Source organism: Micromonospora sp. CNZ286 (assembly GCF_014207755.1).
Map to the genome: position 1 here is coordinate 2,865,799 of NZ_JACHIZ010000001.1, position 56,251 is coordinate 2,922,049.

Genomic DNA, 56,251 nt, shown 5'->3' on the forward strand with positions numbered 1-56,251 from the left:
CGCCGCGCTCGGCGGAGTCGGCCTGGACCGCTGCGGCGCGGCCCTGTCCGGCCTGGCCGGGACGCTCGGCGCCGACCCCGGCGAACCGGCGGTACGGGCCTGGGTGGACGCCTGGATCCGGCTGTCGGTGACGGCGGAGTCCCGGTGAGCCGGTCCCCACGGCCGGGCCGGATCGCTACGGTGTGACGGTGGCGACCACGGCGGCGCAGGAGATCCAGGTGGGGGAGCGGCTGGTCCGCGTCTCCAGCCCCGACAAGCCCTACTTCCCGGAGCGCGGGCTGACCAAGCTGGACGTGATCAGCTACTTCCTGTCCGTCGGCGACGGCATCCTGCGCGCGCTGCGGGACCGGCCGACCATGCTGGAACGCTGGCCGCGCGGCGTGTTCGAGGGCGCGAAGGTCGCCACCCGGCAGACCAACAAGGGCGACGCGTTCTACCAGAAGCGGCTCCCGGCCGGTGCGCCCGACTGGGTCCGCACCGCGCACATCACGTTCCCCAGTGGGCGTACCGCCGACGAGGTCGCCCCGAGCGAGCTGGCGGTGGTGATCTGGGCGGCCAACCTGGGCACGCTGCGGTTTCACCCGTGGCCGGTGTCGAAGGACGACGTGGAACACCCCGACCAGCTGCGCATCGACCTCGACCCGATGCCGGGCGTGGGCTTCGCGCAGGTGGTGCCGGTGGCGCACGAGGTGCGCGCGTACCTCACCGAGCTGGGCCTGGAGGGCTTCCCGAAGACCACCGGCGGGCGCGGCATCCACGTCTACGTCTCGATCGAGCCGCGCTGGAGCTTCGGCGAGTGCCGGCGAGCGGTCCTGGCGCTGGGCCGGGAGATGCAGCGCCGCCTGCCCGACCTGGTCACCACCACCTGGTGGCGCGACCAGCGGGACCGGCCGGTCTTCGTCGACTACAACCAGATGGCCCGTGACCACACCATGACGTCGGCGTACTCGATCCGGCCGACGCCCGCGGCGCTGGTCTCGGCACCGCTGGAGTGGTCCGAGCTGGACGACGCCCGCCCGGAGGACTTCGACGTGCTCAGCATGCCCGAGCGGTTCGCCGAGCTTGGCGACCCGCACGCCGGGCTGGACGGGCGGCGGTACTCGCTGGAAGCGCTGTTGGAGCGGGCCGACGCGGAAGGGCTGGAGTCGCCGCCGGAACGCTGAGGCGGTCAGTCCCAGGGGCTCTGCGTGCCGTCGAACTCCTCGAACACCAGCCAGGTACGCGTGGACAGCACCCCGGCGATGCTCTGCACCCGGTCCAGCACCACGTCCCGCAACGTCGCGTTGTCCGGCGCCCGGACCAGCGCGAGGACGTCGTGCTCGCCGCTGAGCAACGCCGCGTGCTCGATGTAGCGCACCCGGGCCAGCTCGGCGGAGACCTCCCGCCAGGTGTTCTGCTCGATGGTGAGCGCGATGTACGCCGACGTGCCCAGCCCGGCCGGCTCCGGCGCGACCCGCGCCGTGAACCCGGTCAGCACCCCGTCGCGCAGCAGCCGCTCCACCCGGGCGTACGCGTTGGTGCGGGAGACGTGCACCCGTTCGGCGAGCGTACGGATGGACGTCCGGGCGTCGCGGACCAGCTCGCGCAGGATCCGCCGATCCACCTCGTCGAGCGGCCCGGCCGAACGTCCCGTTCCGCCCGCCGCGCCCGGTGTGGCGCCGGTCTCCTGGCTCACCTCAGCCGCCCTCCTGTGCCATTCGTCCCGCGTTCATCCCGGATGTTGAGTCAATCATCCACGACCGGGAGCATAGGGCCACCACACGTCCAGGAGGTCCCCGCCGTGACGACCACACCCCAGGCGGTCCGCAGGGCATCCCCGCGCACCCGCCGGAAGTCCACCCCGGCCGCACCCGACCCGTCGGCCGGCTTCATGCCGCAGCGGGAACCGGTCCGGCTGCTCGAACCCGACGGGACTCCGCTGCCGGCCCGCGACGACTACCCGGAGCCGCCGGTCGAGACGCTGCGCGAGATGTACCGGCGGATGGTCGTCGGCCGCCGCTTCGACGTGCAGGCCACCGCGCTCACCAAGCAGGGCCGCCTCGCCGTCTACCCGTCGGCCCGCGGCCAGGAGGCGTGCCAGATCGGCGGCGTCCTCGCGCTGCGCGACACCGACTGGGTGTTCCCCACGTACCGCGAGTCGATGGCACTGACCGCGCGCGGCCTCGACCCGGTCGAGGTGCTCACGCTGCTGCGCGGCGACTGGCACTGCGGGTACGACCCCGCCGCCACCCACACCGCGCCGCAGTGCACCCCGCTCGCCACCCAGTGCGTACACGCCGCCGGGCTGGCCTACGGCGAGTCGTACCAGGGGCGTGACACAGTGGCGCTGGCGTTCATCGGCGACGGCGCTACCAGCGAGGGCGACTTCCACGAGGGCATCAACTTCGCCGCCGTGTTCAAGGCGCCCGTCGTCTACCTGGTGCAGAACAACAAGTACGCGATCAGCGTGCCGCTGTCCCGGCAGACCGCCGCGCCGAGCCTCGCCTACAAGGGCGTCGGCTACGGCGTACCCAGCGAGCAGGTCGACGGCAACGACCCGGTGGCAGTGCTGGCGGTGCTGGAGCGCGCCGTCGCGCACGCCCGCGCCGGCAAGGGCCCCTACCTGGTCGAGGCCCACACGTACCGGATGGAACCGCACACCAACGCCGACGACCAGACCCGCTACCGCGACGCCGACGAGGTCGAGGCGTGGCGCGACCGCGACCCGATCGCCCGGCTCGAGGCGTACCTGCGGGCCAGGGGTGTCCTCGACGACGCCGCCGTCGCGGCGATCGCCGACGAGGCCGAGGAGTACGCCGCCGCGCTGCGCCGCCGGATGGACTCCCAGCCGACAGTGGACCCGCTGAGCCTGTTCGACCACGTGTACGCCGAGCCGACGCCGCAACTCGCCGAGCAGCGCGAGATGGTCCGGGCCGAGCTGGCCGCCGACGCGGAGGGGGACGCCTGATGGCCACCATGACCATGGCGAAGGCGCTCAACGCGGCGCTGGCCGACGCGATGCTCGACGACGACCGGGTGCTCGTCTTCGGTGAGGACGTCGGCCAGCTCGGCGGCGTCTTCCGGATCACCGACGGGCTTCAGGCCCGGTTCGGCGACAAGCGCTGCTTCGACACCCCGCTCGCCGAGGCCGGCATCGTCGGGTTCGCCGTCGGCCTCGCCATGTCCGGGCTGCGGCCGGTCGTCGAGATGCAGTTCGACGCGTTCGCGTACCCGGCGTTCGAGCAGATCGCCTCGCACGTGGCGAAGCTGCGCAACCGCACCCGCGGCGCGCTGAGCGTGCCGATCGTCATCCGGGTGCCGTACGCCGGCGGCATCGGCGGCGTGGAGCACCACTGCGACTCGTCCGAGGCGTACTACGCGCACACCCCCGGCCTGAAGGTGGTCACGCCCGCGACGGTGGACGACGCGTACTCGCTGCTGCGCGCCGCCATCGACGACCCCGACCCGGTGGTGTTCCTGGAGCCCAAGAAGCTCTACTTCACCAGCGCAGAGGCGGATCTGCCGGCCCGTACCGCGCCGATCGGCACCGCCGTGGTGCGCCGCCCCGGCACCGATGCCACGCTGATCGCGTACGGCCCGGCGGTGCCGGTCGCACTGGCCGCCGCCGAGGCCGCCCGCGAGGAGGGCTGGGACCTGGAGGTCGTCGATGTCCGCAGCATCGTGCCGTTCGACGACGCCACCGTCACCGCCTCGGTACGCCGTACCGGCCGGTGCGTGGTGATCCAGGAGGCGCAGGGCTTCGCCGGTGTCGGCGCGGAGATCGCCGCGCGGGTGCAGGAGCGTTGCTTCCACGCCCTGCACGCCCCGGTGCTGCGTGTGTCCGGCCTGGACATCCCGTACCCGGCGCCGATGCTGGAGCACACCCACCTGCCCTCGGTCGACCGGGTGCTGGACACCGTGGCCCGGCTCCAGTGGGACGACCAGCCCGACACAAGGTGGGTGGCGGCATGACCGAACGCACCGAGCGGAGCGAGGGCCGTGAGGGCATGCCCGGCCGGCACGGCATGAGCACGGCTGTGGGTACGCGGGACTTCCTTCTGCCGGACCTCGGGGAAGGGCTGAGCGAGGCGGAGATCGTCGAGTGGCGGGTCGCAGTCGGCGACGTGGTCACAGTGGACCAGACGGTGGTCGAGGTGGAGACCGCCAAGGCCGTGGTCGACGTGCCGTGCCCGTACGCCGGACGGGTCGTGGCCCTGCACGGCGCGGCCGGTGAGGTCCGCCCGGTGGGCCAGCCGCTGATCACCATCGCCCCGCTCGACGACGCCCCCGATCCGCACGCCACCTACCGCGAGGAGGAGCGGGCCGGCTCCGGCAACGTCCTGATCGGCTACGGCACCGGCCACGGCGGCACGGGTCGGCGGCGGCGCCGTCCGCGGCTGGCGCTGGCCCCCGAGCCCGGTACGCCGGTCACGGCGGACCCGGCGGCCGGTCCGGCGGCCGGCTCTCCGGCTCCGGCGGGCTCACAGGCTCCAGCGGGCTCTCCGGTTCCGGCCGGCCCGGTTCTGGCCGGTTCATCGCGTCCGGCGGGCTCGGTTTCGGCTGGCGTGTCGGCTCCGAACGGCACGGCCGCCTCGGCGGACCGCACGGCTGCGCCGGAACCGACCGGCGTGCAATCGGCGCCGCTCGTCATCTCGCCGATCGTGCGGCGGCTGGCGAAGGAGCACGGCATCGACCTGGCGTCGCTGCGCGGAACCGGGCCGGGCGGCGTGATCCGCCGGGCCGACCTGGACGCCGCCGTGGCCGCGCCCGCTGCTCCGGCGGCCCGGCTGGCAGCGGTGCCGGACGCCCCGGCCGCGCACGTCGGGCTCGCCCCGGCCGGCGACGGCGACACTGTCATCCCGCTCACCGGCATCCGCAAGGTGATCGCCGACAAGCTCTCCCGCAGCCGGCGGGAGATCCCCGAGGTGACCATCTGGGTCGACGTGGACGCCACCGGCCTGCTGGAGACGCGCGCCGCGATCAACGCGGCCACCCCTGACACGCCGGTGAGCATCCTGGCGCTGCTGGCCCGGATCTGCCTCAGCGGCCTGCGGAAGTACCCGCAGCTCAACGCGCACGTCGACACCGAGGGCCAGCGGATCGTCCAGTCCGGGGGCGTACACCTGGGCATCGCCGCGCAGACCGACCGGGGCCTGGTCGTGCCGGTGCTGCGCGACGCGCAGCGGCTCACCACCCGGGAGTTGGCCGCCGCACTCGCCGAGACCACTGCGGCGGCCCGGGCCGGCACGCTGCCGCCGGCGCGGCTGACCGGCGGGACGTTCACGCTCAACAACTACGGCGTGTTCGGCGTGGACGGCTCCACGCCGATCATCAACCACCCGGAGGCGGCGCTGCTCGGCGTCGGCCGGATCGTGGACAAGCCGTGGGTGGTGGACGGGCAGCTCGCCGTCCGCAAGGTGACCCAGATCAGCCTCACCTTCGACCACCGCGTCTGCGACGGTGGCGTGGCCGGCGGCTTCCTGCGCCACGTCGCCGACTGCGTCGAGCAGCCCGCCCTCTTGGTCGCCAACGTCTGACCCCGCCCTCCCGGCCCCGGCCCTCCCCACTGAGAGCCGGGGCCGCTTCCGTCCCCGCCGCCCGCCCGCTCGCGATCTTGCACTTGCGGCCCGCGGTGTGCCCGATTCGCACCCTTCTCCAGGGCCGAAACTGCAAGATCGCGCGGCAGTGGTGCGGGTGGCGCGGCGGCAGTGGTGCGGGCGGCGCGGCGGCGGTGCGGGTGGCGCGGACGAGAGCCGGGCTCGGCCGGCCTGCGGCGTCCAGCGCCGCCCTTGCGAGATCGTTGTTCCGACGGGTGGGACCGGTCGAGATCTTGGTACGAAAGTGCCCCTATGGGGGCCGTTTCGTACCAAGATCTCGCTCTGCGCCCGGCGGTGGGTGAGGGGGTGGGGAACCGGGCGGAGGGCGCGTGGGGCGCAACCGGGGACGGGAATTACCTGTCCGGCACAATTCGCGCAGCTGTTTCCGAGCAATTCCGCCGAAGGTGCCACGGCGCGATCCCAGGCCTACAGAATGTGGGCGAGAGGGTTCGGAAATGGGGGGCGAAATATGTTTGCGAGGCGCCGACTGACGCTTTTCGCGATGACCGTCGCAGCCGCGCCGCTGGCGGTCGGCGCGTGTACCGCCGGCCCGAAGTCGGTGACGAAACGGGCCGAGGCCGCGCCGCCGTCGGTCGCCGTGACGCCGGCCGACCGCACCCGGGACGTGCCGATCAGCGCGGAGGTGGGGACGAAGGTCAGCAACGGCAAGGTGACAGCCGTCAAGCTGACCGACGACAAGGGCAACGCGGTGCCGGCCCAGCCGCGTGAGGACGGCTCCGGCTGGGTGCCGGACCGGCCGCTCGCCAATTCCCGGACGTACACCGCGGAGGTGACCGCGACCGGCGATTCGGGCAGGACCGCCACGCAGAAGACGACGTTCACGACAATGGCCAAATCCACCAAACCGGCAGTCACCAGCGAATTGTATTTCCGGCCGAATCAGACGTACGGGACGGCGATGCCGGTCGTGCTCGGATTCGACCCGCCGATTCCGAAGGAGGCGCGCGCGGACGTCCAGCGCCGGCTGTTCGTGAAGACCGACCCGCCGCAGCCGGGCACCTGGTCGTGGGTGGCCGACGGCAAGCAGGCCGAGTACCGGGCGCCGGACCGGTGGAAGCCGGGCACGAAGATCAGCGTGCGCAGCGCGTTGCAGGGTCTGCCCATCGGCAAGGAGGCGATCGGTGACTCCGACCGGGTCGCGAGCGCCAAGGTCGGCCGGCAGGTGACGCTCGACATCGACAACGAGGCCAAGCAGATGACCGTCTACCAGGACGGCAAGGTGGTCAAGAGGATCCCGGTCAGCCTCGGCAAGCCGAGCACGCCGACGTCGAGCGGCAACATGGTGATCATGGAGAAGCACGAGCACACCACGTTCGACACCCGCGGTGAGCCCAACGGTGGCTACGTGGTCGACGTGGACGACGCCCAGCGGCTGACCTGGGGCGGCGAGTTCATCCACTCGGCGCCGTGGTCGGAGGGCGACCAGGGCAGCACGAACGTCTCGCACGGCTGCACCAACGTCTCGGCCACCGCCGCGGACTGGCTGATGGGCTTCACGCAGGTCGGTGACCTGGTGACGGTCAAGGGCACCGAGGTGAAGCTCGACCAGGGCAACGGCTTCACCGCCTGGAACGTCGGCTGGGACGAGTTCGCCAAGGGCAGCGCGCTGCCCGTACCGGCGGGGCTGAAGCCCACGCAGAGTGCCACGCCGCACCCGGGCGCGGTGGCCGGCGGGTCGTCACCGGCCCCGGCCCCCTCGCGGAGCAACAGCGGCGGCTGAACCTGGGGAGGAACGGCCACGGGGCCGGCCCGCGTCCGCGCGGGCCGGCCCCGCGCCGTGCTCAGTCCAGGTCGACGCGGGCCACCCCGGTGGCGGTCAGGCTGCCCAGCCAGAGGTGGCGGCCGTGCTGCCGCACGCCGGTGACCATCGGGTACGCCCCGCTCGGGCCATGCAGCGTGCGCAGCACCCGGCCGTCGCCGTCGACCAGCGCGACCAGCCCGTAGCGGCGCGGCTGCGGCTGCACCGCGCCGGGCAGCAGGGCCACGATCTGCCGCACCCGGGGATGCGGCAGCAGCCGTTCCATGGCCCGCAGCCGCGGGCTGGGCAACGCGACCCAGTAGGTGCCGTCGCCGACGCCGGAGATGTTGTCCGGGTACGCGGGCAGGTCGGTGAGCACCGTGGCCCGCCCGCTGGGCAGGTCGACCCGCAGCAGCCGGTGGGTGGCGGTCTCGGCGAGCATCAGCGCCGACTCGTCCGGGGTGAGCGCGAGCCCGTTGGGGAAGTAGAGCCCGCCCGCGACCACGTCGGTGCGCCCGGTGCGCCTGTCGTACGCGAGGACCCGCCCGTTGGGCCGATGCTCCAGCAGGTCGCGTTTCCAGTGCGAGAGCGGGAACCGGTCGGACGAGTCGGTGAAGTAGACGGTGCCGTCGCGCCCCACCGCCGCGTTGTCGGCCAGGTGCACCGGCGGCGCGGTCCCGGTCAGCTCGTGCACCCGGCCGGCCGGGTCGACCCGCAGCAGCCCTCGGTAGGCGTCGCAGACCAGCAGCCCGCCGTCGACCGGATCCCGCTCGATGCCCAGCGGCCGTCCGCCGGTCTCGGCCAGCAGCGTCGGCGGCGTGCCGGGCGGGGAGTCGGCCGGCCACCACCAGAGCCGGCCGTCCTCGTCGCCGCTGACCACCCGGCCGTCGCCGTCGACCACCACGTCCTCCGGGCCGTGGCCGCCGGCCGGCAGCGGCAGCAGGTCGGCCCGGTCGAGCCGGGTGTCAGCGGGCGACCAGGGGCCGGTGAGCGGCGGCGGCACCGTCGCCGGTTCGCGGACCGGCCGGATCAGCAGTGGGGCTCGCGGGCGGGGGACGACCATCGGCTCATTGTGGCCCGGCGGCGTCGCGCTGGGCAGCCCCCGACGGCGTTTCGCCGTTTCCCGCGCGACGTGGCGTGGCGGTTGCGGGATGACCCTGAGACGGCTCGGGGTCGGTTCCCGGACACTACCCGGAACCCCTGCCGCGAGGTCCGGAAATGTCGGTGGGCCCGGGTAGGTTTGGCCGCATGGTACACAGCGGTGAGCGCTTCCACGTGGTGACGGACGTGCACGATCACGTGGTCGAGCTGCGCCCGGTCGGCGAGATCGACATCGCCTCCGTGACGGCGTTCCGGGCGGCGCTCTGGGCGGCGCCGGCCCGGCCGGTGCTGCGGGTCGACCTGTCCGGTGTGCGGCTGCTCTCCGCCGCCGGGGTCCGCGCGCTCGTCGCCACCCACCTGCGGGTGCGGGCCCGCGGCGGCGAGCTGGTGCTCACCGACCCCGACCCGGTGGTGGCCCGGGTGCTGCGGGTGACCGGCCTGCACCGGGTGCTCCCGGTGCGCTGCACCGACCGCGCCCAGGACCTGCCCGGCCGCGCGCCGGACCTGCCCGGCCGCGCCCAGGATCCGTCCGGCCGCGCCCACGAGCTGATGGCCTGCGCGGCCTGAACGGCCGGCGGCCCGGGCGCACGCAGCCCGGGCGCACGCCGGGCCGCCGGCGCGGAAGCCGACGGCCCGATGTGAACGGCGTTGCGCTCAGCGCACGCCGAGCAGGTCCACCACGAAGACGAGCGTCTCGTTTGGCTTGATGACGCCGCCCGCGCCCCGGGCGCCGTAGCCCAGGTGCGGCGGGATGGTGAGCTTGCGCCGGCCGCCCACCTTCATGCCCACGACGCCCTGGTCCCAGCCGGCGATGACCTGGCCGCCGCCGAGCGGGAACTCGAACGTCTCACCCCGGTTCCACGAGGCGTCGAACTCGCGGCCGTTCGAGTGGGCCACGCCCACGTAGTGCACGCTCACCAGCTGGCCCGCGCGGGCCTCCGGGCCGTCGCCGACGGTGATGTCCTCGACGACCAGATCGGCGGGCGGCGCGCCCTCGATCGGGCCGATCTGGGGCTTGTCCATGAGCGGGTCTCCTCGGTGCTGACGGTGTGGTCACAGTCGATCCTGCCGGATCGCGACCGGCCGATACGCGCCGGTCCCCGCACACCGGCGTGGCGGGTACACGAAAGAGGCGGGCGTCGCCTGTCGGCGACGCCCGCCCCGGGGCGAGCTGGTCACTTCAGCCAGGGGAGACGCTGGACCAGGGGGAGCCTCGCCCAGGCCCGGCCGAGGCCGAGGGTGTTGCCGGCGCCCACCAGGGCCAGGCCGGCCAGCAGGCCCGCGTAGATGAGGTGGTCGTCCATGAAGGGGTTGTTCGCCGGGGGCAGCACGGCCGTCCACATCAGGACCAGGAGCAGACCGCCCGCGACGGCGGCGACCCGGATGCCGATGCCGAGCATCAGGGCGACACCGATGCCGAGCAGGCCGACCATGAACAGCCAGTCCGCCCAGGCCGCGCCGGCCAGGTTCTGGTAGATGCCCGCGAACGGTCCCTCGACGGCGTGTCCGAGGAAGCCCTTGGTGGGGCTGCCGCCGTTGATCCAGGCGTTCTTCGCCGGGGTCTCGTGGCCGAGGCCGAACATCTTGTCGAGGAAGGCCCAGAGGAACACCCAGCCCAGGGCGAGCCGCAGCCCGGCCCAGACGTACCGGGTGGCCTTCTGGCGGGTGGTCTCGGTGTGCGCCGCCGGAGCGATGGTGGCGGCGGGGGTCCGCTTGACGGCGGGGGTCCGCTCGATTGTCGCGGTCATGGTCTCCACGTCCCTTCCTGTGCCTCGCACCGCGCTTCCCGGTGGCACATTCATTCCACCGCCGCGCGGCACCCGGGAGCAGGGCCGAGAGGTGCCCTCGTGACCGGGTCATTGGTCCCGTCCGTACCCGGTCCGGTCGGCCCCTCGCAGCCGGTCCGCCGCCCCTGACCAGGCCGTACGCCGGCGGCCTACCGTCGCAGGTGGAGACCCGGCACGAGGAGGTCGTGATGAGGACGTGGCAGGTTACCGACGTGATGACCAGGGACGTCGCCACGGTGACGGAGGAGACCCCGTACCGCGAGGTCGTCGACGTGCTGGTGCGGCAGCGGATCAGCGGTGTGCCGGTGGTGGACTCGTTCCGCCGGGTGCTCGGGGTGATCTCCGAGGCGGACCTGCTGCACAAGGTGGAGCGGTCCGGCCACCCGGACGAGCGGCGGGTCTTCGAGGGACGGCGCCGCCGTACCGCGCGGGAGAAGGCGGGCGCGCTCGTCGCCCGGGACCTGATGACCGCGCCCGCGGTCACCACCCACGAGCGGGCGTCGCTCGCGGCGACCGCCCGGCTGATGGACCACGAGGCCGTCAAGCGGCTCCCGGTGCTGGACGACCTGGGCCGGCTCGCCGGCATCGTCACCCGCGGTGACCTGCTGCGCGTGCACCTGCGTTCCGACGCGGAGATCCGCGAGGAGGTCGTGCACGAGGTGCTGCGCCGGGTGCTGTCGGTGCGCGACGGCCTGGTCACGGTCCAGGTCCGCGGCGGCGAGGTCACCATGGACGGGCGGCTGGACCGGCGTAGCGCCGTCGAGCTGGCCGGCCGCCTCGCCGCCCAGGTCGCGGGCGTGGTCGCGGTGCACAACGCGATCGGGTACGACGTGGACGACACCACGCTGATGGAGCTGGACCCGGTGCACGCCACCCCGGTCGCCTGAGCGTCGCCACCCGGGCCCCGCCGGTCAGGTGGGGCCCTCGGTGGCGAGCTGGGCGGCCAGCAGCGCGGGGGCCTCGGCCAGCGACGGCCCGTACCAGGTGAGGTGCCGGCCGGACACCAGCGCCGCCGGCACACCGGGGAACGCCTCCGGCCCGTCGTCGGCGGTGAACCGGTACGGCTCGTCGGGCAGCACCACCAGGTCCGGCGCCCGGGCGCGCAGCTCGTCCAGGCTCGGCCGGGGATAGCGTTCCGCGTCGTCGGCCCAGCCGTTGCGCACACCGAGCCGGGCCAGCACGTCCCCGGCGAACGTGTCCCGCCCCAGCACCACCCACGGCCGTCGCCACACCGGCACCACGGCGGTGCGGACGCGTCCCGGCGCGGGCAGTGCGGCCCAGGCACGGCGGGCCTCGCGCAGCCACTGCGGCTCGGCCGGCGCGCCGAGCGCGACCACCAGCTCACCGAGCTGGTCGAGGGCCTCCGGCACGGTACGCGGGAAGGTGACCCGGACCGGCACCCCGGCCGCGCGCAGCGCCTCGGCGTCGGCCAGCCGGTTCTCCTCCTCGTTGAGCAGCACCAGGTCCGGCTCCAGGGCGAGCACCCGGTCCAGGTCCGGGTACTTCGTCCCGCCGACCCGGGCGACGTCGAGCCCGGCCGGGTGGGTGCACCAGTCGGTCGCGCCGACCAGCACCTCCGGGCGGGTGGCCGCGACCGCCTCGGTCAGCGACGGCACCAGCGACACCACCCGCACCGCGTCTCCTCTCCTTGAGCCGGACCGCCGGTCAGCGGGCCGCCGCGGTCACGGCGTCGGCGGTCTCCGGCGGCAGGCCCGCCACCGGCAGGCCCTTGCGTACCGCCCAGTCGACTGCGGCGCGCAGGTCCGCGGTGGGCAGCGGCCGCCGGGTGGTCACCCCGACCGCCGCGTGCACTGTGTACGCCATGAACGGGTACGACCGGGCCAACGCGCCGATCGCGTCGTGCAGCCGGCGTACCACCTCCAGCGCGGCCGGTTCGTCGAGCCCCGGCAGGAGGAGCTGGAACTCGTTCTCGGTGACGCGCAGCGCGCGGTCGACCGGCCGCAGCACGGCGGTGATCGCGGTGAGCACGGCGTGTCCCTCGCGGGCGACGCCGCGGCGGCCGAAGCGTTCCGGCGAGCCGGGCGGCGCGTCCACCCGCAGGCCGACCAGCGCCACCGGCAGCGTGCCGGAGGCGGTCACCCCGTCCGCGCCGGACCACCGGGCCAGGCCGGGCTCGTCCAGCATCGTCTCGGCCGGCTCGACCGGCTGGTTGTTCCGGTCGCCGCGGCGGGCCAGCAGCCGCAGCGCCGCCTCGGCACGCGGTTCGCCCGGCCCGGCCGGGATGTCCCGCACCCGGGCGATCGCCTCGTCCAGCGCGGTACGCGCCGCGGCGGGCAGCCGCTCGGCGAGCTGTTCGCGCAGCCGGATCGCCTCGTGCAGCGCCTCGTCGCGGCGGAAGCCCCAGCGTCCCTCGAACAGCCGGCCGGACTCCAGCGTCGGCGCGGGCGCCACCTCGGCCCGGTCGTGCGCGACGAGTGTGGCGCCGAAACGCGGGCTCAGCGCCACCACCGTCCACTCCCGGGCCAGCGCCTCCGCCTCGTCCAGCGCCACGCCGTAGGTACCGTCGGGCAGGTCGGGCGGCGGTCCGCCGACCATCGCCACCACCGTCACGGCGGCGCGGCCGGCGATGCGCCGGTAGACCTCGCGCTCCCGGGCGAAGTACGGCAGCCGCTGGAACAGCGCGAGCACGACGAGAGGGCCGTCCTCGGCCTCGGCGAGCGCCGCGCGTTCGATGGCGTGGGAGACGGTGACGAGACTGCGTTTGGTGAACTGTTCCGGGGTCCGTCCGCTGGGCACGGGCAGAGCCTAGAGGGACGGGCGCGGTAGCGCACCGGTCGGCCGGACCGGTCGTGCCGCACGGCCTACACTCGGGCGTCGACCGGACGAGGGGGATCGGGGCGAGATGACGAGCACAGGCAGCGTGACCGCCTCCTGGCTGCGGCCGATCCCGCCCGGCGCCGCGCCGTCCCTGGTCCGTGCCGGCCACCTCGGCCACACCGGGCGGCGGCTAGGCGACCTGGTGCAGGGCCGCCCGCCCGGGGTCACCGGCAGCCAGTGGAGCACCGCCGGGCGGGCGTCGCTCGACCTGGTGGTCTGCGCGGCCGACACCGGGCTGCCGCGTTTCGCGGTGCGGTTCACCGCGCCCGCCCCCGACGGATCGGCCGCGCGACGGTCCGAACGGCTGACCGACGCGGTCTGCGTCGCCGTCGGCCTGCCGCTGGTGCGCGTCGAGTCGCCGACGCTGGGCGGCGCGGAGCAGGTCCGCCGGTTCGTCGAGTACGTGCTGGACGCGCGGGCCTACGCCGACGGCACCGACCCGGACGGCGGTGACACGGTCGGCTTCCGGGACATCATCGGCCGGCTGCCGGACGGCCGGCGCGGACCGGTGAACGACCTGGGCGCGCTGGCCCGGGTCGAGGCGGTCGAGGCGTACGTGGCGGGCCGGATCGCCGACCCGATCGTGCGCGGCCTGCACGTGCGCTGGACCGACGGTCCGGCGGAGGGCTGGGCCTGGGCCGAGGTGCGGCCCGGCCGTTGTCTGCTGGAGCGGGTACGGCTGACCTCGCGCGGTTTCTCCTGCGGCGTCGACCCGGGGCGGCTCGCCGAGGACCTGGCGGCTGTGGCGCTGGGGGAGCGGTTGCGTGACCTCGACGGTGCCGCGCCGTCCCTGCTGGACCGCGACGAGCTTCTCCGGCGGGTACGCGCGCTGGCCGCCCGGCGGGACTCCTTCGACGGCGGGTTCGCCTTCGATCACCTCTGCGCCGACTGAGCCGTCCGTCCTCGCCGGCGAGGACGGCGACTTTTCGATTTTTTCCGATCTCCGGTTGAACCTTCGCCGACGGCGCTCCGTACCTCATCGGGAATGGACGCAGATCTTCCCCGCCGCGCCCGGACGGCGCGGAGACGGTGCGGAAAGGGCATCGTCGGCCATTGACGCGCGACTGAGCGTCGCAGTGATCTCACACCCCGAATTCGTCGGTCCGCCGGGATCACCAGTCAACTACCGGATCGTGAAGGAGAGCAATTCGATGCGCAGGTCCACACGGGCGCGCCGGTCATCCGGTAACGCGCGGAGCAAGCGGATGCTGGCGGTTGTCGGCACGCTCGCGGTCTTCGGCGGCATCGTCGCCGTCACCCAGATCTCGTCCGCCCAGGACCGGCGGACGACCACCCGCGCCGCCTCGGCGTCCTGCGTGCCCGCGAGCCCCGGGGCGACCGCCCCGGACGGCCAGGGCAGCACCACCCGTACCTGGCAGAACGGCCGCTGGGTCCGCAACCACTGGGGCGACGGGCAGATGTCGCCGGCCGAGTGCCAGCAGACCAACGCGGGAGGCGCGGGCGCCGGCACCCCGACCGTGGCCTGCCCGGACGTCCGCGGCCGGCTACCGCAGGTGCCCGACCGGGCCCGCGCCGAGGTGGACCGCACCCTGGCGCTGCTGGAGTCGCAGATCGCCGACGCGAACCGGCGGCTCGCGGCGGAGGGCCGCAAGGGCGGCGAGTTCATCAACAACGCGATCCTGCGTCCGCTCGCGGACAAGCGGACCGCGGCGCTCAACCGGATCGCCACCGCCATCGGCCGGGTCGCCCAGCGCCCGCAGGGCCTGGACCAGCTCGCCCAGTGCGCGGTGACCGACACCCCGCAGAACGGCGGCCAGAACGGCGGGAACAACAACGGCGGTCAGAACGGCGGCAACAACAACGGGGGCCAGAACGGCGGCAACAACAACGGCGGCCAGAACGGCGGGAACAACGGCGGCGGGAACAACAACGGCGGTGGCCAGAACAACGGTGGCGGCAACGGCCTGAACGTGCTCGCCAAGGACTGCTCCGGCAGCCAGCTCCAGGCGCACGACGGTTTCCAGAACGGCAACCGGTGCGTGAGCACCGCGTTCGGTGAGGTGGGCGCCGCGGCGAACAACCCGTCGCTGCTGATCACGCAGTTCCCGAACCAGGTGCGGCGCAACCAGCCGTTCACCCTCCGGGTCACCACCAAGAACCTGGTGCGGGACCGCTTCCTCGCCGCCGGCCAGGGCGGCTACTACCTGGAGAGCTCGCTGCTCAACGGCCAGGGCCTGGTGCGCGGCCACTTCCACACCGCCTGCCGCATGCTCGGCAGCACCCGGCAGCCTCCGAACCCGCAGGACGTGCCGGCCTTCTTCGTGGCCACCGAGGACGGGCGGGGCGGCAACCAGCCGGACGACGTGCTGATCCAGATTCCGGGCCTGGCGCAGTCGGGCGTGGCGCAGTGCGCGGTCTGGGCCGGTGACGGCTCGCACCGCATCCCGATGATGGAGCGGGCCAACCAGACTCCCGCCATCGACGTGGTGCGCATCCGGGTCAACTGAGCGGGCGAACGGCAGCGGCCGTCCGGGGGACTCCTCCGGGCGGCCGCTGCCGTTCCCGCGTACGGGCACGGTGGAAGGTGATCCCGGAAGAAATTTCGTGCCGGCGGTATCCGGCCGGATGAAAAGCGCTGACCGTAGAAAGCCGATCGGGGCCCCGCCGATTTCTCAGCGTGACCCCGGGATGCCCGACGGTGAACCGGTGGCGGTCAGCGGTTCTTGTACGCCTCGACCACCGACACCGGGATGCGCCCGCGCTCGGAAATCTCGAACCCGTTCTTGGCGGCCCATTCCCGGATGGCGCGGTTCTGCTCGCGGTCCATTCCCGAGGTGCTCGGCCGGGCGGTGCGGCGGGCGCCGCGGGCGACCTCGGTCGCTCCCCGGCCGATTCGCCTGCCAGCGCTGATGTACGGATCCAGCGCCTTGCGCAGGACGCCCGCGTTCTCGTCGGAGACGTCGATCGTGTACGCCACGCCGTCCAGGCTGAACTCGACGGTCCGATCGGCCTTTCCGCCGTCGAGGTCGTCAGTCAGAACGGTGATTACTTTCCTTGCCATCGCCATTACTCCCTGTGTCGGGCGGGGTGTGGCTAAGAGTTTGACCTACCGCGCGGTAATTCCGCAACAATAGCCGACTGTTTCCATTCGGCGGGTCGCGGTAAAGGGTGCCGCCATTGGGTGCGGAGCGCGGGAACGCGGCGCTTCGTAGTGGCGTGGGTCACAACCCGGAACAAGGGGCACGTTTTGTTACTTGAGCCAGACACGCTCAACCAACGTGATGGCAGGTGTTCGATGGCAACTCTTCCGGTACTCCCACTGACCGACGCCGTCCTGCTGCCCGGGATGGTCATCCCGGTGACCCTCGACCCGACCACCCAGGCCGCCGTCGACGCGGCCCGCGCCACCGGCGACAAGGAACTCCTGGCCGTACCCCGCCTCGACGGCGAGTACGGCTCCGTCGGCGTGGTCGCCACGATCGAGAAGGTGGGCCGGCTGCCCAGCGGCGAACCGGCGGCGGTCGTCCGCGGTCTCACCCGCGCCCGCATCGGCTCCGGCGTGCCCGGCCCCGGCGCCGCGCTCTGGGTCGAGGCGACCGAACTCGACGAACCCGCACCGGCGGGCCGCGCCCGCGAACTGGCCCGCGAGTACCGCGCGCTCATGACCTCGGTGCTGCAGCAGCGCGGCGCCTGGCAGGTGATCGACGCGATGGAGCGGATGACCGACCTGTCCGAGCTGGCCGACTCGGCCGGCTACGCGCCCTGGCTCAGCCTGACGCAGAAGACCGAACTGCTCGCCGCGCCGGACGTCACCGCCCGGCTGGAACTGCTCGTCGGCTGGGTGAAGGAACACCTCGCCGAGCAGGAGGTCACCGAGCAGATCAACAGCGACGTCCGCGAAGGGCTGGAGAAGTCCCAGCGCGAGTTCCTGCTCCGCCAGCAGCTCGCCGCGATCCGCAAGGAACTCGGCGAGGACGAGCCGGACGGCTCCGCCGACTACCGCTCCCGGGTGGAGTCCGCCGACCTGCCGGAGAAGGTCCGCGAGGCGGCGCTGCGCGAGGTCGGCAAGCTGGAGCGGGCCAGTGACGCCTCACCCGAGGCGGGCTGGATCCGGACCTGGCTGGACACCGTCCTGGAGATGCCGTGGAACACGCGTACCCAGGACAACATGGACCTGGCCGCGGCCCGGGCCGTGCTCGACGCCGACCACGCCGGCCTGGCCGACGTGAAGGACCGCATCCTGGAGTACCTCGCGGTGCGCAACCGGCGCGCGGAGCGCAACCTCGGCGTGGTCGGCGGACGCGGTTCCGGCGCGGTGCTGGCCCTGGCCGGTCCGCCCGGTGTCGGCAAGACCAGCCTCGGCGAGTCGGTCGCCCGGGCGCTGGGCCGCAACTTCGTCCGCGTCTCCCTCGGCGGTGTCCGGGACGAGGCGGAGATCCGCGGTCACCGGCGCACCTACGTGGGCGCGCTGCCCGGCCGGATCGTGCGGGCGCTGCGCGAGGCCGGCTCGATGAACCCGGTCGTGCTGCTCGACGAGGTCGACAAGCTGGCCGCCGGCTACTCCGGCGACCCGGCGGCGGCCCTGCTGGAGGTGCTCGACCCGGCGCAGAACCACACGTTCCGCGACCACTACCTGGAGGTCGACCTCGACCTGTCCGACGTGCTGTTCCTGGCCACCGCCAACGTGGTCGAGGCGATCCCCGGCCCGCTGCTGGACCGGATGGAGCTGGTCGCGCTGGACGGCTACACCGAGGACGAGAAGGTCGCCATCGCCCGGGACCACCTGCTGCCCCGGCAGCGGGAACGGGCCGGGCTGACCACCGACGAGGTGACAGTCGCCGACGAGGCGCTGGCGCTGATCGCTGGTGAGTACACCCGGGAGGCCGGCGTCCGGCAGCTCGAACGCGCTCTCGCCAAGATCTTGCGCAAGGTCGCGGTCGCGCTCGCCACGGACTCCGCGCCGGTGCACGTCGACGCCGGCAACCTGGCCCGCTACCTGGGCCGGCCCAAGTTCACCCCGGAGTCGGCCGAACGCACCGCAGTACCCGGCGTGGCGACCGGACTCGCGGTCACCGGCGCCGGTGGCGACGTGCTGTTCATCGAGGCCACCACGATGGAGGGTGAGCCGGGGCTGACGCTCACCGGCCAGCTCGGCGACGTGATGAAGGAGTCCGCGCACATCGCGTGGTCGTACCTGCGGTCGAACGGGCGGCGCTACGGGCTGGACCCGAACGCGCTGGCCGGGCGGCGGATCCACCTGCACGTCCCGGCGGGCGCGGTGCCCAAGGACGGCCCGAGCGCCGGCATCACCATGGTGACCGCGCTGGCCTCACTGGTGACCGGTCGGCCGGTGCGGCCCGAGTTCGGGATGACCGGCGAGGTGACGCTCTCCGGCCGGGTGCTGCCCATCGGCGGCGTGAAGCAGAAGCTGCTTGCCGCGCACCGGGCCGGCCTCACCGAGGTGATCATCCCGAAGCGCAACGAGCCGGACCTGGACGACCTGCCGGCCGAGGTGCGGGAGGCGCTGACCGTGCACACCCTGTCCGACGTGGCGGACGTGCTCGCACTGGCGCTGCGCCCGGTCGAGATCGGCACGGAGTCGCTGGACGGTCCGGCGCTCGCCGCGGCCTGACGACCGTCGCCCCGGCCACCGTACGCACGGTGGCCGGGGCGCCGTCGTGTCCGCCCGCTGTGGTCTCCACGCCGACCGGCACGGAAGCCGGTCGCGCCGGGCTCAGCGGCGGTCGCGCCGCTCGTAGCCCCGGTCGCGGCGCTCACCGGGCCCGTCGCCGTCCCGGTCCCGTCGCACTGTGGCCTTGCGTCCCTTGATGGTGGTGCCGCGCAGCCCCGCGATGATCTCGTCGGCGACCCCCTGCGGCACCTCGACCAGCGAGAACCGGTCGGCGATCTCGATCGAGCCGATGTCCCGGCCACTGATCCGGGTCTCCCCGGTGATCGCGCCCACCAGGTCCTGCGGCCGTACCCCGGCCCGGCGGCCCAGACCGATGAAGACCTGGGTGGTGCCGCCGGTACGCGGGCGCGCCGGACCCCGGCGCTCACCCCGCCCGCCGGCCTCCGGGCGGCCCTCGCGCGGACCCCGGACCGGAACCTGCGGGATCTCCTCCTCGTCGTCCGAGCCCGGCGACGTCGCCTCGTGCGCCAGCTTCACCGCCGCCAGCGCCACCTCGACCAGGTCGAACTCGTCGGTGAGCGACTCCACGATCGCCCGGTACGGGTCGAGGTCGTCCTCCAGCAGGCTCTCCCGCAGCGCGCCCTGGGTCAGCTCCAGCCGCCGGGTACGCATGTCCGCGACAGTGGGGATCTTGTCGATGGCGATCCGCTGGCCGGTGACCCGCTCGATGGTCTTGAGCATCCGGTGCTCACGCGGCTCGGCGAGCGTGATCGCCACACCCTCCCGCCCGGCCCGGCCGACCCGCCCGATCCGGTGCACGTACGACTCCGGGGCGGACGGCACGTCGTAGTTGACCACGTGGGTGAGCTGCTCGACGTCCAGGCCACGGGCGGCCACATCGGTGGCGACCAGCAGGTCCGCCGTCCCGGCGCGCAGCCGGCCCATCACCCGGTCCCGCTGCTCCTGGCTCATCCCGCCGTGCAGCGCCTCGGCCCGGTAGCCCCGGCCGTTCATCGTCTCGGTGAGCCGGTCCACCTCCTCCCGGCTGCGGCAGAACACGATCGCCGCGGTGGGCGACTCCACGTCCAGCACCCGGCCCAGCGCGGCCGGCTTGTGCGCCCGGGCCACGATGTACGCGCTCTGCCGCACCCGGGGCGCCTCCCCGGCGACCGGCCGCTCCCGCTCGATCCGGATGCGGACCGGGTCGGTCAGGTGCTGCCGGGCCAGCCCGTCGATCCGGGCCGGCATGGTGGCCGAGAACAGCACCGTCTGCCGGCCGGCCGGGGCGTGCTCCAGGATCGCCTCGATGTCCTCGGCGAAGCCCATGTCGAGCATCTCGTCCGCCTCGTCCAGCACCACCGTGCTCAGCGCGCCCAACCGCAGCGTGCCCCGGGCGATGTGGTCCAGCGCCCGGCCGGGCGTCGCCACCACCACGTCCACCCCGTGGTCGAGCGCACGCAGCTGCCGGCCGATCGGCTGCCCGCCGTAGATCGGCAGCACCCGGGCGCCCAGGTCCTTGCCGTAGCGGTGGAACGCCTCGGAGACCTGCACGGCCAGCTCCCGCGTCGGCACCAGCACCAGCGACACCGGGTCGCCCTCGGCCCGCCCCACCGGCATCCGCTGCAACAGCGGCAGCGCGAACGCGGCGGTCTTGCCCGTACCGGTCGCCGCCTGGCCCAGCAGATCCTGCCCGGCCAGCAACGGGGGGATGGCCTCCCGCTGGATCGGCGTCGGTTCCTCGTAGCCGAGCGCGGACAGCGCGCCCAGCAACTCGGTGCGCAGCCCGAGATCGGCGAAGGCGATGCCGTCCTCGGCGTCGGCGGGAAGGGCGGGGTCGGTCGGGGTCGGTGCGGCGTTCATGCGACAAGCTTTTCATCACCGCCGCGCGGCGGTCGCGGCGACCGGGTCAAACGTTCGCCGCGCCACCTGTGTGCCGTCCCCTCCGGGTGATCCGGCGTGGCCCCGTGCCCCCGCCGGATCACCGGGACAGGACGGCCAGCAGCGTGGTGAGGCCCACTCCGACGTCGAACACCGCGCACCACAGCGCGTACCCGCGCGGTACCACAGCGCCGGTGCGGTGGTACCAGCCGTCCCAGGCCGCGTGGACGAGCCAGCCCACCCCGACGAGCACCCCGGCGACGTCGGCGGACGCGATCATCGCCACGACCGCCAGGCCGCCCCACACGGCCGCCCCGGCGAGCTGCGCCGCCAGCGCGCGCCGGTCGCCCCACTGCCGCCGCCAGGTGCCGATCAGCAGGTAGCCGGCCGGCAGGACCAGCAGCGTCCACGGCGCGAAGACGCTGGGCGCGAACCACATGTCCACCGTCATGAGCAGCCCCAGCCCGGCGGGCCACCCGCGCGCCACGGCCGCGGCGACCGGGTGCCGGCGCGGCGGCGCGGCGGGCGTGTGCCGGTGCCGCAGCGCCACCAGCAGCATCGCCGGCACCATCAGCAGGTGACCGCCGAGCAGCAGCGTGTCGTCCCCGACCCACCCGGCCCACCAGGGCGGGAGCAGCAGCAGGAACGGCACGTACATGGCCGCCGACATCTCCGCGGTGGCGGCCCGGCCGTCTCCCCGGTACCACATCCACGCGGCCATGCCCGCCGCCATGTTCGTCGCCATCACCAGCGCGGCCACGTCCGGCCGCGCCAGCACCGCCGCGCCGCCCAGCAGGTTCCCGCCCACCTGCCACAGCGGCCCGAGCAGCACCATCCCGGCCACCATCGCCACCACCATCCCGGCCAGGTGCCGGGTCCGCGCCCACCCGGCCCACCGCCGGGGTACGCCCACAGTCATCTCTGTCATGCCCCGACCCTGCCGCCGCCCGGCGCACCGGAGAAGGCGCGTCAGTCATCGGGAAACCGTGCGGATCGCACGGTCCGGCCGTGACGTTTCTCGGGGGTGGGCGGGGCGCCGCACGCCCTAGGATCGGCGGGCATGACAGTCGATTCCGCTGACCACCGGCTGCGCCGGGCCCGGCGGGTCACCCTGCTTTCGCTGGCCACGAACGTGTGGACGACGGTGCTGCTGCCCGTCGTCGGCCTGGCCCGCGAGCCCGACCCGGTCCGCGTCGCGCTGGGCGCCGCCGGGCTGCTCGGATTCGCGGTCGCCCAGATCGCGGTGCTGCACGCCGCGGTCACGCCGTGGCTGCCCGTACCGGCCCGTCGTCGCCGGCACGCCGCGCTGATCGCGGCGGCGCTGCTCAGCCTGCCGCTGCTCGGCCCGGTCGCGGCCGGGACCTGGCCCACCTGGGCGTGGCTGGGCGCGTCCCTGGTCGGCATGACGCCGCTGCTGTTCCGGCCCGTCGTCGCGGTGGTGGCGGCGGCCGGCGTCCTCGCGGTGTCGGCCGTCGTCACCTGGTCGACGGGCGGGCCGGTGACCACGGCGCTGCTGGTCACCGGCGTGGTGGGCGCCGGGATCGCCGCGCTCACCTGGGTCCAGGTCTGGTTCTGGGACCTGCTCGTCGAGGCCCGGCAGGGGCAGGCCGCCCAGGCGCGGCTCGCCGCCGCCGAGGAACGGCTGCGCTTCGCCCGGGACGTCCACGATCTGCTCGGCCACGACCTGACGGTGATCGCGCTCAAGGCCGAGCTGGCGGAGCGGCTGGCGCCGCGCGACGCCGGCCGGGCCGCCCGGGAGGCGGCCGAGGCCCGGCGGCTGGCCGGCTCGGCGCTGACCCGGGTCCGGGCGGCGGTGCACGGCTACCGCGCGGTCGACCTGGCCGAGCAGGCCGCGGCGGTGGGGGAGGTGCTGCGCTCCAGCGGGGTACGCACGACAGTGGTCCCGCCCGCCGGTGAGGTGCCCGCGGCGGTCGCCGCCGACCTGGCCGCCGTGCTGCGTGAGGCCGGGACGAACGTGCTGCGGCACAGCCGGGCCGGCTGGTGCCGGATCGAGATCACCCGGGAGGACGGCGTGGTGACGCTGACCGTACGCAACGACGGTGTCCGCGACGACGCCGGACCGGACCGGCTCAGCGGCGGTCTGCGCGGCCTGGCCGACCGGCTCGCCCCGGCCGGCGGCCGGGTCCGGGCCGATGCCGCCGACGGCGTGTTCAGCCTGGTGGCGACGGTGCCGGTGACGCCGTGATCCGGGTGCTGCTGGCCGACGACGAGGAGCTGATCCGGCTCGCCCTGGCCGCGCTGCTCGACCTGGAACCGGACATCGAGGTGGTCGCGCACGCCCGCGACGGGCGCAGCGCCCTGGACGCGGCGCTTGCCCACCGCCCCGACGTCGCCGTGCTCGACCTGGAGATGCCGCCGCCCGGAGGCGTCGAGGTCGCCGCCGAGCTGACCCGGGCGCTGGCCGGCTGCGCGCCGGTGATCCTCACCGGACATGGCCGGCCCGCCCAGCTCCGGCCGGCGCTCACCGCCGGGGTACGCGGGTTCCTCGCCAAGGGTGCCCCCGGCGGCGCGCTGGCCGACGTGATCCGCCGGGTGCACTCCGGGGCGCGTTACGTCGATCCCGCGCTCGCGGCCGACGCGCTCACCCTGCCGGAGTGCCCGCTGACGCCGCGCGAGCTGGAGACGCTGCGGCTGGCCGAGCTGGGCACGCCGGTCGCGGTGATCGCCCGGCGGACCCATCTGGCCGCCGGAACGGTCCGCAACCATCTCAGCGCCTGCGTGCAGAAGCTCGGCGCCGCCGACCGGGCGGAGGCGGTACGGCGGGCGCGCGAGGCCGGCTGGCTCTGACGTACGGGGCGTCGCGGGCGGCCGACGCCGACTAGCCTGATCACGTGCGGACGGTCGAACTGCTCTGCTCTCCCGAACTGGAAGCGGCGGTTCGCGCCGCCTGGGACCGGCTCGCCGCCGCCGGGCTGCCCAGCCTGGCCCGCAACACGCACCCGACGAACCGGCCGCACCTGACGCTCGCCTCGGTCGAGGAGTTCCCGCCCGGCGTCGAGCAGCGCCTGGCCGACCTCTGCGACGCGGCGCTCCCGTTGCCGGTGCGGCTGGGCCGGGTGGCGGTGCTCGACGGCAGCGCGCCACTGGTGTGGCTGGTCCGCCCGACGCCGCAGCTCGTCGCGCTGCACGGCGCGGTCTGGGACGTGCTCGCCGAGGCGTCCGGCGGGCACTCGTGGCACCAGCCCGGCCGGTGGGTGCCACACCTGAGCCTGGCGCTGCGGTTCGGCGCGGCGGACCGGCGCCGGGCCCGGGCGGTCGCCGGGGCACACCCGCCGGCCGGGGCGTTCGTGGCGGCGCGCAGCTACGACGGCGACACCCGCACCATCAGCGAGCTGACCACCGCCTGCCCTCGTTCCGGCGGCTGAGCGGGGCCGCCGCCCCCCCCCCCCCCCCCCCCGGGGGGAGGGGACGGCCCCGGACGTCAGCGGTGGAAGCGCAGGTAGTCGAACTCGGCGGTCACCGCTGGTGTCGCCCCGCCGTGCGCCACCAGCCCGACCCGCGGTGTCGTGTCCGCCGGGAACGTCCACACCGCGCCCCACGTCCAGTGCTTGCCGTCGCGGCTGGACCCGGCCCGGAACTCGTGCTCGCCGTTGACCGGGTCGACCCGGTGGGCCAGCCGCAGCCAGGTGGTGCTGCCGGGCGTGCCGACGATGCTGCCGCCGTACACCGGCTGACCGGCGAACGGCAGCTCGTAGCCGTACTCGACCTGACGGGTGTTCCAGATGGCCACCTGGGTCAGCCGGGCGAACCGGTCGTCGTCGACGTACGCGACCAGGCCCGCCTGCTGGTAGTTGCGGACGCTGTCCTCGCCCAGGTCGAGCGTCACCTTGGTCTCGGCGACGTAGTTCCCGGCCGGGGCGTCGCGCAGCAGCACCCCGGCGGTGTTGCCGGTCCCGGACAGGTCGGCGTCCTGCACCGGCCAGCGCAGCGCGCCGCCGGACACGGTGGCGGCCGGGTCCTGGCGTACCCACCGCCACGCCGGGTCGAGCCCGCCGGTGAACTCGTCGGAGTAGCCGCGCAGCACCGGTCCGACCCGGGGGTCGGGGACGGTGTGCCGCGCCGGACGGTACAGCCGGACGGCGCTGACGTTTTCGAACTCGGCCGGGCCGCCCTCGGCGCGCACTGACAGCTCACCGGCGCCGGGGCGGGGGAGACGCACCGACACCTGGGCGACCGGGTCGCCGAGGCGGGACGGGCTGAGCGTGGCGACGAGCTGCCGCCCGCGTACCTCGATGGCGAGATTGTGCCGGTCGCCCAGGTCGAGGCCGGCGGGCAGCGCGGTGGTCGCGGCGCCCGCGCTCAGCCGGCCGCGCCCGACGCGGACGTCCACGCCGTGAAGCCGCAGCCCGGCGGTGGCCGCGCCGGTCAGCCGCAGGTCGGTCTCCGCGCGCAGGTCACCGCCGATCCGGGTACGCGAGGTGAGCGTGCCGCTGCCGGTCAGCACCCCGTCGGCGGCCTGCCAGCGGCCGTGCCCGGCCCGCCAGCCGCGCAGGTCCGCGGTGGCGAAGCGGGCGTCGACCGGGCCGGTGGTGACGGGCGCGGGCCGGGCGGTGTCGGAGGGGCCGGCGCCCGCGTTCACAGTGGGCCATCCGTCGATCCAGTCGAGCCGGTCGAGCAGCATGGGCCGCTCGTTGACGCCGAACGGCTCGTCCAGGTACGGGTCGGCGCGGTCGATGGCGTGGTAGGCGATCCAGTCCTGCCCGGACAGGTCGGTGAGCACCGCGTTGTGCCCGGTGCCGATCCAGCGGTTGCCGTTCTGGGTGAGCACCGGTGTGCCGCCGGCCCGGGAGACGTCGAGGCGCTGCCCGTCGCGGTCGGTGAACGGGCCGCGCGGGTCACGGGACCGGCCGACCTGGACGGAGTAGCCGGTGGCCGGCCCGGCGCAGCAGTTCGCGGTGGACGCGAACAGGTAGTACCAGCCGTCGCGGCGCAGCACGTACGCGCCCTCGAACTTGTTGTCGATAGCGACGGGCGTGGGCGTGCCGACCGCGCGCAGCCCGTCCGGGGACAGCTCGGTGACCGAGATGCCGCCGTAGTAGCTGCCGTAGTAGAGCCAGTGGCGGCCGTCGGCGCCGGTGAGCTGGCTGGGGTCGATCGTCCACAGGTAACCGCCGCCGGCGCCCGGTCGCGGCGCGACCACTGGTGTGTCGGCGAACGTCCACGGCCCGGCCGGGCTCGGCGCGGTGGCCACACCGACCGCGGTGTCGAACGTGTCGTCGGAGACGCCTGTGTCGGTGACCGTCACGTACATCACCCACCGGCCGGCCACCCGCCGCACGTCCGGCGCCCAGAACGCGGCGCCGGGAGCGGCGTAGGCGGGCCGCTGGTCCGGGGCGAACGCGTCGCCGGCGTAGGTCCAGTCGACCAGGTCGGCGGAGCGGGCGATCGGCACGCGATGCGTGCGGCCCTCGCCCTCGCGCAGCGGGTCGGAGGTGCCGAAGGCGTACCAGAGTCCGTCGTCGCCGCGCACCACGACCGGGTCGGCGAAGGTGTCGGCGAACCCGGCGGAGACCGGGTTGCGGTAGCGGTCGGGCCCGGCGGCGGACGCGGGGGCCGCGCCGGCGAGCAGAAGCGTGAGTACGGCGGCGAGCGCGCCACCGCGGCGGAGGTGTCCCATCGGGCCTGCCCTCGGGGATAGACGGAGGTGCGGTGCCACCGTTTCTACAACGTTGGAGAGAGTGCTGTAAAGAACCCCCTGACCGTTCGGCGCGGCCCGAACCGTGCCCGTGTCAGCATGGGCCGATGACCACCGGTGCCGACGGCCGCGGACTCGCCGGGTTCGCCGCGCTGCTCGCCGACCCCACCCGGGCCGGCTTCTGCCTGGCCCTGCTCGACGGCCGCGCCTGGACCGCCGGAGAGCTGGCCCGCGCCGCCGGGGTCGCCGCGTCCACCGCGAGTGACCACCTCACCCGGCTGGTCGCCGGTGGCCTGCTCGTCGAGCAGCGGCAGGGCCGCCACCGGTACGTCCGCCTCGCCGACCCGGGCGTCGCCCAGCTCGTCGAGGATCTGGCCGCGCGGGCGCCCGCACCGGCGACCCCGCCCCGCACGTTGCGCGCCGCGTCGGCCGGCGCCGCCCTGGCGTACGCCCGCACCTGCTACGACCACCTGGCCGGGCGGCTCGGCGTGCTGCTGCACGACGCCCTGCTCGACCGAGGCGTACTCGACCGCACCGGCGGCCTCGCGCTGACCGGGGCTGGCATGACCTGGCTGGACCGTCTCGGCGTACCCGTCGAACCGCTGCGCGCCACCCGGCGACCCCTGGTCCGCGACTGCCTGGACTGGACCGAACGGCGCCCGCACCTGGCCGGCGCGGTCGGGGCGGCGCTGTGCGGGCGCTTCCTCGACCTCGGCTGGACCGCGCGCGGCACCGGCCGGGCGGTACGGCTCACCGCCACCGGGCGGGACGCGCTGGCCGAGACGCTCGCCGTCGACCCGGCGCTGCTGGCCCCGCCCGCCTCCCGCGACACCGGCCCGGCGCGCGCCTGACCCGCCCGTGCCCCGCGGCACCCGTCCCGCCCGCGCCGGGCCGCCGGATGTGCCCGGCCGGATCGTTCGGTTCGGACCGAACTGTCGGCGCCCTACGGTCGGACGATGGATTCACCGACGATCACGGCTGCTCCGGGCACACCGCCCTGCGGGCCGCCGACCTCGGACGACGGCGGCTGGGTGGTCACCCGGTACGCGGACGTCGTCTCCGTCCTGACTGATCCCCGCTGCGTGGTGCCGCCCGCCGAGCAGGCGCCGGAGGGCGGCCTGGCATGGCTGCGCGCCTCGGTGAGCCGGTTCAGTCCGCCGGACCGGCATGCCGCGCGGCGAGCCGTCGGGGTGGCGGCGCTCGACGCCCTCGACCCGCGGGAACTGCGTGTGGCCGCGGAACGGCTCACCGGGCGGATCCTCGACCGCGCCGCGACCGGGGACAACGGCGGTGACCGGGTGGACGTGACCGGTGACCTGGCTCGGCGCGTACCCCTCGTGGTGCTGGCGGAGCGGCTCGGCCTGGCCGACCCGGCGGCGGCCGTCGCGGAGGTGACGGCGGTGGCCGCCGCCTACCAGCCGGGCGCCGAACCGGCGGCGGTGCGGCGGGCGGACCGGGCGGTGGCGGCGCTGCTGGCCATGTCGCCGCCCGCTCCGGCCGAGGTGACAGCGAACCGGCTCGGGCTGCTGGTGCAGGCCGCCGACGCCACCGCCGGGCTGATCGTGGCCGCCGTCCGGCACGGGCTCGCCGCGCCGGACGGGCTCGGGACCGACGCGCTGCTCGCCGAGGTGCTGCGCCTCGACCCGCCGGTACGGGTCACCCGCCGGGTCGCCGCCGACCCGCTGAGCCTGGGCGGCCAACCGGTGCGCGCGGGGGAGCGGCTGCTGCTGCGGTTCGACGCCGCCAACCGCGACCCGGCGGCCTTCCCGGAGCCGGACCGCTTCCGCGCCAGCCGGGCGAACGCCGCGCTGACGTTCGGCGCCGGTCCCCGCGGCTGCCCCGGGCAGCGGCACGCGCTCGCCCTGGCCGCTGGCGTGGTCGGCGTGCTGCGCCGCCGCTGCCGTCCCGCCCGCCCGACTCCTGACGTTCCGACGACCCGACTCGAGGTGATCCTGCGATGACCGACCGGTACCGCGCATTCCGTGACCTGCACCGGCGCGGCGAACCGCTGCTCCTGCCGAACGCCTGGGACCACGCCTCCGCCGCGGCGCTCGCCGCCCGGGGACATCAGGCGATCGGCACGACGAGCCTGGGCGTGGCGGCGGCGGCCGGGCGGCCGGACGCGGTCCGCGCCACCCGCACCGAGACGCTGGAGCTGGCGTACCGGCTGCGGAACCTGCCGGCGCTGCTGACTGTGGACGTCGAGGACGGCTTCCACGACGACCCGGCGGAGGTGGCGCGCTTCGCCGGCGAGCTGGCCGCGCTCGGCGTGGTCGGCGTGAACGTGGAGGACGGCCGCCCGGACGGGCGCCTGGCCCCGGCGGAGCACGTCGCCGCCGTGATCGCGGCGGTCCGGGCCGCCGTACCGCAGATCTTCGTCAACGCCCGCACCGACGCCTGGTGGCTGGGCGTGGCGTCGCCGCTGGACGAGGCGCGGCGGCGGGCGGCGCTGTTCCGGGCCGCCGGGGCCGACTGCCTGTTCGTGCCGGGCGCGCCCGACGAACTGGTCGGTGTGCTCGCCGCCGAGGCGGGGTTGCCGCTCAACGTGCTGTACCGGCCGGGCGGCCCGGACCTGGCCGCCCTCGGACGGCTCGGCGTGGCCCGGGTCAGCACCGGCTCACTGCTGTTCCGGGCGGCCCTCGGAACGGCGCTGCGCCTGACCGACGCGATCGGCGCCGGGCGCGACGCGGGCCTGCCGGCACCGCCCACGTACGAGGAGGTGCAGGCGCTGGTGCCACCGTCCGCCACCTGATCGGGCGCATCGGGGGAGATGGGGCGATTGCCGCCCTCTCGGCTCATTACGGTGTGTGCAGGCCCAATCACGCCGTGTCCTGACCGAGAGGGGACGGAGACCATGCGAGTGCCCAGCCGCAGCCCCGGTCGCCAGCCCGGTCCCGCCGTCACGTCCACCGCTCCCGCCCGGCGGGTGCCCGCCGATGGCCGGCGCGCCGGCACCGAGCCGGACCTGTCCGCGTACCGGGCGGCGGTGGCGGAACTCCTGGTCGAGGTGGGCGCGCTCGCCGACGCGCCGTCCACCACCGCCCGCCAGGTGCTGCTCGACCAGCGGCTGCGCGAACCGGCCATCGCCGCCGTCCTCGACGCCACGCCGCAGGGCCTGATCGGCGCCCGGGAGACGCTGCTGCTGGAGATGGCCCGCTACCAGCCCAACGCGCGCAGCTCGGCGCAGGACCTCACCGCGCTGGTCCGCATCTACCTGCTCTCCCGCGTCGACGTGCTCTGGTGGCGGGACAGCCCGACGTTCCTCACCGACGACCAGGTCCGCACCAGCACCGAACTGGTCGACCTGGAGTGGCTGCGCCGCCGCGGCCTGATCGAGTTCCGCTACCAGGAACAGCCCGCCACAGTGGTGGGACGCGGGCTGCGGGCGGTGCGGCGACGGCTGCGCCCGGACGCCACCCCGCGTACCGCCGGGCTGCTGTTCCGCCGGGCCCGCCGCGAGATGATCGCGTTCCTCAACGACCTGGCCCGGGAGTTCACGGCCGTCGCGCCGGACGGCACGCCGCCGCTCTGGGTGACCAGCCTGGCCCGCAGCGCCGAGCACCAGTACCGGCTGCGCCGCCTCGGGTACGCCGCGATGGTGCCCAGCGGGCACTGCCTCGGCTGGGCCGCCGACGTCGAACTGGAGTGGTACGACCGCTTCGGCGCCCGCCCGGCGCTCGCCGGGCTGCTGCTGGCCCGCCAGGACGCCGGCGAGGTGAACGTGGTCGACGAGGGACAGGCCTGGCACGTGTGTCTCGCCCCGGCCGCCCGTCGCCGGTACCGGCGGGCGTACGAGTCCGAGATGGGGGTGTGACCCGGTGTGCGGCATCGCGCTGGGCATCGGCCCCGAGGCGGATCCGGCCACCTTCCGGCGGATGCTCGCCGCGCTCGCGCCGCGCGGTGAGGTCACCGAGACCCGGCAGGAGAACGGCCTGCTCGCCGGCGTACGGCGGCTGAGGATCGTGGACCGGGAACGGTCCGTCCAGCCGTGGATGTCGCCGGACGAGCGGCACCTGCTCTGCTTCAACGGCGAGATCTTCAACCACCACGAGCTGCGCGCCGAGCTGACCCGGCTGGGCCACCGGTTCATCACCGCGGGCGACACCGAGGTGGTGCTCACCGCGTTCCGCCAGTGGGGCGAGAACGCGGTCCGCCGGCTGCGCGGCGAGTACGCGTTCGTGATCGTCGAGCGCGACACCGGCCGGACGTACCTGGCCCGCGACCCGCTCGGCGTCAAGCCGCTCTACTGGTCCCGCCTGCCCGGCTGCCTGCACCTCGCCTCCGAGGTCAAGGCGCTGGTCGGACACGGCGCGCCGATCGGCGAGGTGGCGCCCGGGCACCACGGCTGGGTCGAGCCCGGCCGCCCGGTCCGGGTCGGTCCGCACGTCGACCTGCTCACCCTCGGCGACGGCCTGCCGGTGATCGACGACCCGGACGAGGCGGCCCTGCTGGTCCGCGTCGCGCTCACCGACGCCATGCGCGCCCGGCTGGACACCGACCTCACCGTCGGCGTGGTGCTCTCCGGCGGTCTGGACAGCTCACTGGCGCTGCTGCACGCCCGGGAACTGCACCCGGACTGCGTGGCGGTCACCATCGGCGTGCCGGAGAGCCCGGACGTCGCGTACGCCCGGCGGCTCGCCGCCGACCTCGGCGTACCGCACGAGGTGATCGAGCTGCGGCCCCGCGACATCCGGCTCGCCGACGTCCGCGAGGCGATCCGGGTCTCCGAGCTGACCGAGTACGGCGACATCATCAACGCGGTCGTCTCGGTGCCGATCTTCCGGCGGCTGCGCGAGCTGGGCGTCCGGGTGGTGCTCACCGGCGACGGCTCGGACGAGCTGTTCGGCGGGTACCCGATGTACCACCGGGTCGGCCCGGAGCGGTCCCGTCGCCTGTTCCTCCACAAGATCCGCAATCTGTGCCGGACCGAGCTGCAACGGGTGGACCGGGCCAGCATGGCGCACGGCGTGGAGGCCAGGGTGCCGTTCCTCGACCTCAGCGTCGTCGAGCTGGCCATGCGGCTGCCGCTGGACGTCAAACTGCGCGACGGGCAGGAGAAGTGGATCGTCCGGCGGGCCTTCGCGGACGTGCTGCCCTCCTACGTCCGGCAGCGGCCGAAGAACCCGATGTCGTACTCGTCCGGGCTGCACGAGCGGGCCCGCCTCTACAAGCCGCTGTTCGCCCGGCTGCACCGCTCCTTCGGCTACGACCTTCTGGAACCGGTCCGCCGGGACTTCGACAGCGTGCTCACCCGCTGCGGCAACGACCTCGACCGGGCCATCGCCGAGGGCATCGCCCGGCCCGACTACACGGTGCTGGAACACGCCCGGGACCTGGTCGGCGCGGCCCGCTGGAACGCCGCCCCGATGGTCCGCCGGCTGGTCAACCCGCGCCGCACCCGAGGCGACGAGGCGCCCCTGCCCGGGTGAGCCCGGTCAGTGCCGTCACGCGGGTCAGCCGGTGCGCGGCCGCCGCTCCGGTCAGCGCCGCAGATCGACGTCGGCGGCCGTACCGGAGACCGGGTCCATGCAGTGCACAGTCGGGCCCGGACGCAACCGAGCGTCCGAGGCGTACCGCCGGGCCAGCTCCCGCCCGGCGGCGGCGTCGCCGCGGTCGGCTGCCACCAGCAGCGCGGCGACCTCGTCGACGAGCGTGAGGTCGGCACCGGTCAGATCCTCGGTCATCGCACCGAACCCGTCCCAGAGCAGCACCTCGTCCTTGTGCCGGTGGGCCAGCTCCAGCAGCACGTAGTCGTGGACGAGCCAGTCGCCCCGGATCGGCAGCGACGGGTCCACGCCGTAGGTGCCGGGGTCGATCCGGCCCGCCCGGTACGCCAGCCACACCCGGGCCGCCGACTCGAAGTGCCCCGCCTCCGGGTCGATGTCGTAGCCGTCGAACGGCCGGTCGACGGCCGGGTCCAGCTCCGGGTCGGACCAGACCCAGCGTTCGCCGTCCCACCACTCCGCGAGCACGTGGTCGTGGTGCCAGTCCGGGGAGAAGTAGCTCACGAACCCGATCCGGCTGCGGGCCGGGATCCCGTGCTGGCGCAGCGCCGCGACGGTGAGCAGCGTGTGGTCCCGGCAGCAGCCGGCGACCCGCTCGACGGCCGGGCGTTCGGCGGTCAGCGGCAGCGGGAACCGGGACTGGTCGGCGTCGAGGATGCGGTCCAGCCAGCGCAGGTTCACCTCGGCCCGGCGGACGTCCGGCAGCTCCACGCCACCGGCGCGGTAGTGGACGATCACGTTGCGGGCGGTCGCCGCGACGGTGGGCAGGTCGGCGGGAACGGCGTCGAGCAGCGCCGCGTGGTGGCGGGGATCGCTGTACGGGGAGTGGGTCCGGTAGTCGTCGACGTCCATCCGGTCATTGTCGGCGCCGGATGCGGCCCGCGGGTGCCCGCTCGGCGCGCATTTTCGCGGTACCCGAACGCCAGGTCCGATCACCGCCAGCGCCGCGGTCCGGGCCGCGCCAGGCTGGGACCGTGACGACCACCGGTACCGCGTTCCGGATCCGCCCACTGCCCGCCGGGACGCTCGCCGAGCTGCGTCGCACCGGCCGCGACGCCACCGGGCAGCCGCCCGAGCACCGGCGCGCCACCGGCGGCGAGCCGCTGCGCTGCTGCCTGCGCGACGCCCGGCCGGAGGAGGAGCTGCTGTTGTTCGGGTACGCCCCGCCGCTGCCGCCGGGCCCGTACCGGGAGGTGGGGCCGGTGTTCGCACACGCCGCCGTCTGCGCCGGCCCGGACGACGTGACGGCGTACCCGTCGCAGTGGCGCGGACCGGGGGCAGGTGCTGCGCGCGTACGACAGCCGGGGCCGCATCGTGGGCGGACGGCGACACGACGGCGGCGACCCGGAGGCGGTGATCGCGGAGCTGTTCGCCGACCCGGCGGTGGACCAGCTGCACAGCCGCAACGTGGTGTACGGCTGCTGGATGTTCGCGATCGTGCGGAGTTGACCGAGTCCCGGATGGACATCGGCGGACGCCTCTTCTAGCGTCGCAGTCATGCGGAGGACCCTCATCGCCGGCGGGCTCGCGCTGCTCCTGCTCGCCACGGCCTGCGGGGAGAGCCGCCGGCCCGGCCCACCGGCCGCGGCCGGCTCACCGACCGCGTCCCGGCAGGACCCGGCGCAGGTCGAGCGGACCCTGGCCAGCCTCCGCAAGATCGACGACCTGCCGATGTACGAGATGACGTACGACGGCGACTACGACCCGACCGCCGGGCTGGCCGGGTCCACGCCGCCGAGCCCGTTCGGCTGCTCGCTGTTCGCCGCGCTGGCCGACCGGGACCGGCCGCTGTTCGCCCGCAACTTCGACTGGGAGCCGAACCCCGCGCTGGTGCTGCGCACCGACCCGCCGGACGGGTACGCCTCGATCTCCCTCGTCGACATCTCCTACCTGGGCGTGTCCGCCGACCCGACCGGGGACCGGCGGCTGCTGGACGCGCCGCTGCTGCCGTTCGACGGCATGAACGAGCGGGGTCTCGCGGTCGGGCTGGCCGCCGACGACGGGGCCCGCGCCGAGCCGGTGCCCGGCCTGCCGAAGGTCGGCTCGGTGCGCATCCTGCGCCTGGTGCTCGACTCGGCCGCCACTGTGGACGAGGCGGTCGCCGTGTTCCGGCGCTACAACCTCGACTTCGACGGCGGGCCGCCGCTGCACTACCTGCTGGCCGACGCGACGGGCGCGTCCGCCGTGGTGGAGTTCGTCGACGGGAAGCTCACCGTGGACCGGCGGCAGGGCCCGTGGCAGGCGCTGACGAACGTGCCCGCCGTCGGCGTGCCGGACCGGGAACTGCGCCAGGACCACAGGTACGGGGTGCTGGCGAAGGAACTCGACCGTACCGGCGGGGTGGTGGACGCGGCCGGTGCGCTGCGGCTGCTGAACGCGGTACGCCAGTCGCACACCCGCTGGTCGGTGACGTACGGGCTGCGCAGCGGCGAGGTACGGGTGGTCACGGCGGGCGGCGGCACCCGCGACTACCGGCTGCCGATGAGCGACTGACCACGGCTGCGGCGCCGCGCCCCCTCAGACGATCGGCTGTCGATACCTGGCGGCGAGCGTGGGCAGGTCCGGCTCGCCGAACCGCTCGACGAGTGCCGCGAACCGGTCGACCTTGTCCGGGCCGAAGCGCCGCACGGCGACCGCGTAGGAGGCGGCGGAGACGAACGCCGGTGGCGTGGTCTTGCTGTGGAACTTGTCGGCGTACATCACGAGGTGTTCCTCGGCGGTGACGGCCGTGTAGTCGTCGGCCGGGATCGGCAGGCCCTGCCGGCGCACGTCCGCCCGGGTGATCCCGACGCCGGTGTGACGGGAGCAGAACCGGGCGATCACCTCGGGCAGCCCTGCCTCCCGTGCCAGCGCGTGGCCCAGCACGCCGTGCCGTACGTAGTTCCGCTCGTCGAGCCGCCCGGCCTCGTCGTAGAGGCGGTAGACCCCGATGTCGTGCAGCAGGCTGCCGGCCCGCACGAGGGCGGCGTCCGCGTCCGCACCGCTGCTGTCGAGCAGTTGTCCGGCGATGTCGCACACGATCCGGCAGTGCGTCCAGACGAGGTGCAACACCTCCCGGGACGGCGCGAGCCGTTCGTGCAGAGCCCGGATCCGGGCGTCGCTCGGCACCGCCGTCCGGTCGTCGATCGTCACCGGCATGTGTCCGTTCCCGTCCCGGGACAGCACCGGGCCCGGCGCCCCCGTGCGGGGAACGCCGGGCCCGGCCACGGTCAGCGGGTCACCAGCTCAGGTAACCGGCCTGCGTCTGCACGTTCAGCTCGGGCACCAGCAGGAACTGCGCCAGCCAGGTACGCGGGTCACGCAGCTCCAGCACGTCCAGTCCCTTCTGGATGTCGCTGGAGTAGATGTGGCCGTTGTACCAGTAGGCCGACCAGGACCCGCCGGTACGCAGCTGCGAGGCGTCCAGCGGCCCGCGCTCCCAGTAGGCGATCTCCTTGGGCTTGCGCGAGTCGGTGAAGTCCCACACCGAGATGCCGCCCTGGTACCACGCCTGGACCATGATGTCGCGGCCGGGCACCGGGATCAGCGAGCCGTTGTGGGCCACGCAGTTCTCCGTGTCCGCGTTGACGCGGGGGATCTTGTAGTAGCTGCGGAACTCCAGCTTGCGGGCGTCACCGCGGCCGGTGATGTCGTAGATGGCGTCCGCGCCGCGGTTCGGGCCGACCACCTCGTTGCAGGTGGCCGCGCCGCCGCCGCCCAGCTCGTCGGTGAAGACGACCTTGGTGCCGGCGTTGTTGAACGTGGCCGAGTGCCAGAACGCGAAGTTCTCCGCGTCGGTGACCCGCTCGATCACCCGGGGCGCCTCGCGGTTCTTGATGTCCAGCAGGACGCCGTCACCCATGCAGGCGCCCGCGGCCAGGTCCTTCGACGGGTACGCGGTGATGTCGTGGCAGCCGGTGGTGGCCGACGACTGGCCCGGGATACCCGGGTAGCCGCCGTCCGGGAAGAGGTTCGGCGTGGCGACCACGGAGGCCGTGGTGGGGTTCTTCACCGGCACCTTGACGATGGAGATGGAGTCGTGCGGCGGCTGGCAGTCCGGGAACTCGGCCCGCGGGCTGTACGAGGAGACGTACAGGTAGACGTTCCGCTTGTCCTTGCCGGGCACCAGCGTGTGGGTGTGCGAGCCGCACGCCGTCTCGACCGACTTGATGTAGCGCGGGTTGCGCTTGTCCCGGATGTCGAAGATCTTGATGCCCTCCCAGGACTCCTTCACCGACGCCGGCTGGCTGGTGCTGGCGCAGGAGTCGTCGCTGCGGGAGGAGTCGGTCGACAGGAACAGCAGGTTGCCGTGGACCGAGATGTCGTTCTGTGAGCCGGGGCAGAGCACCTGGGACACGATTGCCGGGCGGCTCGGGCGGGAGACGTCGTAGACGACGAACCCGTCGTAGTTGCCGACGAACGCGTACCGCCCCTGGAAGGCGATGTCGGTGCCGAGGGCGGCCGTGGTGTCGAACGGCGCCTGCTTCGGCAGGTTCGCCACCTGGCGCAGGTTGGGGCTGCTGGAGATCTCGTCGACACCGGGGACGGCGTTGTCCACGGTGGCCGGCGCGGCCTGGGCGCGGGGGATCTCCTGGGCGCTGCTCGGCGGCGCGGTGACGACGCCGGCGAGCAGCAGGCCGGCGGCGGCCAGGCTGACGATCCGGATACGAGACGTGCGGATGTTGATCATCGGCAACACCCTTCGAAAGGGGGTCATGATTCGCCACACCTTACCTATTGGAGACGGCCATCAATGTGATCTGGATCACACTGGGGAACTTTCGTCTATGGATAGGATCGCTGTCACCTTGACCGGAGGAGGCGTCGTATGACCAGCCGGCAGGCGCGCGTGTGGGTGGGCGTCACAGCACTGGTGACCCTCGTGGTGGTCGGGGCGCTCGCGCTGACCGGGCGCGAGGACGCCCGTACCCCGGAGGCGGCCGGAACCGCCGCGGCGGCCGCGCCGAGCGCGAGCGCCGCCGGGTCGGCGCCACCCGTGGTGGTCCCGGGACGCCCGGGGGAGCCCGCCGCGACCCGCCCCGCCGAGCAGGTCCGGGGCGCCACCACGCCGCGGTGGAACAGCCTCGACGTCTGGTACGTCCGGATGATGATCCCGCACCACGAACAGGCCCTGGAGATGGCATCCCTCGCGCCCGAGCGCGCCGCCGACGCGCGGATCCGCGCCGTGGCCGAGCGGATCCGCGCCGCACAGGGCCCGGAGGTCGGCCTGCTGCGCGCCTGGCTCAGTACCCGCGACCTGCCCGCCGACGTGCCCGGGCACGACCACGGCAGCATGCGCGGGATGCAGTCCGCCGAGGCGATGCGGCGGCTCGCCGACGCGCGCGGCGCGGCGTTCGACCGGCTGTTCGTGCAGATGATGTCCGACCACCACCGGGGCGCCATCGTCATGTCCACCGACCTGCTGAAGGTCGGCGCCGACCAGCCGATGCAGGAGTTCGCCACCGCGGTCGCGGTCGAGCAGTCCGCCGAGATCACCCGCATGCAGGCCCTCCTGACCCCCTGACCCGCCCTCACCCCACCCCACCCGCCCCTCACCCCGTCGATCATGAAGTTGGCTGCGACAAATCGGACAGCATCCGCCGCCAACTTCATGATCGACGGGGACGGGCCGGGGACGGGTCGGGGACGGGCCGGGGGCGGCGGGGGGGCGGGCCTAGGCTGGGGGATCGTGAACCGCCTGATCCTCGGTCGTCCGCTGCGCGGCGTCGCGTTCGACGCCGCCGTCTGCGGGCTCGTCGTGTTCTTCGTGCTGTCCGGGTACTTCGCCGGGCTGACCGGGCTCGCGGCGTCCGCGGTCGGCCTGGCGATGGCGGCGGTGCTGTTCTTCCGGCGTACCCACCCGTCGGCGGTGGGCGTCCTGGTGGCCGCGCTCGCGCTGGTCCAGGTGATCGCCGGCTGGGGTCCGTTCAGCTACGACGTCGCCGTGCTGATCGCCCTGTACAGCGTGGTCAAGTACGCCGACCGGCTCCGCGACGGCATCGTCGCCGGGGTCGTCGCCGCGATCGGCGGGGTGCTCGCCGCGCTCCAGTCGCCCGGCACCGGGCCCTGGTGGATGGGCGCGTTCTTCTACGCCCTGATCGTCGGCGCGGTCTGGCTGGCCGGGCTGAACCTGCGGACCCGCCGGCTCTACGTGGTCAGCCTGGAGGAGCGTGCCGCCACGCTGGAGCGGGAACGGGAGGCGGAGGCGCGCGCCGCCGTCGCCGAGGAACGCACCCGCATCGCCCGTGAGCTGCACGACGTGGTCGCCCACAGCATGGCCGTGATGATCGTGCAGGCGGACGGGGTGCGGTTCACGCTCGACCGGGATCCGGCCACCGCCCGGGAGGCGGCCAAGGTGGTCGCGGACACCGGCCGGGCGGCGCTGGAGGAGATGCGGCGGCTGGTCGGCGTACTCCGGGAACCCGACCGCCCGGAGCCGCTGCCGGCGGCGGGCGAGCCGGCCGCCGAGCCGGCGCACCGCCGACCCGCGCTGGTGGAACTGCCCGCGTTGCTCGACCGGTTCCGTGCCGCCGGGCTGCGGATCGCCTGCGGCGGCGCCGGCACCCCGCGGGCGCTGCCGCCCGGCCTGGAGCTGACCGTCTACCGGGTGGTCCAGGAGAGCCTGACCAACGCGCTCAAGCACGCGGGCGTCGGCGCGTCGGTGGAGCTGACGCTGGACTGGGCCGCGGACGCCGTCGTGGTCCGGGCGGTGGACGACGGCGGCGGCGCTCCGGTGGTCCGGCCGGCGCCGTCCGGCGGGCACGGCCTGGTCGGCATGCGGGAACGGGTCGGGGTGTACGACGGCAGCCTCGCCGCCGGCCCCACACTCGCCGGTGGCTGGCGGGTGCAGGCGCGGCTGCCACTGCCCGCGGCGGCCGGCATCGAGGAAGGGAGCGCGGCGGCGTGACCGTGCGGGTGATGATCGTCGACGACCAGGCGCTGGTGCGGGCCGGGTTCCGGATGGTGCTCGGCTCCCAGCCGGACCTGGAGGTGGTCGGCGAGGCCATCGACGGCGCGGACGCGCTGCGGGTGCTGGACCGGGTCGAGGCCGACGTGGTGGTGATGGACCTGCGGATGCCCACCATGGACGGGGTGGAGGCGACCCGGCGGATCTGCGCCGGTTCGGCCGGCGGCGGCCCGCGCGTGCTGGTGCTCACCACGTTCGACACCGAGGCCGACGCGTTCGCCGCGCTGCGCGCCGGGGCGAGCGGGTTCCTGCTCAAGAACGTGCCGCCGGAGGAGCTCATGGCCGCGATCCGGGTGGTGGCACAGGGCGACTCGGTGGTGGCCCCGTCGATCACCCGGCGGCTGCTCGACCGGTTCGCCGGGCAGCTCGGCCCCGCGCCGACGGCGGACCCGCGGCTGGCCCAGCTCACCGACCGGGAGCGCGAGGTGCTGCTGCTGGTGGCGCAGGGGCTCTCCAACGCCGAGATCGCCGCCCGGGTGCACGTCGCGGAGGCGACCGTGAAGACCCACGTGGGCCGCATCCTGGCCAAGCTCCAGCTCCGCGACCGGGTCCAGGCGGTGGTCCTGGCGTACGAGAGCGGCCTGGTCACGCCCGGCGGCTGACCGGCCGTACGTCCCAGGTCGTACGGGTTTGCCCGGTGGGGGACGACCGTGGTCGCACCGAGGTCGAGCGCGCAGGTGGAGATCAACTGACCGGTGCCGGACCTAGCGTCGGAACTGTCCCAAAGACCGTGTCCGACAGGAGCACCACCGTGTCCGCACCACCGACCACAGGCGTCGCCCTCGCCGCCCGCGCACTGCGCAAGGAGTACGGCGTGGGGCAGTCCCGCGTCGTCGCGCTCGACGGCGTCGACCTCGACCTGGCCGCCGCCCGGTTCACCGCCGTCATGGGCCCGTCCGGCTCCGGCAAGTCCACGCTGCTGCACTGCCTCGCCGGCCTCGACCGGCCGACCGCCGGGGCGGTCCACATCGGTGACGCCGACCTGACGCGCCTGGACGACCGGCGGCTCACCCGGCTGCGCCGGGACCGGATCGGTTTCGTCTTCCAGAAGTTCAACCTGCTGCCCACGCTCACCGCCGAGGAGAACATCGTCCTCCCGCTGGCGATCGCCGGCCGCCGGCCGGACGCGACGTGGCTGCGTCAGGTGGTCGCCGCGGTGGGCCTGACCGACCGCCTCGGGCACCGTCCGGCCGAGTTGTCCGGCGGGCAGCAGCAGCGCGTCGCGGTGGCCCGCGCCCTGATCAACCGGCCGTGGGTGATCTTCGCCGACGAGCCGACCGGCAACCTCGACTCGCGCTCCGGCGCGGAGGTGCTGCGGCTGCTGCGCGAGGCGGTGGACACGCTCGGCCAGACCGTCGTCATGGTCACCCACGACCCGGCCGCCGCCGCGCACGCCGACCGGGTGGTCTTCCTCGCCGACGGCCGGCTGGTCGACGAGCTGCACGAGCCGACAGTCGGTGACGTCCGGGACGCGCTCAGCCGGCTCGACCCGGCCGTGGCGCCGGCGGGGCGGTGAGCGTGATGCTGCGCCTGACCCTGCGCCAGGTCCGCGCCGACGGCCTGCGCCTGCTGCTGTCCTCGCTGGCGATCGTGCTCGGCGTCGCGTTCGTCGCCGGCACGCTGATGTTCGTCGACGGCATGCGCGCCGGGGCGTACGAGCGGGCCGGTGAGTTCGACAGACACACCGACCTGGCCGCGTACGCCGGGACCGAACCGCTGCCCCCGGCGCTCGTGGACCGGGTACGCGCCGTCGACGGGGTGGCCGCCGCCGCGGGCGAGCTCACCGGCTCCGCCGGCGTGGTCGGCACCGACGGCCGTCCCGTGCTCGGGTACGCGGTGCTCGCCGCGATCCCCACCGAGGCGGACCTCCAGTCCTACGACGTGGTGGCCGGGCGGCTGCCGCAGCGCCCCGGCGAGGTGGTGCTGGACGACGGGACCGTCGCCGAGCAGCGCTTCACACTGGGCGGACCGGTGTCGATCGGCGGGCGGGACGGCGCGGCCCGCCCGTACACCCTGGTCGGCACCGTCGACGTGGACGGCAGCTCCCGCGACGTCGGCGGCCCGTACATCGGGCTGACCGGCCCGGACGCGCTCACCGTCAGCGGCGAGAAGGGCTACGGCCGGATCATGGTGGCGGCGCGGCCCGGTGCCGACGCGGCGGCGCTGGCCGACCGGATCCGCGCCGTGGTGGGGCCGGACGTGACGGTCCGGGACCGGGACGCCGTCCTCGACGCGGCAGTCGACGACGCGGTACGCGACCTGCGGCAGTTCGGGATGCTGCTGGGCACGTTCGCGGCGGTCGCCGTGGTGGTGGCCGGCTTCGTGATCGCCAACACCTTCGCCATCGTGCTCGCCCAGCGCTCCCGGCGTACCGCGCTGCTGCGCCTGGTCGGCGCCACCCGGGGGCAGATCTACCGGGCCACGCTGTCCGAGGCGGCGGTGACCGGCCTGCTCGCCTCCGTGGTCGGAGTGCTGGCCGGCGCGGCGGTGGCCGGCGGCCTCGGCCTCCTGCTCGCCGGCACCGGCGTGCCGCTGGGCAGCGGGCTCACGCTGACCCCGCGTACGCTGCTGGTCTCGCTGGGGCTGGGGACGCTGCTCACGGTGGCGTCGGCCGCGCTGCCGGCCTGGCAGGGCACCCGGGTCGCCCCGGTGGCGGCGCTCACCGACGCGGCGGTCGACCCGGTCCGCCCGGCCGGTCGGATCCGGCTGGCGGTCGGCGTGCTGGCGCTCGCCGCCGGTGTGGCGGCGCTGGCCGGCGCCGGCGCCACCGGCCAGGTGGTGCTGGTCGCGGCGGGCGGGCTGCTGGCCTTCGGCGGCATCGTGGCGTTCGGCCCGGTGCTGGTGCCGGCGCTGGTACGGGTGCTCGGCGGGCCGTTCCGTGCGGCGTTCGGCGCCACCGGCGGGCTGGCGGTGTCGAACGCGGTGCGTAACCCGCGCCGGGTCGCCGCCACCGCGACGGCCATGGTGATCGGCATCGGGCTGGTCTCGGCCTTCGTGGTCGGCGCGGCGAGTGTCAAGTCCGGCATCGAACGCGCGGTGGACGCCCGGATCGGCGTGGACTTCCTCGTCACCGGCATCGGCGGTGACCTGCCGGCCACGGTCGCCGGCGAACTGGCCGCCCGCCCGGAGCTGGGCGTGGTGCACGAGCAGCGCAGCCGGGTGGTCGGCGACATGCAGCTGCGCGCCGCGCATCCGGCGCTGGTCCGGCGGACGCTGTCCGCCGTGGACGCCGGTGACCCGGCGGATCTGGGGCCGGGAGCGGTGCTGGTGCACCGCGAACTGGCCGCCGCCCGGGGCTGGACGGCCGGCTCCACGATCACGCTCGCCGGGCGGCCGTTCCGGATCGCCGCGGTGGTGGCCGACGAGGAGCCGGTCCTGGCCGGCAGCCCGGTGCCCGCCGGGCATCTGGTGGACGTGCTGGACGCCGACTTCACCGCCATGTTCCCGGCCGAGCGCGGCTACCTGGCCGAGGTGGACCCGGCCGCCGGGGTGAGCGTCGACGCGGCCCGGGCCGCCGTCGAGTCGGTGCTGGCCCGCTACCCGACGGTGAACGTGATGGACCAGGCCGCGTACAAGAAGATGCTCACCGGCACCGTCGACCTGGTGCTGGGGTTCGTCACCGCGCTGCTCGGCCTGGCCGTGGTGATCTCGCTGGTCGGGGTCGCCAACACGCTCAGCCTGTCCGTGGTGGAACGCACCCGGGAGACGGCGGTGCTGCGTGCGGTCGGACTGAGCCGGGCCGGGATGCGGGGCGTGCTCGCGGTCGAGGCGGTGCTCACCGCGCTCGTCGGCACGCTGCTCGGCATCGCGCTCGGCACCGGGACGGCGGCCGGGGCGACGGCTGTGGTCGCCCGCATCGGCGGTGACTTCACGCTGGTGCTGCCCTGGGGACGGATCGGGCTGATCGTCGCCGTGGCGGTGGTGGCCGCGCTGCTCGCCTCGGTCCTGCCGGCCCGCCGCGCCCTGTCCCGGCCGGTCGTGGCGTCGCTCGGCGCGGACTGACCGCCCGGTCCCGGACACGCACGAGCCGGCTCCGCCGTGGGCGGGGCCGGCTCGTGGATGCCGTGGGTCAGGGCTGGGTGACCGGCTGCCCGCCGGTGTCCCCGCCGCCGGTGCCTTCGGTCGGCGGAGTGCTCGGTGGGGTCGTTGTCGGCGTGACCGGTTCCGTCGTCGTCGGGGCGCTCGGCGGCGTGCTGCTCGGCTCGTCCGTCGGGGCCGGCTCGTCGGTCACGCTCGGCTGCGCCGACGGGGTCGGGGAGGAGCTCGGCGTCACCGAGGGTGTGGCCGACGGCCGGCCACCCGGACCGACCGGGCGGTAGGTGTACTCGTCGTCGGCCGACGGCTCGTCGGCGACCGGCTCCGCGGCCGGATCGCTCGGCGCCACCGCGGGCGCCGTCTTGTCGATCTTCGTGGCCGGTTCGGCCGTGTCGTTCGCGGCGGCCACGAGCGCGCCCAGCGCGCCCATCGCCACCAGCACCGCGCCCAGCGCACCGACGAGCGTGCCGCGCCGGCCCCGCCGCCGCGACGTCGCCACCGCGGCACCCGGGCGGACCGCCGGCTGGTCGTCCCGCGACCGCGCCTGGCCCGCCGCACCGCGCAGCGCCACCGTCGCGGTCGGCGAGTCGGTACGCGCGGCCCGGGCCGCGTCGGCCATCGCCGCCGCGCTCGCGTAGCGGTCGGCCGGATCCTTGGCCAGCGCCCGCGACACCAGCTCCCGCACCGACGCCGGGATCTCCGCCGGCAGCTCCGGCGGCTCGTCGTCGAGATGGCGTACGGCCACCTGGAGCGGGTTGTCGCCGGTGAACGGCGGGCTGCCGGTGAGGCAGCAGTACGCGACGGCGCCGAGCGCGTACACGTCGGTGGCGCCCGAGACGGGCCGCCCGGCGGCCTGCTCCGGCGCCATGTAGAGGGCGGTGCCGGGCACCGCGTTCGTGCTGGTGATGCTCGTGACGTTGGTCGAGCGGGCCACCCCGAAGTCGACCAGGACCACGGTGCCGTCGTCCTGCACGAGCAGGTTGCTCGGCTTCACGTCCCGGTGGACGATGCCCCGGCCGTGCGCCGCGTGCAGGGCCTGCGCCACCTGGGCCACGATCGACATGGTCTCGGCGACCTCGAGGCACCCGGCGGTCTCGATCCGCCGCGACAGCGGCTCACCGGCGACGAACTCCATCACCAGGTAGTCGGCCCGGCCGCCGCTGGGCAGGTCGTCCTCACCGCAGTCGAAGACCTGCACCACGCCGGGGTGGCGCAGGGAGGCCATGATCCGGGCCTCGGAACGGAACCGGGCGATGAAGTCGGGGTCGGACACCAGGGCGGGAAGCAGGACCTTCACCGCGACCGGGCGACCGAGGACAAGGTCTGTGGCACGCCAGACGTCGCCCATGCCGCCGGTGGCGACACGGTCATCAAGGCGGTACCGACCGCTGAGTACGACGTCTGAGGACAGCACCCCCATACCGTACCCACAGCAGGCCTGAAGTATTTCCCGCGATATCGGCGGCCGGTCCGGCCGGCCGTTCGGCCGGGTGTCCGGCACCCGGGACGCCGATCGGCTGATCGTGATCGACCCGGTACGATCGGCCAGAAAGTGACGCGCCCCCGCGCTCCCGGCCCGCCGTACCGGCGGGGGTCCGATCCGGGGAGCGTCACGCCCGCCGTCGGTGTTACCCCGACACGCCGGTGGCGCAGGTAGACATTTCTCTCTGTTTCTCCGCCGTGCGGAGGCTTGCCGACGCATCCCGCCCGCCCCGGCGTCGGCCCGACTCCCGGCCGCCCCCGGACGCCGGTACGGTATGTCCCGCCGACGCCCGTGCCGCGCGCGGCAGTTTCCACGGCGCACCGCACCCTCGTGCGGGTGCCCGATCAGCTCACCGGGGGGCCGAGTGCGGATGGCGGTGTGGTCACTGGCACCCGTTGACGCCCGGCTCCGGGCCGTCATCCGGGTGGGGCGGCGCGCGTGACGGCCGAACTGAACGAGGCGGTCGCCGGGGCGCAGGCGGGCGACGAGGAGGCGTTCCGGTTCCTCTACCGCAGCCTGCAGCCCGCGCTGCTGCGTTACCTGACCGCGCTCGTCGGCGCGGACGCCGAGGACGTGGCCTCGGAGGCGTGGCTCCAGATCTCGCGCGACCTGCCGTCGTTCACCGGTGGCGAGTTCCGCGCCTGGGTGGTCACGATCGCCCGCAACCGGGCCATGGACCACCTGCGCCGGCAGCGGCGGCGTCCCTCCGTGCCGGTGCCCGTGCAGGCGCTCAACGACCTGGCCGCCGACGTCGACACCGCCGACCGGGCCGGTGAGGCCATCGCCACCGAGAGCGCGCTGGCGCTGATCCGTACGCTGCCACCGGCCGAGGCCGAGGCGGTGATGCTGCGGGCCGTCATCGGCCTGGACGCGGAGACCGCCGGGCGGGTGCTGGGCCGGCGGGCCGGCGCGGTCCGTACCGCCGCGCACCGGGGCCTGCGCCGGCTGGCCGCGATGCTGGAGCGCTCGGCGGCGCAGGCCGCGCCGGACGACACCCGGGACGCCGTCGCGCCGCGTCCCCGTACCGACCGCCAGGTGCCGCACGCGCCCGAGGCCGAGCCGGCGGAGGGCTGACGTGAGGGGAGACGACGGCATGCACGCTCGCCGGTCCGGCGGGCCCGCCGACCGGGCGGAGTCCGACCGCCTGCTCGACGCCGCGCGCGCCGGCACGCCGCCGGAGGCCGACGCCGACCCGCTGAGCCGGCTGCTGTCCGCCGCCGCCGGACCGGCGGCCCCCGGCGAGGTCGCCGGGGAGGAGCGGGCGCTCGCCGCCTTCCGGGCGGCCCGCGCCGGGACCGAACCGGCGCCGGTGGCCGCGCCGCGCCCGCGCCGGCGCCTGCGGATCGCCGCCGCGCTGTCCGGGCTGGCCGCCACCGCCGTCGCCGGGGTGGCGTTCGCCGCCGTACGCCTGGACAGCAACCCCGAGCCGGTGCTCCCGCCCGCGACGACAGCCGGACCCACCGGCCCCGCCGTCACCGGGCCGTCGCGGCCGGCACCGAGCACCCCCGCCGGCGACGCGTCCGGAGCGGCGTCGCCACCGGCGCCGACGCCGGTGCCCTCCGGTACGCCGAGCGCCAAGGCCCGGCCGTCCGCACCCCCGGCCGGCGGGGCGAGCATGGCCGGCCACTGCCGTGCCTACCTGGCCAAGTCGGAGCGGCAGCGGGAGAAGGCGCTCACCAAGCCGGGCTTCGCCGACCTGGTGGCCGCCGCGGGCGGCCCCGAGCAGGTGGAGAGCTACTGCCGGAACCTGGTCGGCGCTCCGGCGGACGACCCGCACGACGACCCGGAGCCCGAGCGCCCGGGTCCGCGGACGGACGACTGACCGCCACCGCGCAATCAGATTCCGGACAAAAATTCATCTCTCCGGGCAAGCGGAACTCGTCTGCTAGACAGAGGATGGTGGGGCGGCGTCCCGTGCCGTCCCGGCCGGGCGCGTCGCCACGACGTTGTCGCCCATCGCCGAGGAGGAGCCGTCCCATGGTGATGTCGCCGGATCTGGACCGGGCAGTCGTCCTGGGGGACGAGGAGGCGGCCCGGGGCCACCTCGCCCGGATCTGCTTCAAGACCGGGCCACCCGCACTCGTCGGCGTCGAACTGGAATGGACCGTGCACGACGCCGCGGACCCGGCCCGGCCGGTCGACCGCGAGCGACTACGCGAGGCGCTGGGGCGGCACAGCCCCGTGACCCTCGACCCCACCAGCCCGGCCGACGAGCTCCGGCGCGGCGGCGCCGTGACCGTGGAGCCCGGCGGGCAGGTGGAGATCTCCGCGACACCGCGATCGTCGGTCGCCGCGCTCATCCTGGCCACCGAGGCCGACGTCGCCGAGCTGCGGGCCCGGCTGGACGCCGCCGGCCTGGTGCTCGGCCGCAGCGGCATCGACCCCTGGCGCCTTCCCCGGCCTGTCGTGGAGACCCCGCGCTACCGGGCCATGCGGTGCGCCTTCGACCGGCGCGGCCCGGCGGGACGGGCGATGATGTACAGCACCGCCGGCCTCCAGGTCTGCCTGGACGCGGGCGAACCGGAGCACGTGGCCCAGCGGTGGGCCGCCGCGCACGCCGTCGGCCCGCCGCTGCTCGCCGCCTTCGCCACCGCCGACCGGCACGCGGGCCGCCGCACCGGCTGGGCCTCCGCCCGGATGGCCACCTGGCTGGCCATCGATCCGGCCCGGACCCGTCCGGTCTGGTCGCCCGAGCGTGCCGACGAGGACCCGGTGGCGGCCTGGACCGGGTACGCGCTGGCCGCGCCGCTGCTGTGCGTACGCGGCGACGGCCCGGACTGGACCGCGCCGCCCGGTGTCACGTTCGCCGACTGGCTGGCCGGGGCGCTGCCCCGCCCACCGACCACCGACGACCTGGAATACCACCTCAGCACGCTGTTCCCGCCGGTACGCCCGCGCGGCTACCTGGAGCTGCGCTACCTGGACACCCAGCCCGGCCCGGAGTGGACCGTGCCGCTGGCGGTGCTGGCGGCGCTCTTCGCCGACCCGGCCACCACCCGGGACGCGCTGGCGGCGGCCGGCCCGGTCGCCGACCGGTGGCGCGCGGCGGCCCGGTGCGGGCTGGCCGAGCGTCCGCTGGCCACCGCCGCGGCGGCGCTGTTCGACCTGGCCCTGACAGCCCTGCCCCGGCTCGACCTGCCGGCCGGCATCCACGACGAGACCCAGCGAGCGATCCGGCGGCACCGCGCCGCCGCGGAGAGGGGACACCGGTGACCACCACCGAGCGACTACGCGACCGGATCGCCGCGGAACTGGAGCGGACCCGGGCCCGTACCGCGCTGCTGACCGACGCGGTGGACGACGACGACCTGGTCCGGCAGCACTCCACGCTGATGTCGCCGCTGGTCTGGGACCTGGCGCACGTCGGCAACCAGGAGGAGCTGTGGCTGGTCCGCGACGTCGGCGGCCGCGACCCGGTGCGCCACGACATCGACGACCTCTACGACGCGTTCAAGCAGCCCCGCAAGGACCGGCCGGCCCTGCCGCTGCTGCCCCCGGCCGAGGCCCGCGCGTACGTCAGTACGGTACGGGAGAAGGTGTTCGACCTGCTCGACGGCATCCGCTTCACCGAGCGTCCCCTCGTCGCCGACGGGTTCGCGTTCGGCATGATCGTGCAGCACGAGCAGCAGCACGACGAGACCATGCTCGCCACCCACCAGCTGCGTGCCGGCGCCCCGGTGCTGGACGCGCCGCCCCCGCCGGAGCCCCGGGCCCGGGTCGGCGGGGAGGTGCGGGTGCCGGCCGGGCCGTTCACCATGGGCACCTCCACCGACCCGTGGGCGCTGGACAACGAGCGCCCGGCGCACACCGTCGACCTGCCCGCGTACGTCATCGACGCCGCGCCGGTGACGAACGGGCAGTACCGGGCGTTCGTCGCTGACGGCGGGTACGACGAGCCGCGCTGGTGGAGCGAGGCCGGCTGGCGGCACCGGATCGAGGCGGACCTGAGCGCGCCGATGCACTGGCGGCGCGACGGGGACGGCTGGGCGTACCGCCGGTTCGGCCGCTGGTCGCCGGTACGCGACGACGAGCCGGTGGTGCACGTCTGCTGGTACGAGGCGCAGGCGTACGCGGCGTGGGCCGGCAAGCGGCTGCCGACGGAGGCGGAGTGGGAGAAGGCGGCCCGCTGGGATCCGGCGACCGGCCGGTCCCGCCGCTACCCGTGGGGCGACGAGGACCCGGCCACCGAGCACGCCAACCTGGGCCAGCGGCACCTGTGGCCGGCGCCGGTGGGCGCGTACCCGGCGGGCGCCTCGCCGCTGGGCGTGCACCAGCTCGTCGGCGACGTGTGGGAGTGGACCTCCTCGCCGTTCCGGGGCCACCCGGGCTTCACCGCGTTCCCGTACCGGGAGTACTCGGAGGTCTTCTTCGGCGACGACCACCGGGTGCTGCGCGGCGGCTCGTTCGGCACCGACCGGTCCGCCTGCCGGGGCACGTTCCGCAATTGGGACTACCCGATCCGGCGGCAGATCTTCAGCGGTTTCCGCTGCGCCCGTGACACCGGACCCGAGGAGTGAGCCGGCCCGATGTGCCGTCACCTCGCGTATCTCGGTCCACCCGTGCTCCTGCGCAGCCTGCTGTCCGACCCGCCGTACGGGCTGCTGCGCCAGTCGTGGGCGCCGCGTGACATGCGTGGCGGCGGCACGATAAACGCCGACGGTTTCGGCGTCGCCTGGTATCCCGACGACGGCGACCCGGTCCGCTACCGGCGGGCCCAGCCGATGTGGAGCGACACCACACTGCCGGAGCTGGCCGCCGTGACGCGGGTGCGGGCGGTGCTGGCCGCGGTCCGATCCGCCACCGTCGGCATGCCGCTGCACGAGACCGCCGCGGCGCCCTTCGCCGAGGGGCGGTGGCTGTTCAGCCACAACGGCGTGGTGAAGGGCTGGCCGGACAGCCTGGTCCCGCTCGCCGCCGGCCTGCCCGTGCGCGACCTGATCACACTCGACGTGCCGACCGACTCGGCGCTGCTGTGGGCGCTGGTCCGGCACCGGCTGCGGGCCGGCGCGCCACCGGACGAGGCGGTGGCGGACACCGTCGCGGCGGTCGCCGCCGCCGCTCCCGGCTCGCGGCTGAACCTGCTGCTCACCGACGGTACGACTGTGGTGGCGAGCACGGCCGGGCACGCGCTGTCGGTGCGCCGCGGCCCGGACTCGGTGCTGCTGGCGTCCGAACCGTTCGACGACGACCCGGCCTGGCGGGCCGTGCCGGACGGCCGGCTCGTGGTGGCGACCACGGGCGGGCTCGACGTGCGGGAGACGACCGCCGTCCGACGATCCGTACCCACCGCAAGAGAGGACACTCGATGAGCGCGGAGCCGCTGGAGATCCACCTGGAGCAGCAGGACCTCGACCGTGGGTTGCGGGAGGACGTGCGGGTCGGGCTGGCCGCGACGCCGAAGTGGCTGCCGCCGAAGTGGTTCTACGACGCCCGGGGCAGCGAGCTGTTCGAGGAGATCACCCGCCTGCCGGAGTACTACCCGACGCGGGCCGAGCGGGCGGTGCTGGCCGCGCACGCCGACGACGTCGCCACCATGACCGGGGCGAAGACGCTGATCGAGCTGGGTTCGGGTTCGTCGGAGAAGACCCGGCTGCTGCTCGACGCGTTCACCCGCCACGGCGACCTGGGCACGTTCGTGCCGCTGGACGTCTCGGTGAGCGCGTTGCGGTCGTCCACCGAGCAGATCGCCGCCGCGTACCCGGGGCTGCGGGTGCGGGGGATCGTCGGTGACTTCACCCGTCACCTGGACCGGCTGCCCACCGGCGGCCGTCGTCTGGTGGCGTTCCTCGGCGGCACGATCGGCAACCTGCTGCCGGTGGAGCGGGCCGAGTTCCTCACCGCGATGCGCGCGGCGCTGGAGACCGGCGACTGGCTGCTGGTCGGCACCGACCTGGTCAAGGACCCGGGCGTGATCGTGCCCGCGTACGACGACGCGGCGGGCGTGACCGCCGAGTTCAACCGCAACGTGCTCCGGGTGATCAACCGTGAGCTGGGCGCGGACTTCGACGTCGACGCGTTCCGGCACGTGGCGGTCTGGGATCCCGACCGGGAGTGGATCGAGATGCGGTTGCGCGCCGAGCACCCGGCCCGGGTGCGGGTCCTGGACACCGACGTGGTGTTCGCCGCCGGCGAGGAGCTGCGGACCGAGGTGTCGGCCAAGTTCCGGCCGGAGGGGATCGCAGCCGAGCTGACCGCCGCCGGGTTCGACAGGCGGGCGTTCTGGACCGACCCGGACGGGCTGTTCGGCGTGAGCCTGGCCCGGGCCGACTGAGGGCCGCCGTGGCCCCGCCCACACCCGGTGACCGGGGCGGCCGGTGATCGGCTAGGCTGGCGGCGCGAAGGGGAGTAGCCCCCAATGTCGTGGTCGACACACTGGTGCGTTCCGCATCCGGCCACGCGGCCCCGGTCTCCGGGGCGGGCGAGACCTTCGACTCAGGCTGTCGCAGCCGGGTCGAGGGCGCCCCCGTTCCTCCTCCCGGCTTGATCGGGAAGGTTCACATGGAGGGTTTCCTCGTCGCGCTGGTGGTCAGCTTCGGCGTCATCTTCGTCGCCGAGCTGGGCGACAAGTCCCAGCTCATGGCACTGACGTTCGCCACGCGGTTCAAGCCGGTGCCGGTGCTCATCGGCATCACGATCGCCACCGCCGTCGTCCACCTGGCCTCGGTGGCCATCGGGTACGGCCTGAACGCCGCACTGCCCACCGACTGGATCTCGCTCATCGCCGGTCTGGCGTTCCTCGGCTTCGGCGCCTGGACGCTGCGCGGCGACAGGCTGACCGAGGAGGAGAAGCGCAAGGCCGAGCGCGGCGGCCGGTCCGCCGTCATCGCCGTCGGTGTGGCGTTCTTCCTGGCCGAGCTGGGCGACAAGACCATGCTCGCCACCATCACGCTGGCCACCAAGTACGGCTGGTTCGGCACCTGGCTCGGGTCGACGCTCGGCATGGTCGCAGCGGACGCGCTGGCGATCCTGGTGGGCCGGATGCTCGGCCGGCACCTGCCGGAGCGGACCATCCGCTACGGCGCGGCGGTGCTGTTCGCCATCTGCGGCCTCTGGCTGATCTTCGAGGCGGTCTCCGAGCTGACCTGAGCGGAACCGACGTGAGTGGTGCGGCGGCGCCCGATGATCGGAGAGCGCCTCGGTGGGTAAGTAGCCCGGGTGAGCGCCGTGGCGGTGACCGCCCGGCGGAGGACGAATCGGCACGACCGGGAGGTTCCGCCCATGAGCAGGCACGACGAGCCCAACGAGTACGGCTTCGCCGGGGGCGCCACCGCGCCGGAGCCGCCGCCGGGCGGGCGCGAGGACGAGCAGGACCGCGCCGAGCAGGTGGCCGTGCCCGGTGACGACCTCACCGCCCCGGCCGCCGAGGCGCTCGAGGAACCGGAGCGCAAGCGCGAGCCGCGCCCGGCCGAGCGCCGGCGCTGAGGCGTACCGCGCCGACCCGTGCGGCGGGCGTGACCGGCTGGTCACGCCCGCCGCGCCGGTTCAGGCCGGGCCCTCCTGGTAGACGTCCGGGACGCCGTCGCCGTCGGCGTCCCGGCTCTCCCGTTCGCTGATCCGCCGGTAGACCCGGTTGCGGCGGACCAGCACCACCGAGGCCAGCAGCGCGGAGGTGAGCGAGCCGAGCAGCACCGCCACCTTGACGCCGTCCTCCTCCGGGCTGCCGGCGCCGAACGCCAGCTCGCCGATGAGCAGCGACACGGTGAACCCGATTCCGGCCAGCAGAGCCAGCCCGGCCAGGTCGGCCCAGGTGATCTCCTCGTCCAGTTCGGCCCTGGTGAACCGGGCGAGCAGGTACGTCGAGCCGAACACGCCGATCACCTTGCCGAGCACCAGCCCGGCGGCCACCGCGAGCACCACGGGGCTGGTGAGCACGCCGCCCAGGTCCACCCCGACCAGCGTCACCCCGGCGGCGAAGAAGGCGAAGACCGGTACGGCCAGGCCCGCGGAGACCGGCCGCCAGCGGTGCTCCAGCCGCTCGGCGAGACCGGGTGCGCCGTCGCGTCCCCGCAGCACCGGCACGGTGAAGCCGAGCAGCACGCCCGCCACCGTGGCGTGCACACCGGAGGCGTGCACCAGCGCCCAGGCGGTCACCGCGAGCGGGATCAGCGCCCACCACCAGGTCCGCCGCCGCTGCACGAGCAGCCCGAACATGGCGATCGGCAGCAGCGCGGCGAGCAGCGGCAGCGGGTGGAACCCGTCGGTGTAGAAGACCGCGATGATGGTGATCGCGAAGAGGTCGTCGACCACGGCGAGGGTCAGCAGGAAGGCGCGCAGCCCCTGCGGCAGGTGGGAGCTGATGACGGCGAGCACGGCGAGCGCGAAGGCGATGTCGGTGGCGGTGGGGATGGCCCATCCGCGCAGGCCGGTGCCGCCGGCGCTGAGCGTCACCGCGAGGTAGACCAGCGCGGGCGCGATCATGCCGCCGAGCGCGGCCACCACCGGCAACGCGGCCCGCCGGGGGTCGCGCAGGTCACCGGCGACGAACTCGCGCTTGAGTTCCAGGCCGACCACGAAGAAGAAGATCGCCAGCAGCCCGTCGGCGGCCCAGGTGCGCAGGTCGAGGTCGAGGTGCAGGCCGGCGCCGCCGGGCCAGGGCACCCAGTGGCTCAGTTCGGCGTACGTGGCGCGCCACGGCGAGTTGGCCCAGATCAGGGCGAGCACCGCGCCGAGCAGGAGCAGGCCGCCGCCGACGGTCTCGGTGCGCAGCACGTCGGCCAGGAAGCGGGCCTCCGGCCAGGAGCGGCGGGACAGCAGGCGGGAGCGGTGCGGAGTGTGCTGGGGCATGCGGCGTCCGTTCGGAAGCTGGGGTCGGCGGAACCATCGCCGACCAGGCTTCCCGGCACACCTGGACCAACCCTAACGGGCGCCGCCACCGGCGGCGAGCCGAGCCGGCCGATGGGACGCCCGTCTCACCACCTGGGTGGGGCGTCCCATCGGCCGGCGGGTCAGCGCTGCCCGGGCAGGGCCGGCAGGGACGCCCCGACCGGGTCGCAGAACGCGGCCATCCGCTTGATCAGCTCGTCCGGGTCGGCGTACGGGTCGAGCCCGCGCACCTCGTCCGGGTCCAGTTCGGGCACGGGGACGTGGGAGATGAGTGGGTGCAGCGGCCGGCTGTCCACCTCGTCGGCGCCGAACAGGTGCTCGTGCAGCTTCTCGCCCGGTCGCAGGCCGGTGAAGACGATCTCCGTCGGGCGGTCCGCCTCGGCGGCCAGCCGGCGCGCCACGTCGGCGATCCGGACCGGCTCGCCCATGTCGAGCACCAGCGCCTCGCCGCCCCGGCCGATCGTCGCGGCCTGGAGCACCAGGTGCACCGCCTCCTGCACGGTCATGAAGTAGCGGGTCACATCGGGGTGGGTGACGGTGATCGGCACCCCGGCCCGGATCTGCGCCTGGAACGCGGTGAGCACCGAGCCGCGGCTGCTGAGCACGTTGCCGAACCGGACGCTCAGGTATCGGCCGTCCAGGCGCTGCGCGTGGTACGCGGTGAGCCGTTCGGTGATCCGCTTGGAGTAGCCGAGGACGCTCGCCGGGTTGGCCGCCTTGTCGGTGGAGATGTTCACGAACTCGGCGACGTCCCGGCACGCCTCCAGCACGTTCAGCGTACCCAGGATGTTGGTCTTGATCGCCTCGCCGGGATGGCGCTGGAGCAGCGTGAGGTGCTTGAGCGCCGCGGCGTGGAACACCACGTCGGGCTGCCGGTCGGCGATCACCCGGGCGATGCCCTCGGCGTCGCGGATGTCGGCGAGGATCAGCTCCGGCCCGTCCAGCAGCGCGCGCCCGTGCAGGGACATCTGCAAGGCGTGCAGCGCGGACTCGTCCCGGTCGAGCATCATCAGCTCGTCCGGCTCGCAGCGGGCGATCTGCCGGCACAGTTCCGAGCCGATCGAGCCGCCGGCGCCGGTGACGAGCACCCGGCGCCCGGCCAGCCCGCCGCGCTCCACGCTCAGCTCGGCCACCCGGTGCGCGCGGCCCAGCAGGTCGGTGAGCTGGAGGTCGCGTACGTCGGTGGCGGCCACCGGGCGGTCGAGGACCTCGCGTACCGGCGGCAGGACCTTGAACGCCGCGCCGGCCTCCAGCGTGCGGGTCCGGACGTCGCGCAGCAGCTGCGGATCCGAGCCGCTCATCGAGAAGATGACTGTGCTCGCCCGGGTGGCACGGACGGCGGCGGCGATCTGTTCCCGGCCGCCGAGCACGCGCAGCCGCTCCAGCCGCAGTCCGCGGCTGTCGGGCGCGTCGTCGAGCAGGCCCACCGGCCGGTAGCTGCTGTCCGGGTCGTGCAGCAGCACCCGGACGAGCCGCTCGCTCGCCGCGTCCACCCCGTAGATCAGGCAGCGCTCGGCGTGTCGTGCGGCGGGCGGCCGGCGGTCGGCGTGGGCCCGCCAGACTCCCCGGGCGGTCGCCATCACCACGAGTGCGACCGAGCCGCCGATCAGCGGCGTGCTGGCCGGCACCGGGTGCTGCGTCCACGGCAGCAGGGCGACGAAACCGACGGCCGCGACGAGCGCGACGGTGGTGGCCAGGCCCTGCGCGTCGCCGGCGCTGCCGATCGGATACCGGCCGTAGAGCCGGGACCGCAGCAGCGTGAGCACGGCGTACAGCGCGGCGCAGGCCAGCGCCATGCCGAGCGTACGGGCGCTGGCGGCGGCGGTGAGGTCGAATTCGTACCGCGTCCAGGCAGCGCCGAGAAAACCTCCGCACCACGCGGCCGTGTCCAGCGTTAACAGGGAAAGGGTGGCGGCGCGGTGGGTGATCCGGCCGGCGGGTCGAACGGCTGTGATCGCGTCACGATCCATGGGCTGCCCTCTACGTCCTATCCGTATTGAAAGGATTAGACCGTCTGTGCCTGTTCGGTCGTTTACTGTCGTCCAGTCACGTAACGTCGTGAATAGGCGATTCGATCCTGGCACGGCGACTGGTGTTTTTAGGGGGCTTTCGTGCAGTTTCATCGGCAGACCGGCGTGTCGCGAGGGGGAGCGTGATGGACGTTCTCGGCTACCTGCGCCTGGTCCGACGCCACTGGTGGATCGTGCTGGTGACGGTGATGCTCGGTCTGGGCACCGCCGCGCTGGTGACGGTCCGGACGGCGCCTCGGTACGAGGCCTCGGTGACGTTCTTCGTCACCACGCCCAGCCAGGGGGTCACCGACGCCTACCAGGGCAGCCTCTTCCTCCAGCAGCGGGTGAAGTCCTACGGTGACCTGCTCACCAGCGACCGGCTGGCGCAGAGCGTGGTCGCCGACGCGCCGCTCGGCCTCACCGCCGACCAGGTGCGCAGCCGGATCCACACCACCGCCACGGCCGGCACGGTCCTGCTCCAGGCGACGATCACCGACACCGACCAGACCCGGGCGTTGAAGACCACCGAGACGCTCGCGACGAAGTTCACCGATCTGGTACGCAAGGTCGAGACGCCGCCGGACGGCAAGGCCCCGCCGATCAAGATCGAGGTGGTCAGCGGTCCCCGCGTCACCTCCAACCCGGTCTCGCCGCAGCCCACCCGCAACCTGGTCCTGGGCGGTCTGCTCGGCCTGCTGCTCGGCGTCGGCCTCGCAGTGCTGCGCGGGGTGGCCGACGTCCGGATGCGCGACGGCGCCGGGCTGCAACGGGTGACCGGCAGTCCGCTCCTCGGCGAGATCCCGTACGAGACCGGCGCGCGGTCGGCGCCGCTGATCGTCGGCGACGCGGCCACCTCCGCCCGGGCCGAGGCGGTCCGCAAGCTGCGTACCAACCTGCGCTTCGTGGACGTGCACGAGCCGGCCCGGGTCATCGCGGTCACCAGCGCGTTGCAGGGCGAGGGCAAGACCACGATGGCCTGCAACACCGCCATCGCGCTGGCCGAGGCGGGCTGGCGGGTGCTGCTGATCGACGCCGACCTGCGCCGCCCCAAGGTCGCCGACTACCTCGGGCTCGACGGCGGCGTCGGCCTCACCGACGTGCTGGTCGGCGACGTCCAGGTCGGTGACGTGGTGCAGCGCTGGGGGGAGAAGTCCCTGCTGGTGCTGCCCAGCGGCGCCACCCCGCCCAACCCGAGCGAGCTGCTCGGCTCCAAGTCCATGGCGGACCTGCTGGTCGCGCTGCGGGACTCGGCGGACATCG

General features: G+C 74.6%; 51 protein-coding genes and 1 pseudogene (2 of these 52 running past the window's edge). 36 read left to right on the forward strand and 16 right to left on the reverse strand.

All coding sequences use genetic code 11. The features are described from left to right. A protein-coding gene (locus FHX31_RS12845) for a hypothetical protein (RefSeq protein WP_184976265.1) crosses the window boundary here: on the forward strand, positions 1 to 148 show its end. 1,982 nt of this gene lie to the left of the window's left edge; 148 of the gene's 2,130 nt are visible here — the last part of the coding sequence; the start codon falls outside the window, past its left edge; its stop codon occupies positions 146 to 148. A gap of 34 nt (positions 149 to 182) precedes the next feature. After that, positions 183 to 1,163, forward strand: a complete 981-nt coding sequence (locus tag FHX31_RS12850; RefSeq protein WP_013476593.1) for a DNA polymerase domain-containing protein — start codon at positions 183 to 185, stop codon at positions 1,161 to 1,163. A 5-nt stretch (positions 1,164 to 1,168) separates the two neighbouring features. Here the strand turns inward: FHX31_RS12850 and FHX31_RS12855 are convergent, their stop codons facing one another. Continuing rightward, the gene (locus FHX31_RS12855; protein WP_013286599.1) at positions 1,169 to 1,675 is read right to left on the reverse strand and encodes an Lrp/AsnC family transcriptional regulator; all 507 of its coding nucleotides are present in this window, start codon (positions 1,673 to 1,675) and stop codon (positions 1,169 to 1,171) included. Between the two features lie 72 nt (positions 1,676 to 1,747). Between FHX31_RS12855 and pdhA the strand changes: the two genes are divergently transcribed. The 4 genes from pdhA (at position 1,748) to FHX31_RS12875 (ending at position 7,317) form a co-directional block, all read left to right on the forward strand. Continuing rightward, positions 1,748 to 2,947: a pyruvate dehydrogenase (acetyl-transferring) E1 component subunit alpha gene (gene pdhA, locus FHX31_RS12860; RefSeq protein WP_184977778.1), complete on the forward strand. Its 1,200-nt coding sequence runs from the start codon at positions 1,748 to 1,750 to the stop codon at positions 2,945 to 2,947. Further along, positions 2,947 to 3,951, forward strand: coding sequence for an alpha-ketoacid dehydrogenase subunit beta (locus tag FHX31_RS12865; RefSeq protein WP_013476595.1), 1,005 nt, complete (start codon positions 2,947 to 2,949; stop codon positions 3,949 to 3,951). Before pdhA ends, FHX31_RS12865 begins: the two co-directional genes overlap by 1 nt. A 53-nt stretch (positions 3,952 to 4,004) precedes the next feature. Then, the gene (locus tag FHX31_RS12870) at positions 4,005 to 5,516 is read left to right on the forward strand and encodes a dihydrolipoamide acetyltransferase family protein (RefSeq protein ID WP_184977779.1); all 1,512 of its coding nucleotides are present in this window, start codon (positions 4,005 to 4,007) and stop codon (positions 5,514 to 5,516) included. 529 nt (positions 5,517 to 6,045) lie between these two features. Beyond that, positions 6,046 to 7,317 (forward strand): L,D-transpeptidase, encoded by a 1,272-nt coding sequence (locus FHX31_RS12875; protein WP_030272561.1) that lies wholly within the window; start codon positions 6,046 to 6,048, stop codon positions 7,315 to 7,317. Positions 7,318 to 7,378: 61 nt separating this feature from the next. On the opposite strand, the gene FHX31_RS12880 is transcribed toward FHX31_RS12875, so the two are convergent. After that, complete coding sequence (locus FHX31_RS12880) at positions 7,379 to 8,398, reverse strand: SMP-30/gluconolactonase/LRE family protein (protein ID WP_013476598.1); 1,020 nt, start codon at positions 8,396 to 8,398, stop codon at positions 7,379 to 7,381. Positions 8,399 to 8,553: 155 nt separating this feature from the next. Here FHX31_RS12880 and FHX31_RS12885 point away from each other — a divergent pair, with 155 nt between their 5' ends. Next, positions 8,554 to 9,003, forward strand: coding sequence for an STAS domain-containing protein (locus tag FHX31_RS12885; protein WP_013476599.1), 450 nt, complete (start codon positions 8,554 to 8,556; stop codon positions 9,001 to 9,003). A gap of 87 nt (positions 9,004 to 9,090) precedes the next feature. On the opposite strand, the gene FHX31_RS12890 is transcribed toward FHX31_RS12885, so the two are convergent. Both FHX31_RS12890 and FHX31_RS12895 read right to left on the reverse strand, forming a co-directional pair. Next, a complete protein-coding gene (locus FHX31_RS12890) occupies positions 9,091 to 9,459 on the reverse strand; it encodes an FKBP-type peptidyl-prolyl cis-trans isomerase (protein ID WP_013286592.1) in 369 nt (122 codons plus the stop codon). 152 nt (positions 9,460 to 9,611) lie between these two features. Then, a complete protein-coding gene (locus tag FHX31_RS12895) occupies positions 9,612 to 10,193 on the reverse strand; it encodes a DoxX family membrane protein (RefSeq protein ID WP_030272549.1) in 582 nt (193 codons plus the stop codon). 218 nt (positions 10,194 to 10,411) lie between these two features. On the opposite strand from FHX31_RS12895, the gene FHX31_RS12900 reads away from it, so the two are divergent. After that, on the forward strand, positions 10,412 to 11,110 hold the full coding sequence (locus FHX31_RS12900; RefSeq protein ID WP_013286590.1) for a CBS domain-containing protein: 699 nt from the start codon (positions 10,412 to 10,414) through the stop codon (positions 11,108 to 11,110). Positions 11,111 to 11,134: 24 nt separating this feature from the next. Here FHX31_RS12900 and FHX31_RS12905 read toward each other — a convergent pair whose 3' ends face one another. Together FHX31_RS12905 and FHX31_RS12910 are read right to left on the reverse strand one after the other, a co-directional pair. Next, positions 11,135 to 11,857: a helical backbone metal receptor gene (locus FHX31_RS12905; protein ID WP_013476600.1), complete on the reverse strand. Its 723-nt coding sequence runs from the start codon at positions 11,855 to 11,857 to the stop codon at positions 11,135 to 11,137. 31 nt (positions 11,858 to 11,888) lie between these two features. Further along, positions 11,889 to 12,980: a DICT sensory domain-containing protein gene (locus tag FHX31_RS12910; RefSeq protein ID WP_013286588.1), complete on the reverse strand. Its 1,092-nt coding sequence runs from the start codon at positions 12,978 to 12,980 to the stop codon at positions 11,889 to 11,891. A 106-nt stretch (positions 12,981 to 13,086) separates the two neighbouring features. Between FHX31_RS12910 and FHX31_RS12915 the strand changes: the two genes are divergently transcribed. Together FHX31_RS12915 and FHX31_RS12920 are read left to right on the forward strand one after the other, a co-directional pair. Then, on the forward strand, positions 13,087 to 13,953 hold the full coding sequence (locus tag FHX31_RS12915) for a PDDEXK family nuclease (protein WP_013476601.1): 867 nt from the start codon (positions 13,087 to 13,089) through the stop codon (positions 13,951 to 13,953). 313 nt (positions 13,954 to 14,266) lie between these two features. Beyond that, complete coding sequence (locus FHX31_RS12920) at positions 14,267 to 15,529, forward strand: hypothetical protein (protein ID WP_013476602.1); 1,263 nt, start codon at positions 14,267 to 14,269, stop codon at positions 15,527 to 15,529. A gap of 206 nt (positions 15,530 to 15,735) precedes the next feature. Here FHX31_RS12920 and FHX31_RS12925 read toward each other — a convergent pair whose 3' ends face one another. Continuing rightward, positions 15,736 to 16,083 (reverse strand): histone-like nucleoid-structuring protein Lsr2, encoded by a 348-nt coding sequence (locus tag FHX31_RS12925; RefSeq protein WP_013286585.1) that lies wholly within the window; start codon positions 16,081 to 16,083, stop codon positions 15,736 to 15,738. Between the two features lie 234 nt (positions 16,084 to 16,317). On the opposite strand from FHX31_RS12925, the gene lon reads away from it, so the two are divergent. Further along, a complete protein-coding gene (lon, locus tag FHX31_RS12930) occupies positions 16,318 to 18,654 on the forward strand; it encodes an endopeptidase La (protein ID WP_013286584.1) in 2,337 nt (778 codons plus the stop codon). A gap of 102 nt (positions 18,655 to 18,756) precedes the next feature. Here lon and FHX31_RS12935 read toward each other — a convergent pair whose 3' ends face one another. Next, positions 18,757 to 20,514 carry a DEAD/DEAH box helicase gene (locus FHX31_RS12935; protein WP_013476604.1) on the reverse strand — a complete coding sequence of 586 codons (1,758 nt, stop codon included), beginning with the start codon at positions 20,512 to 20,514 and terminating at the stop codon, positions 18,757 to 18,759. Positions 20,515 to 20,632: 118 nt separating this feature from the next. Then, positions 20,633 to 21,460, reverse strand: coding sequence for a hypothetical protein (locus FHX31_RS12940; protein ID WP_030272540.1), 828 nt, complete (start codon positions 21,458 to 21,460; stop codon positions 20,633 to 20,635). A gap of 132 nt (positions 21,461 to 21,592) precedes the next feature. On the opposite strand from FHX31_RS12940, the gene FHX31_RS12945 reads away from it, so the two are divergent. Genes FHX31_RS12945 through FHX31_RS12955 form a run of 3 tightly spaced genes read left to right on the forward strand, consistent with a single transcriptional unit; the run spans position 21,593 to position 23,918 of the window. Further along, entirely contained in the window at positions 21,593 to 22,738 is a 1,146-nt protein-coding gene (locus tag FHX31_RS12945) for a sensor histidine kinase (protein ID WP_013286581.1), read from the forward strand. Continuing rightward, a complete protein-coding gene (locus FHX31_RS12950) occupies positions 22,735 to 23,340 on the forward strand; it encodes a response regulator (RefSeq protein WP_184976267.1) in 606 nt (201 codons plus the stop codon). Before FHX31_RS12945 ends, FHX31_RS12950 begins: the two co-directional genes overlap by 4 nt. A 44-nt stretch (positions 23,341 to 23,384) precedes the next feature. Continuing rightward, entirely contained in the window at positions 23,385 to 23,918 is a 534-nt protein-coding gene (locus FHX31_RS12955; RefSeq protein ID WP_013286579.1) for a 2'-5' RNA ligase family protein, read from the forward strand. Between the two features lie 56 nt (positions 23,919 to 23,974). Here the strand turns inward: FHX31_RS12955 and FHX31_RS12960 are convergent, their stop codons facing one another. Further along, entirely contained in the window at positions 23,975 to 26,170 is a 2,196-nt protein-coding gene (locus FHX31_RS12960) for a glycoside hydrolase family 43 protein (protein ID WP_184976269.1), read from the reverse strand. Between the two features lie 125 nt (positions 26,171 to 26,295). Between FHX31_RS12960 and FHX31_RS12965 the strand changes: the two genes are divergently transcribed. The 5 genes from FHX31_RS12965 to FHX31_RS12985 all read left to right on the forward strand — a co-directional run bounded on the left by FHX31_RS12965 (position 26,296) and on the right by FHX31_RS12985 (position 31,617). Beyond that, positions 26,296 to 27,039, forward strand: a complete 744-nt coding sequence (locus FHX31_RS12965; protein WP_013476607.1) for an ArsR/SmtB family transcription factor — start codon at positions 26,296 to 26,298, stop codon at positions 27,037 to 27,039. Between the two features lie 105 nt (positions 27,040 to 27,144). Then, the gene (locus tag FHX31_RS12970; protein ID WP_236619285.1) at positions 27,145 to 28,149 is read left to right on the forward strand and encodes a cytochrome P450; all 1,005 of its coding nucleotides are present in this window, start codon (positions 27,145 to 27,147) and stop codon (positions 28,147 to 28,149) included. Next, positions 28,146 to 28,940, forward strand: a complete 795-nt coding sequence (locus tag FHX31_RS12975) for an isocitrate lyase/PEP mutase family protein (protein ID WP_184976271.1) — start codon at positions 28,146 to 28,148, stop codon at positions 28,938 to 28,940. Before FHX31_RS12970 ends, FHX31_RS12975 begins: the two co-directional genes overlap by 4 nt. A gap of 102 nt (positions 28,941 to 29,042) precedes the next feature. Next, positions 29,043 to 30,002: a hypothetical protein gene (locus FHX31_RS12980; RefSeq protein WP_184976273.1), complete on the forward strand. Its 960-nt coding sequence runs from the start codon at positions 29,043 to 29,045 to the stop codon at positions 30,000 to 30,002. Positions 30,003 to 30,006: 4 nt separating this feature from the next. Beyond that, complete coding sequence (locus FHX31_RS12985) at positions 30,007 to 31,617, forward strand: asparagine synthetase B family protein (RefSeq protein ID WP_013476611.1); 1,611 nt, start codon at positions 30,007 to 30,009, stop codon at positions 31,615 to 31,617. A gap of 51 nt (positions 31,618 to 31,668) precedes the next feature. Here the strand turns inward: FHX31_RS12985 and FHX31_RS12990 are convergent, their stop codons facing one another. Next, on the reverse strand, positions 31,669 to 32,544 hold the full coding sequence (locus FHX31_RS12990; RefSeq protein WP_184976275.1) for a transglutaminase domain-containing protein: 876 nt from the start codon (positions 32,542 to 32,544) through the stop codon (positions 31,669 to 31,671). A gap of 20 nt (positions 32,545 to 32,564) precedes the next feature. Between FHX31_RS12990 and FHX31_RS32680 the strand changes: the two are divergent. From FHX31_RS32680 to FHX31_RS13000, 3 genes and pseudogenes are all read left to right on the forward strand, one after another. After that, positions 32,565 to 32,900, forward strand: a pseudogene (locus tag FHX31_RS32680) (DUF1203 domain-containing protein); the annotation flags it as partial. Between the two features lie 73 nt (positions 32,901 to 32,973). Beyond that, positions 32,974 to 33,141: a DUF1203 domain-containing protein gene (locus FHX31_RS32685; RefSeq protein ID WP_255348687.1), complete on the forward strand. Its 168-nt coding sequence runs from the start codon at positions 32,974 to 32,976 to the stop codon at positions 33,139 to 33,141. A gap of 48 nt (positions 33,142 to 33,189) precedes the next feature. Further along, on the forward strand, positions 33,190 to 34,185 hold the full coding sequence (locus FHX31_RS13000) for a carcinine hydrolase/isopenicillin-N N-acyltransferase family protein (RefSeq protein WP_114920511.1): 996 nt from the start codon (positions 33,190 to 33,192) through the stop codon (positions 34,183 to 34,185). A 24-nt stretch (positions 34,186 to 34,209) separates the two neighbouring features. Here FHX31_RS13000 and FHX31_RS13005 read toward each other — a convergent pair whose 3' ends face one another. Both FHX31_RS13005 and FHX31_RS13010 read right to left on the reverse strand, forming a co-directional pair. Continuing rightward, positions 34,210 to 34,830 (reverse strand): HD domain-containing protein, encoded by a 621-nt coding sequence (locus FHX31_RS13005; RefSeq protein WP_184976277.1) that lies wholly within the window; start codon positions 34,828 to 34,830, stop codon positions 34,210 to 34,212. A 79-nt stretch (positions 34,831 to 34,909) separates the two neighbouring features. Beyond that, positions 34,910 to 36,361, reverse strand: coding sequence for an LVIVD repeat-containing protein (locus tag FHX31_RS13010; RefSeq protein WP_013286568.1), 1,452 nt, complete (start codon positions 36,359 to 36,361; stop codon positions 34,910 to 34,912). A 138-nt stretch (positions 36,362 to 36,499) separates the two neighbouring features. Here FHX31_RS13010 and FHX31_RS13015 point away from each other — a divergent pair, with 138 nt between their 5' ends. The 5 genes from FHX31_RS13015 (at position 36,500) to FHX31_RS13035 (ending at position 42,640) form a co-directional block, all read left to right on the forward strand. Next, positions 36,500 to 37,195, forward strand: coding sequence for a DUF305 domain-containing protein (locus FHX31_RS13015; protein ID WP_013476615.1), 696 nt, complete (start codon positions 36,500 to 36,502; stop codon positions 37,193 to 37,195). A 165-nt stretch (positions 37,196 to 37,360) separates the two neighbouring features. Continuing rightward, the gene (locus FHX31_RS13020; protein ID WP_091327424.1) at positions 37,361 to 38,578 is read left to right on the forward strand and encodes a sensor histidine kinase; all 1,218 of its coding nucleotides are present in this window, start codon (positions 37,361 to 37,363) and stop codon (positions 38,576 to 38,578) included. Next, positions 38,575 to 39,240, forward strand: a complete 666-nt coding sequence (locus FHX31_RS13025; RefSeq protein ID WP_013476617.1) for a response regulator — start codon at positions 38,575 to 38,577, stop codon at positions 39,238 to 39,240. Before FHX31_RS13020 ends, FHX31_RS13025 begins: the two co-directional genes overlap by 4 nt. Before the next feature lie 149 nt (positions 39,241 to 39,389). Beyond that, positions 39,390 to 40,154, forward strand: coding sequence for an ABC transporter ATP-binding protein (locus tag FHX31_RS13030; protein WP_013476618.1), 765 nt, complete (start codon positions 39,390 to 39,392; stop codon positions 40,152 to 40,154). 5 nt (positions 40,155 to 40,159) lie between these two features. Continuing rightward, positions 40,160 to 42,640 carry an ABC transporter permease gene (locus FHX31_RS13035; RefSeq protein ID WP_013476619.1) on the forward strand — a complete coding sequence of 827 codons (2,481 nt, stop codon included), beginning with the start codon at positions 40,160 to 40,162 and terminating at the stop codon, positions 42,638 to 42,640. Between the two features lie 67 nt (positions 42,641 to 42,707). On the opposite strand, the gene FHX31_RS13040 is transcribed toward FHX31_RS13035, so the two are convergent. Then, positions 42,708 to 44,093: a serine/threonine-protein kinase gene (locus tag FHX31_RS13040; protein ID WP_184976279.1), complete on the reverse strand. Its 1,386-nt coding sequence runs from the start codon at positions 44,091 to 44,093 to the stop codon at positions 42,708 to 42,710. Positions 44,094 to 44,594: 501 nt separating this feature from the next. Between FHX31_RS13040 and FHX31_RS13045 the strand changes: the two genes are divergently transcribed. The 8 genes from FHX31_RS13045 to FHX31_RS13080 all read left to right on the forward strand — a co-directional run bounded on the left by FHX31_RS13045 (position 44,595) and on the right by FHX31_RS13080 (position 51,578). Then, positions 44,595 to 45,230, forward strand: a complete 636-nt coding sequence (locus FHX31_RS13045) for an RNA polymerase sigma factor (protein ID WP_013476621.1) — start codon at positions 44,595 to 44,597, stop codon at positions 45,228 to 45,230. Position 45,231: 1 nt separating this feature from the next. Next, entirely contained in the window at positions 45,232 to 45,978 is a 747-nt protein-coding gene (locus FHX31_RS13050; protein ID WP_013476622.1) for a hypothetical protein, read from the forward strand. 155 nt (positions 45,979 to 46,133) lie between these two features. Further along, positions 46,134 to 47,369, forward strand: a complete 1,236-nt coding sequence (gene egtA / locus FHX31_RS13055; protein ID WP_013476623.1) for an ergothioneine biosynthesis glutamate--cysteine ligase EgtA — start codon at positions 46,134 to 46,136, stop codon at positions 47,367 to 47,369. After that, the gene (gene egtB, locus FHX31_RS13060) at positions 47,366 to 48,673 is read left to right on the forward strand and encodes an ergothioneine biosynthesis protein EgtB (RefSeq protein ID WP_013476624.1); all 1,308 of its coding nucleotides are present in this window, start codon (positions 47,366 to 47,368) and stop codon (positions 48,671 to 48,673) included. Before egtA ends, egtB begins: the two co-directional genes overlap by 4 nt. A gap of 9 nt (positions 48,674 to 48,682) precedes the next feature. Beyond that, positions 48,683 to 49,465 carry an ergothioneine biosynthesis protein EgtC gene (gene egtC / locus FHX31_RS13065; RefSeq protein ID WP_013286561.1) on the forward strand — a complete coding sequence of 261 codons (783 nt, stop codon included), beginning with the start codon at positions 48,683 to 48,685 and terminating at the stop codon, positions 49,463 to 49,465. Next, entirely contained in the window at positions 49,462 to 50,427 is a 966-nt protein-coding gene (gene egtD, locus FHX31_RS13070) for an L-histidine N(alpha)-methyltransferase (protein ID WP_013286560.1), read from the forward strand. Before egtC ends, egtD begins: the two co-directional genes overlap by 4 nt. 227 nt (positions 50,428 to 50,654) lie before the next feature. Then, positions 50,655 to 51,242: a TMEM165/GDT1 family protein gene (locus tag FHX31_RS13075; RefSeq protein ID WP_013286559.1), complete on the forward strand. Its 588-nt coding sequence runs from the start codon at positions 50,655 to 50,657 to the stop codon at positions 51,240 to 51,242. 132 nt (positions 51,243 to 51,374) lie between these two features. After that, entirely contained in the window at positions 51,375 to 51,578 is a 204-nt protein-coding gene (locus tag FHX31_RS13080) for a hypothetical protein (RefSeq protein WP_013286558.1), read from the forward strand. Positions 51,579 to 51,638: 60 nt separating this feature from the next. On the opposite strand, the gene nhaA is transcribed toward FHX31_RS13080, so the two are convergent. Beyond that, complete coding sequence (gene nhaA / locus FHX31_RS13085; protein ID WP_184976281.1) at positions 51,639 to 52,940, reverse strand: Na+/H+ antiporter NhaA; 1,302 nt, start codon at positions 52,938 to 52,940, stop codon at positions 51,639 to 51,641. A 161-nt stretch (positions 52,941 to 53,101) separates the two neighbouring features. Further along, positions 53,102 to 54,949, reverse strand: a complete 1,848-nt coding sequence (locus FHX31_RS13090) for a nucleoside-diphosphate sugar epimerase/dehydratase (protein ID WP_013476626.1) — start codon at positions 54,947 to 54,949, stop codon at positions 53,102 to 53,104. 185 nt (positions 54,950 to 55,134) lie between these two features. On the opposite strand from FHX31_RS13090, the gene FHX31_RS13095 reads away from it, so the two are divergent. Next, positions 55,135 to 56,251: the 5' portion of a tyrosine-protein kinase domain-containing protein gene (locus tag FHX31_RS13095; RefSeq protein ID WP_013286555.1), read on the forward strand. The gene runs 332 nt beyond the window's last position; only the first 1,117 of its 1,449 coding nucleotides appear in the window; the start codon lies at positions 55,135 to 55,137; its stop codon lies off the right edge, out of view.

Bases quoted from the DNA above. Each gene is read 5' to 3' on its own strand.
- FHX31_RS12865 (WP_013476595.1), top strand. From the start codon at position 2,947: ATGGCCACCATGACCATGGCGAAGGCGCTCAACGCGGCGCTGGCCGAC.
- FHX31_RS12870 (WP_184977779.1), top strand. From the start codon at position 4,005: ATGAGCACGGCTGTGGGTACGCGGGACTTCCTTCTGCCGGACCTCGGG.
- FHX31_RS12875 (WP_030272561.1), top strand. From the start codon at position 6,046: ATGTTTGCGAGGCGCCGACTGACGCTTTTCGCGATGACCGTCGCAGCC.
- FHX31_RS12880 (WP_013476598.1), bottom strand. From the start codon at position 8,398: ATGGTCGTCCCCCGCCCGCGAGCCCCACTGCTGATCCGGCCGGTCCGC.
- FHX31_RS12885 (WP_013476599.1), top strand. From the start codon at position 8,554: ATGTCGGTGGGCCCGGGTAGGTTTGGCCGCATGGTACACAGCGGTGAG.
- FHX31_RS12890 (WP_013286592.1), bottom strand. From the start codon at position 9,459: ATGGACAAGCCCCAGATCGGCCCGATCGAGGGCGCGCCGCCCGCCGAT.
- FHX31_RS12900 (WP_013286590.1), top strand. From the start codon at position 10,412: ATGAGGACGTGGCAGGTTACCGACGTGATGACCAGGGACGTCGCCACG.
- FHX31_RS12915 (WP_013476601.1), top strand. From the start codon at position 13,087: ATGACGAGCACAGGCAGCGTGACCGCCTCCTGGCTGCGGCCGATCCCG.
- FHX31_RS12920 (WP_013476602.1), top strand. From the start codon at position 14,267: ATGCTGGCGGTTGTCGGCACGCTCGCGGTCTTCGGCGGCATCGTCGCC.
- FHX31_RS12925 (WP_013286585.1), bottom strand. From the start codon at position 16,083: ATGGCAAGGAAAGTAATCACCGTTCTGACTGACGACCTCGACGGCGGA.
- lon (WP_013286584.1), top strand. From the start codon at position 16,318: ATGGCAACTCTTCCGGTACTCCCACTGACCGACGCCGTCCTGCTGCCC.
- FHX31_RS12935 (WP_013476604.1), bottom strand. From the start codon at position 20,514: ATGAACGCCGCACCGACCCCGACCGACCCCGCCCTTCCCGCCGACGCC.
- FHX31_RS12940 (WP_030272540.1), bottom strand. From the start codon at position 21,460: ATGACAGAGATGACTGTGGGCGTACCCCGGCGGTGGGCCGGGTGGGCG.
- FHX31_RS12945 (WP_013286581.1), top strand. From the start codon at position 21,593: ATGACAGTCGATTCCGCTGACCACCGGCTGCGCCGGGCCCGGCGGGTC.
- FHX31_RS12960 (WP_184976269.1), bottom strand. From the start codon at position 26,170: ATGGGACACCTCCGCCGCGGTGGCGCGCTCGCCGCCGTACTCACGCTT.
- FHX31_RS12965 (WP_013476607.1), top strand. From the start codon at position 26,296: ATGACCACCGGTGCCGACGGCCGCGGACTCGCCGGGTTCGCCGCGCTG.
- FHX31_RS12970 (WP_236619285.1), top strand. From the start codon at position 27,145: ATGGATTCACCGACGATCACGGCTGCTCCGGGCACACCGCCCTGCGGG.
- FHX31_RS12975 (WP_184976271.1), top strand. From the start codon at position 28,146: ATGACCGACCGGTACCGCGCATTCCGTGACCTGCACCGGCGCGGCGAA.
- FHX31_RS12980 (WP_184976273.1), top strand. From the start codon at position 29,043: ATGCGAGTGCCCAGCCGCAGCCCCGGTCGCCAGCCCGGTCCCGCCGTC.
- FHX31_RS12990 (WP_184976275.1), bottom strand. From the start codon at position 32,544: ATGGACGTCGACGACTACCGGACCCACTCCCCGTACAGCGATCCCCGC.
- FHX31_RS13000 (WP_114920511.1), top strand. From the start codon at position 33,190: ATGCGGAGGACCCTCATCGCCGGCGGGCTCGCGCTGCTCCTGCTCGCC.
- FHX31_RS13005 (WP_184976277.1), bottom strand. From the start codon at position 34,830: ATGCCGGTGACGATCGACGACCGGACGGCGGTGCCGAGCGACGCCCGG.
- FHX31_RS13010 (WP_013286568.1), bottom strand. From the start codon at position 36,361: ATGATCAACATCCGCACGTCTCGTATCCGGATCGTCAGCCTGGCCGCC.
- FHX31_RS13015 (WP_013476615.1), top strand. From the start codon at position 36,500: ATGACCAGCCGGCAGGCGCGCGTGTGGGTGGGCGTCACAGCACTGGTG.
- FHX31_RS13035 (WP_013476619.1), top strand. From the start codon at position 40,160: ATGCTGCGCCTGACCCTGCGCCAGGTCCGCGCCGACGGCCTGCGCCTG.
- FHX31_RS13040 (WP_184976279.1), bottom strand. From the start codon at position 44,093: ATGGGGGTGCTGTCCTCAGACGTCGTACTCAGCGGTCGGTACCGCCTT.
- egtA (WP_013476623.1), top strand. From the start codon at position 46,134: ATGGTGATGTCGCCGGATCTGGACCGGGCAGTCGTCCTGGGGGACGAG.
- egtC (WP_013286561.1), top strand. From the start codon at position 48,683: ATGTGCCGTCACCTCGCGTATCTCGGTCCACCCGTGCTCCTGCGCAGC.
- egtD (WP_013286560.1), top strand. From the start codon at position 49,462: ATGAGCGCGGAGCCGCTGGAGATCCACCTGGAGCAGCAGGACCTCGAC.
- FHX31_RS13075 (WP_013286559.1), top strand. From the start codon at position 50,655: ATGGAGGGTTTCCTCGTCGCGCTGGTGGTCAGCTTCGGCGTCATCTTC.
- FHX31_RS13080 (WP_013286558.1), top strand. From the start codon at position 51,375: ATGAGCAGGCACGACGAGCCCAACGAGTACGGCTTCGCCGGGGGCGCC.
- nhaA (WP_184976281.1), bottom strand. From the start codon at position 52,940: ATGCCCCAGCACACTCCGCACCGCTCCCGCCTGCTGTCCCGCCGCTCC.
- FHX31_RS13090 (WP_013476626.1), bottom strand. From the start codon at position 54,949: ATGGATCGTGACGCGATCACAGCCGTTCGACCCGCCGGCCGGATCACC.